We start from the raw sequence: 57671 nt of genomic DNA, 5'->3' as shown, positions 1-57671 counted from the left end.
GGTTTTCGCGGGTATCCACCGGGCCGCCCATCAGTGTCATGGTACGCGGAATCACCCCGGGCTTGCCCGCGGCTATATCTTCGGCCTGCACCGCCACAGCCGCCAGCACCGGCACTGACGGCTGACACACCGCCACGACATGACAATCGGGGCCCAGCAATTCGAAGTAGCGTGCCATCAGCTCGATATAATCGTCGAGGTGAAAGTCGCCCGCGCCCAACGGCACGTCGCGCGCATCGATCCAGTCGGTGATGTAGACATCGTGCTCGGGCAGCATCGCTTGTACGGTGCCGCGCAGCAAGGTCGCATAGTGGCCCGACAGCGGCGCCGCCAACAAAACCTTCGGCTGATCGTCGCCACCGTCTTTGTGAAAGCGCAGCAGATTGCAAAACGGCGTTTCGTCGACAATCTCTTCGCGCACGGCCACGGTCCGCGACCCTTTAGGCCCGTCCATCGTGACGTGTTGAATTCCGAATTCTGGCTTGCCATAGCGACGGATCAAGCGTTCCGCGACCTCGAGCGTGGCGGCCATCGGCCGGCCATAGGGGGTGTGCTGGAACGGCGTCAACGCCGTGCGCGATGCCTTAAGCCACGCGCGATACGGTCCGAGCGCAGCATGCTGAAATTCATGTAAGTGGTAGAGCATGACTGTTTATCTAGATTCCCGTCTCTGAACCGCTCGCGGTCCATATCTGGTTCCCCTCGAACCTCACAGGAAAAGCCTACCCTGTTTTTGGTGCACTGCACATCTTTTTTTGCACTGCACCATAGGGATGATCTCTCAATCCTTGGGCTCACGATCGATCAGATGAATGAACGAGCCGAACACGTTTTGGTTCACCAGCCCCATACGACCGAGCTTCGCGCCGTCGGCGTCCTGGGCCTCGAACAAATGGATGCCCGGACCTTCATTGGTAACGGTGGCATAGTGAAATTCGTGACCGCGAAACCGGGTGTGCACCGCGCCCAACGGGGTTTCTGCGATCTGCACCAAACGACGGTAGCCGAGACTGAGTTTGCGCCGTTCGAACGACGTGCCCAATGGCAGCAATCCGGCCATGGGGTGAGTGGTGCCGTCGGCGTCCTGCATGCCGCGCCCCAGCACCATGTAACCACCGCATTCGCCGTAAACGACCGCACCACGCGCCGCTGCGGCGCGAATACCAGCCAAAAAGCGATCCGCGCTGGACAGTCGATAGGCATGCAGTTCGGGATAGCCGCCGGGCAAAAACACCGCATCCGCATCCGCCGCCGGGACTTCATCGTCAAGCGGCGAAAAAAAGCTGATCTCCGCCCCTTGGTTGCGCCAGCCCTGCAACACCATCGGATAGGCGAAGGCAAATGCCTCGTCGCGGGCCACGGCGATGTGTTGGCCCAACGGCTGCAACGGCTTGACCGCGCCGCTCGCCGCCCAACCATTGGCCAGCGCTTGCAGCGCAGCCATGTCCACATGCCGACCGATGACGTTACCGGCATGCGCCATCAGAGCTTCCAAGCCCTCATGTTCGGCGGCTTGAATGAGCCCCAGGTGACGTGACGGCAGTTCCAACCCCGGTTCCATCGGGATCATGCCCAAAACCGGAATGTGCGGCACGGCATACGCCATGGCTTCGCGGATCACGCGTTGATGACGGGCGCTGCCGACCCGGTTGAAGATCACACCGGCGATGCCGAGCGATTCGCGAAAGGTATCGAAGCCTTTCACCAGCGCGGCGGCGGATGCGCCCTGGGCGCGGCTGTCGACCACCAAGATCACCGGCCAGCCGGTGCGCCCGGCGATGTCGGCGGTGGATCCTTCGGTCGCGCTGGCGCCGTCGAACAACCCCATCACCCCTTCGCACACCACCAAATCGGCGTTTTCGCCAGCGGTTGCCGCGGCAGCCATCAAGGTGGATGGGCGCATCGCCCAACTGTCGGCGTTGAAGCACGGCTGGCCCGTGGCGCGGGCATGAAAGGCGGGATCGATATAATCGGGGCCCGACTTCATCGACGCAACGCGCACGCCTTGAGCCTTCAGGTTTGCCAAAATGCCCAGGGTCACCACGGTCTTGCCGCTGCCGGACGACGGCGCAGCGATGATCAGGCCGTTGACGGTTTTTTCACCGGACATGGCGGGAACTCCTTAAAGGATTTCAGCTAGTCGTTTGGCCATCGCGGCAGGTGGCGTGCCATGGCTGAAATGCGCCGCGTACTTGCCGTCCGGTCCCATCAGGTAAGTGATGGAACTGTGATCCATCAGATAGTTTCCGTCCGGATCGTCCTCGTTGACCTTGGCGTAAAAGGCTCGATAAGCCCGCGCCACGGCTTTGATTTGCTCGGGCGTGCCGGTCAGGCCGACCAGCTTCTCGTGAAAATGCGGAACGAAATCGGCCAACGATTCGGGCGTATCGCGATCCGGGTCCACGGAAATGAAGATCGGCACGATTTTGTCCAACTCTTCGGGGCTCAGTTGATCCAAGGCTTCGGCAACGATGCTCAGTGAGGTCGGACATACGTCGGGACAGAACGTGTAGCCGAAATAAACCAGCATGTATTTGCCGCGGAAATCCTCATCCGTAACCGCTTTGCCATTATGGTCCACCAGTTGAAACGGCCCACCGATGCTGACCGAGCTGGAGCTCGACGTGCCCCCGCCGTGACCGACCAGATAATAGCGCCCGACCGTAGCGGCGACGACGAAGCCCAGCGCGGCTAAGGCAATAACAACGATGCGTTTCATGGGTATCCCCTGCGGTTGTCCCTTGTTTGAAGCCGACAATACGAGCCCTCCCCCCCCATCGCAAGGGCCAACAGCGCCTTTTTTCGCCTCGAAGTCTGGCGTTGCCGTCCCCGCGCGGCGTGCCTAAAGTGTCGCCATGACCGAACCTTCTTCCGAACCGAGCCGCAAACCCACTGGCGTAGCCTTGCGCAAAGGCTGGACAACGGGTGCGTGCGCGGCGGCGGCGGCGGCGGCGGCGTGGCGGGCCCTGCAAACGGGCGAATTCCAAGACACCGTGACCATACGCCTACCGCGCGGCGACACGCCGACCTTTGTGCTTGCAACGCGCCAATTGGGCGACGGATTCGCGCGCGTCGGCATCGTCAAGGACGCCGGTGACGACCCCGACGTCACTCATGGCTTGGAAATCATCGCCGAGGTATGCCCCGGGCCGCCCGGCGGGGTCAGCTTCGCTGCGGGCGAAGGCGTCGGCACCGTGACCTTGATGGGCCTGCCGCTGCCCCCCGGCGAACCCGCCATCAACCCCGGACCGCGCCAACAAATCGCCCAAGCCTTACAAGCCGTGGCCCACGAACTCGACCCTGCCGTCACGACACCGCCGGATGTCAAAGTCACCATTTCCATTCCCGGCGGGGCGGAAGTTGCGAAAAAAACCATGAACGCGCGGCTCGGCATCGTCGGCGGGCTTTCGGTGCTGGGCACCACCGGTATCGTGGTGCCGTTTTCGTGTTCGAGCTGGATTCATTCCATCCAGCGCGGCGTCGACGTGGCCCGTGCCCAGCACTTTCCCCATATTCTCGCGTCTACCGGTCGGACCTCGGAACAGGCCGCGAATAGCGAGCTGTCTTTACCCCAGGAAGCGCTCATCGACATGGGCGATTTCGCCGGCGGACTGCTCAAATACGTGCGCGCCCACCCGGTCGAGCGCCTGACCATCGCGGGCGGTTTCGCCAAGCTGGTCAAATTGGCCCAAGGGGCGATGGATTTGCATTCGGCGCGTTCCAGGGTCGATTTCAATAAACTGTCGGATCTCTTGGCTGTCGTGAGTGATGATCGAGACGCGATCGAAGCGGCGCAAACCGCCAACACCGCGATGCGGGTCTTGGAACTGGCCAACGACGACGCGGGCGCATTGGCTAATTTGGTCGCCCGCCAAGCCCGCGAGGTCGCGTTGGCGACCTTGGCCGGAGGAACGGACGTCACCGTGTGGGTCTATGACCGCAACGGCAACCGCATTGGAGAAGCCTCATGAGCGCCAGCATTTTGATCCTTGGCGGCACGATGGAGGCCGCGCAATTGGCCCATGCCCTGGCGGCCCAGCGCCCCGACTTGGACGTCACCATCGCCCTGGCCGGCGTCACCCGCGCACCGTCCGACATGCCCGGCCATGTGCGTATCGGCAGTTTCGGCGGGGCCCAGGGTTTGGCCGATTTCATCCAGCGCCGGGGCATGAAAGCCGTCATCGACGCCACCCACCCCTTTGCCGCCACCATGACGCAAAACGCCGTCGAGGCCTGCGCAATAACCTCAACGCCACGTCTGCGCCTGGACCGTCCGTCGTGGACCTTGCCCCAAGACGCCGACATCGTGTTCGTACCCGACGCTGACGAGGCCGCGCGGCTGGTGGCGCGCACGTCCGAACGCGCATTCGTGACCATCGGGCGCAAGCAACTTGCGGCCTTTGATCAGGTGCGCGACGTGAAGCTGTTTGTTCGCCTGATCGACCAGCCGGATGCGCCGCTTGGCTTGGACGACTGCACCGTCATCGTCGGACGGCCACCGTTCGACCTGGCCTCGGAAGAAGCCCTGATGCGCGCGCACCAAATCGATACCTTGGTCAGCAAGGCCAGCGGTGGCGATTCGACCCGCGCCAAGATCGACGCGGCGGCCAAAGTCGGCGCGCGTATCGTGCTGATCCGCCGCCCACCGCCGCCCGACGGCGACCGGGTGAGCAGCATCGAAGATGCGCTCGGCTGGCTCTACGTGCACGTATAATGGAAGTGCCTAAGACGCTTTGATCTCACGCAGGACGTGGCTATGCGCAGCATCGTATAGCTTGCTGTTCGTAAAGTCTTCAGAGGCTAAAACACGTCCCACCAAGATCAATGCGGTGCGGGTAAAGCCGGCCTCTTTGACCTTGGCGCGGATGTCGCTCAGCGTTCCGGTCAGCACGGCTTGATCAGGCCAACTGGCGCGGTAGACCACCGCGACCGGGCAATCGCCACCGTAATAGGGGCTCAGTTGTTTGACCACCGGACCCAGATTGTTGATCGACAGATGCACCGCCAAAGTCGCGCCGGTCTTGGCGAAATTTTCCAAGGTCTCGCCCGCCGGCATGGCGCTGGCGCGCACCGAGGTGCGGGTCAAAACGATGCTCTGGCTGATGTCGGGCAAGGTCAATTCGCGTTTGAGCAAAGCCGCGGCGGCGGCAAAGGCGGGCACGCCCGGGGTGACATCGTAATCGATGCCCAGGGCGTCCAAGCGGCGCATCTGTTCGGCGATCGCGCCATAAATCGACGGATCGCCGGAATGCACCCGCGCCACGTCTTGGCCTTTCGCATGCGCGGTTTCGATTTCGGCGATGATTTCGTCCAGATGCAGCGGCGCGGTGTCGACCACGTGGGCATCGTCGCGGGCCTCGGCGACGATTTCGGTGGGCACCAATGAGCCTGCATACAGCACCACCGGGCACGTCTTGATCAAGTTCAAGGCGCGCACGGTGATGAGATCGGGCGCACCCGGTCCCGCGCCGATAAAGTGAACGGTCATGGGCTCAGTTGCCTCCAAAAATGCTTTTGAGGATAATGTCGATGGTGCTGCTTTGCGGCGCGACATCCGGACTTTGCGGGCCCGGCGCGGCCAATGTGCCGTCGGGCGACGTGGCTGGGCTTTGTCCCGCGCCGGTGCGGGCACGCACCACATCCTTGATGACATCGAGTATCACGCCCGTGGTCTTGTCCACCAGAACGACGTCTTGATCGACCTCGATCACGTCTTGAGTATCCGCGCGGGCGGGAAGCTTAGCGGCGAGATCAGAAGGCAGATCACGCTTGGCCAAGCCCGGCGGCAGGCGGCCATTTTTGTCGAGCTGCTTTTGCAGACCCGGCGGCAGGCTGTCGCGTTTGGCAAGGCCCGGGGGCAGCCCCTTGGACTTGGCCTTATCCTTCTTGTCGCCTTTGTCCTTACCCTTATCCTTGCCCTTATCTTTTTTCTTTTTGTCTTTTTGACCTTTTTCGCGATCGCCGTCTTCATCGTCGTCGCGATCTTGGTCCTCGGCTTTGGCCTCATCGTCCTTGACCGCCCAGGTTGGCGGTGTGGTGTCTTCGGCGCGTTGCTGCACGTCGACGCCATAGTGCTCACCGATGATTCGCTTTTCGAGTTCGCTGAACACCGCATCGCGCACGATGTCGGCACTGGTTTGCGCCCGGACCATCGATGCCGTGGATACGGCGAGCACGATGGTGAGCGTTACAATGGCCAATTTTTTCATCAGTCGTTTCCTCCCGCTTGGGCGTCCATTTTGCCGCCATATCCTCGCGGCGTATAGACCCAGCAGTTTTGCCCGCGTTCGATCACCCGGGTGTCTTCGCCGCCGACCATCACCAACGTCAGCATATCGGCGTGGTCCGGGGTCAAGTCGCCCAAGCGGATCACGTCGATTTTTTCGTCCGGTCGGCCCAATTGACGCGCCAGCACCACCGGAGTGTCGGAACTGCGCTTGCTCAGCAAAATATCGCGCGCCTCCGCCAACTGGGTACGGCGGCGCTTAGACACCGGATTGTAAAACGACACCACGAAGCCGCCTTCGGCCGCCGCTTTCAAGCGCCGTTCGATCACATTCCATGGCGTCAACAGGTCGGACAGGGATATCAGGCAGAAATCGTGACCGACCGGCGCGCCGATGCGCGCCGCGGCGGCCTGAAACGCGCTGATGCCCGGCTCAACTTGAATGTAGAGGCGGTTCCAGTCGGCGCGATCTTCGCGGTCCAAAAGCTCGAACACCAGCGACGCCATGGCGTAGATGCCGATGTCGCCGGAGCTGATCAACGCCACGTCGCGGCCTTCGGCGGCCAATTCCAACGCCTGGCGCACACGCGCTTCTTCTTCGGACAGGATCGAGGTGTGGCGCACCTTGCCTTTGATCAGGTCGGGGATCAGGTCGAGATAAAAGCCGTAGCCGACCACGTCGGTGACTTGGCTGATGACGCGGGTCACTTCGGGGGTGCGCCACGCGTCGGTACCCGGCCCGATGCCGACCACGAACAGCCGCCCACGCCCCTTGCCGACCTCGGCCGGTTTGATGCCGCGTTCATCCAGCGCCACCGCACAGGTGGCGCGCTTGGATTTGTGCTTGGCGACGATCAACTCGCCACCCGATGCCGCAGCCAAGGCCGCGCCTTCGCTCACCCCATGGCAACCGACCTCGGCAAACACCACGTCGGAGGGATTTTTCAATTTCGGCGTTTGCGCTTCCAGTTCGGCAGCGGTGAAAAAGCGTGCCGGAACGCCCAATTCATCGGCCAAATGCAAAACCGCTGCTTCATCCGATTTTACGTCGATGGACGCAACACAGGCGATGGACTGTTTCGCCAGACCTGCCGCCGCGAGGGTCTCGTCGACCAACGCCGACAGCTCGACCGGATCGCAGTCGCGCTCACATCCGACGCCCAGCGCCAAGGTGGGCGGGTGCAGCACCAACGCCTCTTCCTTGTCCGCTGCCGCCATGTGGGTGACGCGCACGTTGAGTGCGCCGCATTCCCGAAAGCCTGCGGGTGCGAGCCACGAAGCATCGCCGCTCTCAACGTCGAGCCCGACCTTGTCGCCGTTGAGCAACGATGTCGCGATGGATTTGGCGCGCTGCGGGTTCGCCACCGACCAGCCGTGGGGCGGCTCATCCAGCGCAACGCCCAAATGCGCATCGCCCGCCGTGGTGATCGCCGCTTGGCCGTGGGTGATGCCGGCGATCGCCGCCGCCAAGTGGTTGGCGCCATGGTGACCACCCAGCAGCGGCACCGCGAACGCACCGTCGGGCGAGACCGCGACCACCGGCGGTTCTTTATATTTGTCGGCCAAAAGGGGCGCCAACACCCGCATCACGATGCCCGCCGACATCACGGCGACGATGGGCGTGCCGCTGCGGTAGAGATCGCGCAGCGTTTCGGCGCTGTCGGCAAACAACTGGTCCACGCTGCTGGGCTCGAGACGTTCAGTACGGCCCCACACTTTGGCCCCCGGCAACCCGGCTTTAAGGCGCTGCGCCGTTGCCAACCCGGCCTTATTCAGACACACCACCGTGGCATTTTGCGGCGCGTCCGCCGCATGGTTCATTTTGCAAGCCGGAACCAAAATCATCGAAAAATACGAAGAATCACCCTCAAAATCGGCAAATTTTGCGATTTTTTGCTCAGTTGTCGATGCCCGCTCGATCCACATGGCGTCATCCAAGCGCCCGGCACTTAAGAGTGCGCGTTTAACCTTACTTACATGACGGCCGATTTTCATCACCGCGACGGCGCAGCGCGGGTCACGCAGCCGCGCGGTCAATACACCCTCGGGCAGTGTCGCGGGCAGGGCCTGAAACGTGTCGTCACCGCGCGTCAGCGGCAATGTCGCCGCCGCGCTACACGCTTGCACAGAGGTCACGCCTGGCACCACCTCGATCTCGTAATCGTCGATCAAGCGTTCCATCACGTATTGAAACGATCCGTAGAACAACGCGTCGCCTTCGCAGATGAACGTGACGTCGCGGCCTTGTTCCAAATGGGCGCGAAATTCGGGGATGGCGTGATCGTAGTACACCTGTCGATCCGCGCCGCTGGCATCCATGGGCACCGCCACGGCGAGCACGTCGACCCCCGTCGGCACAAAAGGCTGCACGATTTCCAGGGCCAAGGGCGCTTTTCCGCTTGCGTGCATATGCGCGATAACCTGAGCCTGCGCAAGTTTGGCGCGCGCGCGCACCGTCATCAAATCTGCGGCGCCCGGTCCGATGCCAATTCCGATCAGCTTTCCAGGATGAACCTCAGATGCTTGAGCATTCACTTTGTTATTCTTAATCATTTTTAGTTTCCAATGGCTTAACCGCCATCAATTGCATAACCGTACGCATATTTTCAAATAAGGTTATTTTTGGCACCTTATTATCCTGTCGTGAAATGGCGATTTGAATCAGATCACCGTGAATTTCTTGGTTCATTTTTGCCAGTTCGGCGGCCCCTTCGACGGTGACCGCATTGGCCACCAAACGTCCGCCGGGTTTAAGCCGCGCCCACGCGGCTTGCAACAAACCCGGGACCGCAACGCCCCCGCCAACAAACACCGCATCAGGCGCACCGTCGAGGGTTTTCAGCGCCGTCAAAGCCTCGTTCTGTTCGATTTTCAAATACGGCACGCCCAACGCATGGGCATTGCGGGCAATGCGCGCGGCGCGTTCTGGGTCGCGTTCGATGGCCACCGCACGACATGACCGGGCGCTGCGCATCCACTCGATGCCGATCGACCCCGCCCCGGCGCCGACATCCCACAGCATTTCGCCGGGTAACGGAGCGAGGCGCGCCAAGGTCACGGCGCGCACTTCGCGTTTGGTGAGCTGACCGTCATGTTCGAACGCATCATCGGGCAATCCCGCCAACCGCGACAGCGGCCGCGCACCGGGGCCTGCGATGCATTCGATCGCCAAGGTCGCAAGGTCGGCGCACGTACCGTGGCTCCACCGGTCCGCCGTGGCCTCGACGCGTTTTTCCCGTGCGCCGCCCAGGTATTCCAAAACCGTGATCCGGCTCGGCCCGAAACCTTGATCCGTGAGCAGTTGTGCGACCTCCGCAGGGCTGTCGCCGTCGCGTGCCAACACCACCAAGCGAGCAGCGGGCGCAAGATGTAAATTGAGGCTTTCGAGCGGTCGCCCATGAATGGTCACCACGGTGACGTCGGGCACCGACCAGCCCATGCGCGCGCACGCCAGGCTGACCGCGCCGGGGGCGGGCACAACGGCGACGCGCGACGCGCCAAAACGGCGGATCAGCGTCGCCCCGACGCCAAAATGCAACGGATCGCCTGACGCCAACACCACGATGCGCCGATCTAAGCGGGCTTCGATCTCGTCCAACGTGGCGTCGAAACCCGCCGACCAGTCCAACCGTTCGGCGTTGACGTCGGGGGCTTTTTGCAGGTGGCGCTCGCCGCCGATCAAGACCTCGGCGCCGTCGACCAAGGCCAGCGCGGCAGGCGAAAGGCCAGCGAGACCGTCTTCGCCGATGCCCACGACCGTAATCACGGAACCCGCGTTCATGGATTGCCCCCCAGCGCAATGGCGTTGAGCGCACCCGCCGCGACCGCGCTGCCGCCCAGACGCCCCGCCATGGTGATCACGGGGATATCCATGCCGTCGCCCATGGCGAAGTCCATCAACGCCTGCTTGCTTTCCGCCGCACCGACGAAACCGACCGGAAAGCCCAGTATCGCCGCCGGTTTGGCCGCGCCGCCCTGCAGCATTTCGAGCAAGCGAAACAGCGCCGTCGGCGCATTGCCGAATACGCACACCGCGCCATCCAACTGATCCGCCCAGCGCTCCACCGCCACGGCCGAGCGGGTTTCGCTGCGCGCCAGAGCTTCTTCGGCCACGCCATCGTCGGTCAAACAGCAGCGCACCAAATTATCGGCGGGTAAAAAGCGCGCCGTGATGCCGCGCGCCACCATCTGCGCATCGACCAAGATCGGCGCACCCGCTTGCAACGCCGCCCGAACGCGTTCCGGGGCATCGGGGGTGAAGCGCAGGTGATCGGCGGCTTCCAGCAACGCGGTGGCGTGGATCACGCGTTCGGCCACGGCTTGCATGAGTCCCGGCAGATGGCCGAGCGAAGCCTCGGCGCGGATGCGCACGAAGCTTTCGCGCGATATGGCGTCAGGTTCGCGGATGTAGTCGAAGGGAATCGATGCTGAAGACATGCTCAGCCCTCCGCGTCACCGTGGGTGTGGTCGTGATGGTGCCCATGATGGTGATGATGATGGCCGTGGCCATGATGCACGCCGCGGTCTTGGGCGTTGTCTTCTGTGCCGACGCCCTGGACATGGTGGTGATGGCCGACTTGCACTGCGCCGTGATCGTGTTCGTGACCGATGATCTGCTCGCGGTATTTACACAGCTGGCAATTCATCACCCCCGCACCGTTGAGGGCGTCTTCCATGCGCCCGATGAAGGCGTCAATGACCTTGGGATGATCGTTGAGGTACGAGGCCTTAAGAATTTCCACGTCCGGATTCGCCGCTTGCGCTTCATCGGCCCAGTTGTAGATGCGGGTGACCAAGATGCCGGAAAACAGAAAGTACGGGAACACCACGATGCGCTTGAAGCCCATCTTGGTGACCCGCGCCAGGGCTTGATCGACCAAAGGATAGGCCACGCCCGAATAAGCCGTATCCGCCCAGCCGACCTGCAGGCCTTCCCACAACATGCGGGTGACTTTGGCGACGTTGGAATTGGCGTCCGAATCGTTGGTGCCGCGGCCGACCACCAGCAACAAGGTGTCTTCGCGCGCCACGTCGGTCTCGGCGGCGTCGAGCGCTTCTTCGATGCGCTGCTTCGCGGCCGCCAACAAGCGCGCGTCGATGCCGAGGTCGGCGGCAAACACCATCTCCAAATCGGCGTTCTCGGCGGCGTAGTTGTTCACTTCCGAGGGCAGGTCGTTTTTGACGTGCCCGGCGGCGAACAACATGCCCGGCAGGCAGACGATCTTTTTCGCCCCCGCATCGCGCAGCTTATCCAGGCCGGTGCGGATCACCGGGGTGGCGAATTCCAAAAAGCCGCTTTCGACGCGGTGTTCGGGCAGGCGTTCCTTGATGCGCACGGCAAGCTGATTGAACTCTTCAACCGCGCCGCGGTCGCGCGAGCCGTGGCCGCAAATCATGATCGCGGGCAGTTCACTGGAATGGATGTCGTGGGGCATGGCTGGGTCCTTACGCTGGTGCATGGCCTTCGGCGTTTGAAACGGTGCGGGTGGTCATAGCCTCCGTCCGCATGGCTCCGTTCGTGGTGTGCGCAGTATATAAACTTTGTTGCACCTGCGCACAAATTTATTTCTCCTCCCCCCGTCTCGTCGTTAGACTGCGCGCATGTTTAGCTTTGGCATCCTCAACGCGAACTCCGCGTTCGATCCGTTCTTTTTGCTGGTCTTGGCCCTGGTGCTGGACGCGGCGGTGGGCGGCATGGGCCCGGTGTTTAAGCTGATACCGCACCCGGTGGTGGTGATCGGGCGGGTGATCGGGTGGTTCGACGACAGGCTCAATCGTGCAAATCGCAGCCAGGTGGATCGTTCCGCGCGCGGCGCGCTGGTGGTGGTGATCGTCGTCGCCCTGGCCGGGGCGGTGGGATGGGGGGTGCAGTGGCTGACCTTTCATCACGATTTCGGCTGGGCGGTGGAACTGTTTTTGCTCGTCGCGCTGCTGGCCCAACGCGAACTTTACGCCGCCGTGCGCAAGGTTTGGGCGGCGCTGCACCACGGCGGCATCGAAGACGGACGACGGGCGGTGGCGGAAATCGTCGGCCGCGATCCGGCACAATTGGATGAACACGGCGTGTCACGCGCCGCCATCGAAAGCCTGGCGGAAAATTTTTCCGACGGCGTGATTGCGCCGGTGTTTTGGTACGTGCTGTTCGGTTTTCCCGGCTTGCTGGTCTACAAGGCGGTCAACACGCTCGATTCGATGATCGGCTACAAGAACGAACGTTACCACGCGTTCGGCTTCACCGCCGCCAAGCTCGACGACGTGCTGAACCTGATCCCGGCGCGGTTGGCGGGCTTGATCTTGGTGCTGGCCGCGTTCGCCGCGCCCAAGGGCAATCCGGCGCGGGCGTTCAAAACCATGTGGCGCGACGCCGCCAAACACAACTCGCCCAACGCCGGCTGGCCTGAGGCCGCCACCGCGGGCGCGCTGGGTCTGGCGCTGGCGGGTCCACGCAAATATCCCCACCATACCGTCGATGCCGCGTGGATCGGCGACGGAACCGCCAAAGCCACCGCGCGCGATATCGAACGTGCGTTGTATCTTTATGTCGTGGCGTGCCTTATCAATGTGCTGATCGTCGCGGTAATCGCGGTGTATCGCTTTGGAGTGGGCACTTAAACTCAATCATCAACTTGCCGGATAAACCGGCAGCGGCAAGGCCTCGATTTCCGGCTTGGCGAATAAATAGCCCTGAAAATACCAGATGCCCAAATCCCGAAGGGTTGCAAAATCCTCTAGCGTTTCGACGCCTTCCGCGATGACCTCGACACCAAGTGCGCGCGCTGTATTGACCGCCCCTTGGGTGATGATTTGCTTGTCGCTGTGGGTGCAAATGCCCTGGCAAAGTTCCATATCCAGCTTCAGCACTTGGGGCTTGAATTTGGTCAGCAGGTTGAGCCCCGCGTAACCAGAACCAAAATCATCAATGGCGGTGATAAAGCCGCGTTCGCGATATTCATCGAAAATGTTGAGCAAATGAACCGGATCGTTCACCGGTTCGGCTTCGGTCACCTCGAACATGATTTTGCTGACCGGCAGGTTGAACTGATCCGCCGCTTCTATGGTCGCACGGATGCATGTTTCCGGCCGGTACACGGCATTGGGCAGGAAATTGATGCTCAGATTGCAACTGATCCCCAATCGTGTGGAAATCTCAATAGCCTTAACCCGGCAGGTTTGGTCGAACGAATATCGGTTTTCTGGCGTTATCCGCGAAAGCACTTGCCCTGCGCCTGCGCCGTCGGCGCCCCGGACCAAGGCCTCATAAGCAAAGACGCTGTTGTTGCGCACATCAACGATCGGCTGGTATGCCATGGTGATATCGAAACCCAACGGATTTTGCTCGAGACAGTTCTTGCAGCCCAGGGGCTTAAAGTCTGCGTTCGCGTTCTGTGATTTCCCCATGGGTCATGCTCAACCGATTATGATGAATATGTAAAACGCCCGTGTTCGCCCGCGCGTTACATATCATGACGAGGGCTTTAAATTTCAAGGCGATAAGAAGTTGAGCGTCCAGTGTTAATGGCTTGATCACTTTGTGTTTTCAATGACTCCAACCCGAGACATCGAAGTTGTGCATTGGCGATCGGGGTTATCTTGAATATCGACCCTATCGCGCTGAACGTCGGAAAGCCCGCAGCTTGGTCGTGCCGAAGGGTATTTGCACAGGCATTTATTTTCTCGACACGAACCGTGAAAAGCTTATCTAGGTCAGAGGACAATTTTATCCCCAGGTGTTCAATGGCTGATCTCACCCTGTTGGCGGTGTTCGTGCCGACTTTCTTCTTTGTTTCGCTGACGCCGGGCCTGTGCATGACCTTGGCGCTGACCATGGGCATGACCATCGGCGTGCGCAAGACGCTGTGGATGATGACGGGTGAGTTACTCGGCGTCGGTCTGGTCGCCGCGTCGGCGGTGATGGGCGTCGCCGCGATACTGACCCAAAGCCCCGAACTGTTCTTGATCTTGAAATACGGCGGCGGCGCGTATCTGGCCTACCTGGGGGTGCAGTTGTGGCTGTCAAAAGGCCGTATGGCCCTGCGCCTGGACGACGACAACGCCGCACCGCAACCGCGCCGTGGCGAACTGGCTCTGCAAGGCTTCATCACCGCTATTTCCAATCCCAAGGCGTGGGCGTTCATGGTCGCGTTGCTGCCACCGTTTATCGACCTGGAACGCGCCGTCGCACCGCAACTTGCCATCCTGGTCGCCCTGATTTTGGTGATGGAGTTCGTGTGTCTGGTGATCTACGCCTCGGGCGGCAAAACGCTGCGCAAATTCCTGCAAAATTCGGGCAACGTGCGTTTGCTCAACCGGGTCGCGGGATCGTTGATGGTCGGCGTCGGCGGATGGCTGGCGTTTTTGTAGATCTATTGCGCCAAATTCAGCAACGCGTCGAGGTCCAGACAGCTTTCCAGGTGCGCCGCCAGATCGTCCAAGGCTTGCTCGACGCCGTGTTCATATGCCGCGCCGCCGCTACGGCCTTCACGCAGACGCGACAGAAAATCGTGGCGAAAGGCATCGGAAGCGAACACACCGTGCAGATAAGTGCCCATGACTTGCTGCGACGACGAACGCGCGCCTTCTTCACGGCCGTCGCCCAGATGGAACCACGGCGCGAGGCGGGCGGGTCCTTCGGTGAGGCCGATGTGCATTTCATAGCCTGATATGTTTATCCCGGTTGCAGCTTCGCGGCCCTCCACGTGTTCCAGCGTTTTGTCGCCGGTGAGTACGGTTTCGACATCGAGCAGGCCGAGGCCGAGCTCCTCACCCGCCTCGCCCTCGATGCCGTCGGGATCGGCGATGCGCTGGCCGAGCATCTGATAGCCGCCGCACAACCCCACCACCAGACCGCCGCGATGGACGTGGGCGGCGATGTCGACATCCCAGTCTTCGGCTTTGGCCGCGCGCAGATCCGAGATCACCGATTTGGATCCGGGCAGCACCACCACGTCCACGTCACCGGGAATCGCTTGACCGGGCTCGATCATCATCACATCGACGTCGTCTTCGGCCATCAACGGGTCGAGATCGTCGAAATTGGCGATGCGCGGCAGGCGCGGCACGGCAACGCGGATACGCCCCATCCCGTCGCCCCGGCCGGTTTCCGCCCAGCGGCCCATTGAGGCGCTGTCTTCCTTGGGCAGCTTGCCCGCATCCACGAACCACGGCACGACGCCCAGCGCGGACCAGCCGGTGCGCGCCTCGATATCACTCAGGGCGGGTTCGAACAGCGATATGTCGCCGCGAAATTTATTGATGACGAAACCTTTGATCCGCGCTTGTTCGGACGGCATCAACACCGCATGGGTGCCGACGACTTGCGCGATCACGCCGCCTTTTTCGATATCACCAGCCAAAATTACCGGGACATCGGCGGCCTGGGCGAAGCCCATGTTGGCGATGTCGCCGACCCGCAGGTTGACTTCGGACGGACTGCCCGCGCCCTCGACGATGACCAGGTCGCACTGAGATTTGAGCCGTTCGAACGCGGCGATCACTTCTGGCAGCAAGGTTTCTTTGAAGGTGCGAAAATCCTGGGCCGTGGCATGGCCGCGCATGCGTCCGCCGACCACCAATTGCGCGCCGTTTTCCCCTTCGGGCTTGAGCAGCACCGGGTTCATGTCGGTGTGCGGCGCGACCACGCACGCCCGTGCCTGCAAGGCTTGGGCGCGGCCGATTTCGCCGCCGTCCTCAGTGACGGCGGCGTTGTTGGACATGTTTTGCGGTTTGAACGGACGCACGCGCAGGCCCCGTTTGACAAACGCCCGGCACAGCCCGGCGACGATCAGCGACTTGCCCGCGTCAGAACCGGTCCCTTGCACCATGATGGCGCGGCAGTTCGCATCCTTATTGGGCATCGAGCGCCGCCCGCAGACTGTCGGCCGCAGAATTTTGCGCATTGCCTTTCAACACGATGTCGGCGGGCCCAATGGCTTGGCCGTAAAAAGCCTCGTTGAGATCGTTGCGCCGGATCAGCGCGCTGGCTTCCAGCGAGCCGCCCGCGAACATGCCGATGCCTTGCGTAAAGGCCAACACGTCCGCGCCGACATTACCGGTGGTCGAGGCTTCGACGCCCGCGCCGACGGTGCCGACGATCAGACCGAGATCCGCACCCAGTTTGCCCTGACTTTCGATGATCGCCGCGACCGCGTCTTGGCTGAACACCAACAAGATCACGTCACCCACCTGCGCGCCGACTTGCAGCCCGATGCTGCCCGACGCCATCAGATAAAACGCCGGATAACCCCACCGCCCGCTGGCGTCCTTGGCCAACAAAACGCCGCTGCCTCCTTCGGCGGCGAACACGAAACCGCCTTTGATGACACCCGGAAAGATGACGATACCCTGGGCCTGGGGCAGCAGCGCACGATATTCGTCCATCGGCTGGTCGCCGGATGCCTTGAATTTCTCCACCGTCATTTGCGCGGCTTGCACGATTTGGTTGGCGCGTTCCTCATCCGACATGGGCTTTGTGGCGCATGCAGCCAACCCCGCTACCAGTACCAATGCCATAACGGCACGTGAAATTATCGCACTTGTATGCATTGCACTTGGGCCCTCTTTAATTTGCTTAATTTGCGTCCAACGGCATGCGCACTGGTAGCATACAAAAGTTAAAATTCGATGCCTTGCTGCGCTTTGATGCCGGATCGGAACGGGTGTTTGACCAGCGTCATCTCGGTCACCAGATCGGCCGTGTCGATGACTTCGTCCAGCGCGTTGCGCCCGGTCAGCACCACATGCAGGTCTTCGCGCTTGTTTTTCAACGCATCCACCACCATCGCCGCGTCCAATTGTCCGTAACGCAGCGCAATGTTGATTTCGTCCATGATCACCAGCGAGATGGTTTCATCGGCCATCATTTTCGTCGCGGCGTCCCACGCGCGCATGGCGGCGGCCTTGTCCCGTTCCAAATCCTGACTTTCCCAGCTGAAGCCTTCGCCGTGGGCTTCGATCACGCATTGATCGCCGAATTTTTCGAACACCGTACGCTCGCCGGTGTCCCACTTACCTTTGACGAACTGCACGATGCCGACGCGCCGGCCATAGCCCAACATGCGCAACGCCATGCCCCACGCAGCGGTGGATTTACCCTTGCCCTTGCCGGTGTGCACGATCACCAACCCGCGCGTTTCAGTCTTGGCCGCCATGATTTTATCGCGGGCGGCCTTCTTTTTTTCCATTTTTGATTTGTGGCGCTCTGCGTCATCACTACCGGACATGGTGAATTCTCCAATATTTTCATACAAAAGGGTAAAATGGCTTAGGGATACGCAATAGATTGATGCATTCTTATATTAATCAAGTGATTGCTGTGCTGAGATCTAAATTAGGAAGCGGTTGACGATTATGGATTCAGCAAGAATCCTTTTGGCGGGCGGCGGTGCGGAAACCGAAAATGCGTTGCGGGCGGCCTTCGAAGGCGACGGCATCGATATCGACCTCGTCCATGCCAGCGATGCCGATGACGCGCTTACCGCCCTGGTCAGCCAGAAATTCCAAATGTGCATCGTGCGCGCCATCTCCGACAAGCCTCAATTTGCCTTGTTGGTGTGCGAAGGCGCAAAAGAAGCCGGCGTGCGCATACCGATTATCGTGTTGATGGACATTGCCAGCCGGACTTTTGAAAAAGAATTCCTCGATGCTGGCGCACTGGCCGCCATGCCGTGGGACGGCAGCCAAGACGCGATGCTGCGCAATTTCGTTCGCCTGACGGTGATTTTGCGCCAGTCGGAAGAAAATCTGCGCAAAACCAACGACCGCTTGGTCCAGGAAATGCTCACCATTCAAGACGAACGCGAACGCGCCGAAAGCATGAGCGTGCAGTACGTCGAGCTGGCGGAAAACTACGCCATAGCCAAAGAAGCGCTGGAAAAACTGAACCAAGAAAAGAACAAATTCTTTTCCATCATCGCCCACGATCTACGCAGCCCATTCACCTCGCTGTTGGGCTTCACCGCGCTGCTGGAGCAACGCGCGGAACAGTTAACGCCGGAAAAAGTCAAAGATTACGCCGTCACCATCAACGATAGCGCGACCCGTGTGTTCAAGTTACTGGAAAACCTGTTGGAATGGTCGCGTCTGCAAATGGACCGCGTCGAGGTCGAGCCACGTGACTTCCCGCTCGGCGATATCGCAGGCAAGACCATTGACGTTCTCGGCCCCGTGGCCGAGCAAAAGGGCCTGGTGCTGCAAGAAGAGGGTACTGCGTCCCATGTTTTTGCCGACCCTCACATGGTCGACGCGGTGATCCGCAACTTGGTCAACAACGCCATCAAATTCACCCCCAGCGGCGGAACCATCACCATTCGCTACTCATCCACGCCTGATAAGGCTGCCCGCGTCGATATCATCGATACAGGTGTCGGCATGGAGCCCGCGACCGCCGAGAAAATTTTCAACCTCTCGGAAAACGTCACCACCCAAGGCACCAATGGCGAAAAAGGCACCGGCCTCGGCCTGTTGTTGTGCAAGGAACTGGTGGAACGCAACGGCGGCACAATCTCTATCGCCAGCGCCCCCGGCGAAGGATCGACCTTCAGCTTCACCTTACCCCTGGGCCCCTCCCAAGACGTCGCGGCAAAGAAAGCCGTGAACATCTAATTTCGCCGATCACTTTGTTCTGGCTACCGTTTCTTCATCAAATTGGGTATGTTGCCGTACAAGGGACGCTCACTGCGGGCCGCGTTCCTGACGCGCGCCACAAACGTACGAGGCAACAGACCCACGTGACTGAAAAACCGATACGCACGCCCAAAACCACCGCCAAACCCGTCATCGGTTGGCGGGAATGGGTTTCCCTGCCTCAGCTCGGCATCGAACGCATCAAGGCCAAAGTCGACACCGGGGCGCGCACTTCGGCATTGCATGCGTGGGCCATTGAGCCTTATGAATGCGACAATGAACTTTGGGTGCGATTTCAGCTGCATCCCATTCAACGCAACAACCGCACCGTCGTGTCGTGTACTGCTCGCGTGATCGATCGCCGGGCGGTGCGCAACACCGGCGGTAAACAAGAAATGCGCTACGTCATCACCACCGGCGTCACGCTCGGCAATGTCAGCTGGCCGATCGAGGTGACGCTGACGAACCGTGATAAGATGGGGTTCCGTCTGCTTTTGGGCCGCACCGCGGTGAAAAACAGATTTCTCATCAACGCAGGCCGCTCCTACTTGTCGGGACGCAAGTCGGCTGGTTAATTCAGTTTAGGGCTACCCCTAGCGCTTCAAGGATTGTTCTATGAAAATCATCATGTTGGCCAGAAATCCGGAGCTGTATACGCACCAACGCTTGGTCGACGCGGCCCGCGAGCGCGGCCACGAAATCAACGTCTATGACACGTTGCGATGCTACATGAACATCACCTCGCACCGTCCCGAATTGCGCTATGGCGGGGAAAAAATAACGGGCTACGATGCCGTGATTCCGCGCATCGGCGCGTCGATCACGTTTTACGGCACCGCCGTATTGCGCCAATTGGAAATGATGGGCGTTTATCCGCTAAACGAATCCGTGGCCATCGGGCGTTCGCGCGACAAGCTGCGTTCCATGCAGCTGCTGGCGCGCGACGGCATCGGCCTGCCCGTCACTGCGTTCGCCCACGACACCAAAATGACCGATGAGGTCATCGATATCGCCGGCGGCACCCCGGTGGTGATCAAGTTGCTCGAAGGCACCCAGGGCATTGGCGTGGTATTGGCGGAAACACCGCGATCCGCCAAATCCGTGATCGAAGCCTTTCGCGGCGCCAAGGTGAACATCTTGGTTCAGGAATTCATCAAGGAAGCAGGGTCCACCGACATCCGCGCCTTGGTGGTGGGCGGCAAGGTGGTTGCGGCCATGCAGCGCTCGGGCGCGGGCGATGACTTCCGCTCCAATCTGCATCGCGGCGGCAGCGCCGAAAAAATCAAGATCACCGCCGAGGAGCGCTCCACCGCGCTGCGTGCGGCGAAATCCATGGGTTTGAATGTCTGCGGTGTCGACATGCTGCGCTCCAACCACGGTCCGGTGGTGATGGAGGTCAACTCTTCGCCTGGACTTGAGGGCGTCGAAACCGCCACCAACGTCGATGTCGCCGGCAAGATCATCGAGTTCTTGGAAAAGAACGCCAAACCCGGCAAGACCAAAACCAAGGGCAAAGGCTGAACGCCATGGCGGCGCCTTATGTCATCAACGGCGTTTCCATCCAACCCGGTGAACGGCGCACCGTCGACGTCCCCGTCAGCGTGTTGTCCAACCACACGCCCATGAATATGTCGGTGCATGTGGTGCACGGCAAAAAGCCCGGGCCGGTCTTGTTCGTGTCCGCCGCGGTTCATGGCGACGAAATCATCGGCGTCGAGATCGTAAGGCGGTTGTTGAACGCCGCCGCCATCCGCCGCCTCAAGGGCACCATCTTGTGCGTGCCCATCGTCAACGCCTTCGGCTTCATCAACCATAACCGCTATCTGCCCGACCGCCGCGATTTGAACCGCAGCTTTCCCGGTTCGGCCAAAGGCTCGTTGGCGGGCCAACTGGCGCACCTGTTTATGAATGAAGTGGTGCGTCACGCCGACGTCGGCATCGACCTGCATTCCGCCGCCCAGCATCGCATCAACCTGCCGCAAATCCGCGTTTCGGGCGAAGGCAACCGCACCTTGGAACTGGCCAACGCGTTCGGCGCGCCGGTAATCTTGGAATCCGATTACCGCGAAGGTTCGCTGCGCATGGCGGCGCACGACATCAACGTCGACGTGCTGGTCTACGAGGCCGGCGAGGCCCTGCGCTTCGACGAATTCGCCGTGCGCGTCGGGGTCAAAGGCATTTTGCGGGTGATGAAGACGCTCGGCATGATCGGCCCCAAAAGCGTCACCGACACCAAGACCAAGTCGCACTTCGCCACCTCCAGCCATTGGATCCGCGCACCGCGCGGCGGCATGCTCAGGGCCTTTCGCACCATCGGCGATTCGGTCCAGGTGGGCGACATCATCGGCATCGTGTCCGACCCCATCGGCGACAAAGAACGCGAATTGGTGGTCGGCACCGGCGGCGTGATCATCGGCCGCACCAACCTGCCGGTGATCAATCAAGGCGACGCGCTGTTTCACATCGCCCACGTGCGACGCGACGGCGCGGTGGAAAAATTCGTCAACCAGGCGGAAAAAGAATTCGAAGTCGATCCGCTGTTCGACGAAGACGAAATTCTTTAAGGCGCTTAAGCGCTCAACATTTCTTCCAACATCGCCCGCGTTGAATTGAGGCGCGGATTCCACAGCCCGCGGTCTTGGGCCTCGATCAGGCGTTCGATCATGTCTTTGAGGGCGTCGGGATTGTTGTCGCGCAAAAAGTCCCGCACCCGCTGATCGTCCAGATATGCCTGGAACACCGCGTCGAAGTGGTGGTCTTTGACACATCTGGCCGTGGCGGCGAACGACACCAGATAGTCGACCGTCGCGGCCATTTCGAACGCGCCCTTGTAGCCGTGCCGCATCACGCCGTCGATCCATTTGGGATTGACCACGCGCGCCCGCACCACCCGGCCGATTTCGTCGTCCAGGGTGCGGGCTTTGGGGATTTCCGGGCGCGAGTGATCGACATGCCAGGTGGCGGGCTGGCTACCCGAAAGCACCCGTACCGCCGCCGTGATGCCGCCTTCGAACTGGTAGTAGTCATCGCTGTCGAGCAGATCGTGTTCGCGGTTGTCTTGGTTTTGCACCACCGCTTCGATGGATTTGAGGCGCGTTTCGAACAGACCGTGGCGGGCTTCGCCCTCGGCCCCGGACCCATAGGCGTAACCACCCCAGGCCACGTATGCCTTGGCCAGATCGGCCTCGGTCTCCCAGCCCTTTTCGTCCATCAACGCCTGCAGGCCCGCGCCATAAGCCCCGGGCATGGAGCCGAAAACGCGAAATCCGGCGCGGCGCTCAGCCTCAAGTGCATCTACACCGCTTGCTATGAGTTCCGCGCTTTCAGACCTGACCCGCGCGGCCAGCGGATTTTGCGCGGCGTCTTCGTCGAGTTTCGAGACCGCGCGCACGGCGCTGTCGAACAGGTCGATCAGGCCGGGAAATGCATCGCGGAAAAAACCCGAAATGCGCAGCGTCACGTCGATGCGCGGGCGGCCCAGGATGTCGGCGGGCAGAACCTCGAACCCCGTGACCCGGCGGCTGGCCGCGTCCCAGGTCGGGCGCACGCCCATCAACGCCAGGGCCTGGGCGATGTCGTCGCCGCCGGTGCGCATGTTCGACGTACCCCACGCGGTCAAAGCCATGGTTTTCGGCCATTCACCGTGGGCTTGCAAGTGTGCGTCCAGCAAAATGCCCGCCGATTTCCAGCCCAGGGTCCACGCCGCAGGGGTGGGCACGGCGCGGGTGTCGACGCTGTAGAAATTGCGCCCGGTGGGCAGCACGTCCGGGCGGCCGCGGGTCGGCGCGCCGGATGGGCCGGGTTCGACGAAGCGCCCTTCCAAACCGCGCACGATGCCTTGGATTTCCGCCGCGCCGCAGGCTTCGACGGCGGGGCGGATGCGGTTTTCAAGCTCCGCCATCACCATCGCCGTGCGGCTCCAGTCCGTATGCACGCGCGTTTCGCCTTTGACCAGCGCCAGCGCCAGCGCCTCAAGCCGTTCGACCGTGTCGCCCGCACTGCGCCAGACATCTTGCACCGCTTGCAATATTTCAGGCTTGGGTCCGGCCCACGCGGCGGCCATGTCACAATCGAGCGGATCGAAACCGAGACACAAATCATCCGCCAAGGCGCGGATCAACGAGGCGTCCTTGGGCTCGGTGCCGCGCGACACCCGCACCAGCGCGACCAGCAACGCATGCAGCAAATCACCGCTGGGCGACGTACCGAAAATATGCAGGCCGTCACGGATCTGCATTTCCTTGAGCTCGCACAAATACGCGTCCAGTTGCGCCAGGCGCACGTCTTCGCCCGCGCCTTCGTCCATGCCCGCGTCCTGTGCCAGTCCGGTGACGTGGCACAGCTCCAAAATGTCGCGCTTGAGGACTTTGGTACGGCGCGGATCGGTACCGGAGGCTTCGAAATATTCATCCACCAACTGTTCCAAGTCGCGCAACGGGCCATAGCTTTCGGCGCGGGTCAACGGTGGGGTCAGATGATCGACAATCACCGCACCGGCGCGGCGCTTGGCCTGGGTGCCTTCACCGGGATCGTTGACGATAAAGGGGTAAAGGTGCGGCAACGGCCCCAAGGCGATTTCGGGGAAGCATTCGGCGCTCAGCGCCACGGCTTTGCCCGGCAACCATTCGAGATTGCCGTGCTTGCCGAAATGCACGATCGCATCGGCGTCGAATTCTTCGCGCAGCCAGGCGTAAAACGCCAGATAGCCATGCGGCGGAACCAGATCGGGATCGTGATAAGTTTTTTCGGGATCGATGTTGTAGCCGCGCGCGGGCTGCAAGCCGATGGCCACTTCGCCGCACAGAAACACCGAAATGGCGAAGTGCTGGTCGCTGCGCATAAACGGGTCAGCCTCCGGCTCACCCCATTGCTCGTTGACCCGGCGGCGCACGGATTCCGGCAAGGTGGCGAAAAAGTCCTGGTAGGCATCCAGGCTCAAGGTCACCTCGGCGGTGGCGATGGTATCGGGCTTGTGGCTGTTGGTCGGCCCGGCCTTGAGGCGTTCGATCAGCGCGTTGCCGTCTTCGGGGATGTCTTCGACCTCGAACCCGGCGACTTTCATTGCATGCAATGTATTGACGATACCCGCCGGAGTGTCGAGCCCCACGCCGTTGCCCAGACGGGCGTCGCGGTTGGGATAGTTCGCCAGCACGATGGCGACGCGCTTGGACCAGTTTTCCTGGGTGCGCAGCCACGACCAGCGTTGCGCCAAGTCGGCGACGAATTCGAGACGGTCGGCGACCGGCTGGTAACCGACCAGATCGCACTGGGTGTCGGGGTCGCGTTCCGACAGATCCTTGAACGACACCGCGCGGCTGATGATGCGGCCATCGATTTCCGGCAGCGCCACGTTCATGGCGATGTCGCGCGGCCCCAGGCCCCAGGTGTTTTCAGCCCACGCCACCTGATTTCCGCCCGACAAGATCACCTGCAAAATCGGCAGGTCAAAAGCGTCGAACGGCGTCTCGGCGCGCACCGCGCCGGGGCTGGACGCGGCGAAACCGGTGGTGTTGAGCACGCAACCGAGCGGCAAGATCTCCGCATCATGAGCGCGTTCCAACAGGTCTGTGACGGTGGCTTGGCTGACCGGGTCCTTCAGCGAGGCAACGTAAATCGGCAATGGGTTGAGCCCGGCGAATTGCAGCGCATCGACCAAATCGTCGATCACGGCGAGATTGCCGCTGAGAAAAAGGGCACGGTAAAAAATCACCGGCGTCACCGCCAAGCCTTCACGCCAGCGCGGATACTTGATGTCCGACAGCGCGACGCCGCCCAGGCCAGGCCAATAGAGGCCCGCGGGCAGCACCGGGCGGGGTTCGATATAGTCGCACGGATAGCCGATCAGCGCAGCGGCGCATTCGACGAAACCGCGCGCGTTGTCCGGCCCGCCGAGCACCAGGTATTGCCACAAGCGGTGAGCGTCTTCCTGACCGAGGGACGAAAAACCGCTGAGTTCCGCGTCGGGTTGATCGTCGCCGGGCAAAAACGCCACCGCAATACCCGCCGCGCGACACGCCGCCGCGACTTCGTCGACGCCGTAAGGCCAATAGCCGCGACCGCCCAATACCCGCACCACCACCAGCTTGGCGTGGCGCACGACCTCTTCCACATACAAATCCACCGACATGTTGTGGCCGAGGTGCAGCATGTTCGCCAAACGCAGCGACGGAAAATCGATCGCGCCATCGGCGGCGGCGCGGCGCGCCATCGCCAGGGCGGAAATTTCGGTGTCTGCAGCGGTGATGACGACGATGTCGCCGGGCGTCTGGCCGAGATCGACGGCTTCCGATCCGTCCTGGACGCTTCCCGGTTGGGCGGCGAGCAGATGCATCAGGCCGCGCTTTCTTGGGCATCAGCCGCGAGGGCGCCGGCAATCGCGGCGTGATCGATCCCCGCTTGGCCGATCACCACCAAGCGGCCCTGGCGATCTTCGCCGTCGGCCCAGGGGCGGTCGAAATAGCGCGTGAACCGCGTGCCGACGCCCTGCACCACGTGACGCATGGGCTTGCCCGCAACCTCGACGAAGCCCTTGATGCGCAGCACGTTGTGGGCTTCGACGATTTCGATCAGGCGTGCTTCCAGGGCGGCGGGGTCTCGCTGCACCGGGACGTCGACGATGAAGCTGTCGAAATCGTCGTGGTCGTGGTCGTGATGATGGTCGTGGTCGTCGTCATCGTCATGATCGTCGTGGTGATGGTCGTGATGGGACGGACGCGCGTCGAGGTCGTCTTCCGCGCCCGCATCCAGGCCCAGCAACACATCGACGCCGATGTTGCCGTGCGACGTCGCGACCACGTGCACGCCGGGGCGCAGCCTGGCGGTCAGCTCGGCGATCAAGCGTTTGCTCTCGTCTTCGCCGATCACATCGGCTTTGTTGAGCAGCACCATGTCGGCTGCGAGCAATTGGTCGGTGAAGACCTCTTCCAACGGGTTGTCGTGGTCCAGGCTTTCATCGGCTTCGCGTTGCGCCTGCACCGCCGCGATGTTGGAGGCGAACTGTCCCGCTGCCAAAGCCGGGCCGTCGACCACCGACACCACGCCGTCGACGGTGACGCGGGTCTTGATTTCGGGCCAGTTGAAGGCGCGGATCAACGGCTTGGGCAATGCCAGACCGGAGGTCTCGATAACGATGTGATCGGGCGGGGTGTCGCGATCGATCAGCGCTTCCATGACCGGCAGGAAGTCGTCGGCCACGGTGCAGCAGATGCAGCCGTTGGCCAGTTCCACCACGTCGTCCTCATGGCAACCTTCGATGCCGCAGCCGTTGACGATCTGGCGGTCGATGCCGAGATCGCCGAATTCGTTGATGATCAGCGCGATGCGTTTGCCGCCGGCGTTTTCCAGCATATGGCGGATCAAGGTCGTCTTGCCCGCGCCGAGAAAGCCGGTGATCACGGTGGCGGGAATTTTGCGGAGTTGGTTCATCGGTCGGGGACGTCCTTATTCGCTTTTGAGAATCTGCGGCAATCCAGCCACAACCAGCACCGCGCGATTGGCGTGCGCCGCTGTTATTTGGTTCACAATACCCAGCGCGTCAACAAAAGACCGCGCGACGGCGTTCATCGGAATCACGCCAAGGCCGACTTCTTCCGAAACGGCTATCACCGGCGCGGGGTGATCCAGCATCGCTTGGGCCAGGGCTTCGGCCTCCACCACCGGGGCGCGACCTTCGAACTGCATGTTCGACACCCACATGCCAAGACTGTCGATCAGCACCGGCTTGCCGCCGTAAAGTTTTTTCGCCTGGCCCAAGGCGTGGACCAAATCGACGCGCTCTTCCACCGTGACCCACCCTTCGGCCCGGCGCTCTTGATGTGCGGCGATGCGCTCGGCCATTTCGTCGTCCGTCGCGTGGCCGGTGGCGAGATACACGCCGCCCGTTCGCATCAGGCTTTCCGCATAGGCGCTTTTGCCCGAACGCTGGCCGCCCAGGACCAGCGTCAAGGGCGGCAATGTGGTGGTTTGATGTGCCAAGGTCTCGCTCCCGAATCCGGCGCCAACAGTATCAAATCATGTTGAGGCCGACCACCCGCCAACTGCCGCCGCGCTTGACCCGCACACCGTCCGCGATGTGGTCGAGACGGGTGAGAGAGGTGTTTTTCACATCCAACGCCAAGGCTTGCGCCGCGCTCAGCCCCAAGGCATGGGCGACGGCGGCGCGAATCGCACCGGCATGGGCCACACACACGATGTCGCGGCCGGAGTTTTCCGCGGTGATGGCTTGCAGCCGCGCGCTGACACGTGCGCACACGGCGGCGAAGCTCTCAGAATTGTGATTCGCGCTGGGGGGCGGGGCGACATTGGCGGGATCGGCCCAAAAAGCCTGGGTCTCGGCGTCATTGAACTGGTCGATTTCCGCCCAGGTCTTCGAGGTCCACGCACCGAACGCCTGCTCGGCGAAATCCGTCTCGACCAGCGGCTCAATGCGCTCCGCCCCAGCCTGCCATAGCGCTTCCGCCGTTTGGCGGGTGCGTTTGAGGTTCGTGGTAATCCACACCGCGCCCAAAGGCAGCCGGGCTGCTACGGCAGCGAACGACGCCGTATCGGATAGATCGGTGTCGATGTCGAACTGCCCCGACAGCTTGCCCAGTTTGGCGTCCACCACCGGGGCGTGACGGACCCACCACCAGCGGGTGACGACCATTTGGTGGGGCGTTTCAGACGGCGCACTCATACATAAAACACCGTACGAAATGCCACCGCCATGCCCGCCAGAACCAAGGCTTCCGCGACCTGCTGGGCCGCGCCCAAAACGTCGCCGGTGAAGCCGCCGATCTGGCGTTGCGCCAACCAGCCGACACTTGCAACCCCGACAACGGCCAGACCGGCCGCCAACAGGCCCGGGCCCAAGCCCAACACCAGCAAGGCGACCAGCACGCCCAAGATCGCCGCGACCACCGCATCGTCGCGATCGGGCGCGCCCGCACCGCGACCGAGACCGCCACGGCGCGCGGGTTCCATCACCACCATCATCAGCGGCAGCAGCGCGCGCGACAGCACGTGCGCGCCGACCAGCGCGCTAACGGCCAACACCGGCGCGTTGAAACCGCCCAGGCTGGCAGCCTTGAAACCGATGCCCAAAATCAACGCCAACACGCCATACGCGCCGATGTGACTGTCTTTCATGATGGCGAGTTTTTTGGCTTTGCTCGCCCCGCCGCCGAACCCGTCTGCAACGTCGGCCAGACCGTCTTCGTGCAGCGCGCCGGTCACCAATGCGCCCACGATCAAAGCCAAAAACGCCGCCGCCAAAGGATGCAGTCCCAATTGCGCCCCGGCCCACAACGCCAAACCCGCCAGCGCGCCGACCAAAAGCCCCACCACCGGCCAGGCACGGACCGTTTCGGCCAGCGGCGTCATGCCCTTGCCCTTGTCCGTTTCATCGCTTTCAACCGGTTCGTCCGGCAGCGGCGCGTTCCACCAACCGGGCAACGGCACCCGGGTGAGAAACAGCCACGCGGTGGTGAAGCGGTCCATCGCGCGGCGAAAATACGGCGTCGACGGCCCTTCGCCATGCATGGCGTCGGGATGCAGTTCTTCGTTTTGTTCGCGGGCCCTTTTCATTGGGATGCTCTCATTTATTTTATGCGCGGCGCGTGTCAGCGTGTATAAATGCCTGACACTTTTCAAATCTTATGTTTTTTCCGATCCAGCCGCGAGTCCGTTCCATGAATAAAATGCCGACCATCAACACGCTTGACGATGTGCGCCAGATTTTGACCGAACTTCCGGGTCCCGATGTCGAAGCCGCCCGCGCCGCCCAAACGCGCGAGCCGCAGTTGACCAAGCCCGCCGGTTCGCTGGGACGACTGGAACAACTCGCCGCATGGACCGCCACCTGGCAGGGTCGTTATCCGCCGCGCATGACAACCCCCAACGCCCACGTATTTGCGGGCAATCACGGCGTGGTAGCGCAAGGCGTATCGGCGTTTCCCGCCGAGGTCACCAAACAGATGGTGGCCAATTTCGAACGCGGCGGCGCGGCCATCAACCAGATTTGCAAAAGCATCGGCATCGGATTGTGTGTCGAGCAGATGGATCTCGACAATCCGACCCAGGATTTCACGCAAAACCCCGCCATGACCGACACCGAATGCGCCGATGCCATTGCGTTCGGCATGAACGTCGTCGACGAATGTTCCGACGTGGTGTGTCTAGGCGAAATGGGCATCGGCAACACCACATCAGCGGCGGCCATTTGCCTTGCGCTATACGGCGGTTCCGCTTTGACATGGGTTGGGCCCGGCACCGGCCTGGACAAGCCCGGCATCGGTAAAAAGGCCGATGTGATCGGCCTGGGCGTAAAGCTCTACAAACCGCACATGCACGATGGCCTGGACGTGATGCGCTGTTTGGGTGGGCGCGAACTGGCCGCCATTGCCGGCGCGGTGATTGGCGCACGGCTGAAAAAGGTGCCGGTGTTGCTGGACGGCTACGTGTCCACAGCCGCCGCCGCGGTTCTGCCGAGCGTCAACAAACGCGCCCTGGATCACTGCAAAGTCGGCCACATGAGCCAAGAACCCGGCCATAAGCTGTTGTTGGAAAAGCTCGGCAAGGTCGCCCTGCAAGACCACAGCATGCGCCTTGGCGAAGGCACCGGCGCGGCGTTGGCGGTGGCGTTGTTGAAAGCCGCCGTGGCGTGTCACAACGACATGGCGACGTTCGCCGAAGCCGGCGTCAGCGATAAGGACGCGGGCGAAAAAGACGCCTGAAGCGTCATTCGCCTTGCTGCATCAACAGGCCTTTGACGCGGGCCATTTTCATCATGTGCAGGAAAAACAACGTCGCCAAGCTCAACAGCACGACGTTGAGCCCTGCCGCCCAAAAGAAGTGGTTCCACGCGAACACGCCGTCGAACAGCACCCCACGCATGCCCTCGAAGACGTGCGCGGACGGCAGCGACAGCGCGATCACTTGCAACCATTCGGGCAAGGCGCTGACCGGGTAGTAGATCGCGCTGACCGGGGCGAGCAGAAATATACCCAACCAGCACAAACTTTCCGCGCCCAATCCGAACCGCAAAATCAACGCCGCCACGGTGAGGCCGATGACCGATCCGAACACCAACAAATTGATGAAAAACACCACCAGCGGCACGCCCAGGTCGAACACCCACACATCGAAGAACGGCAACGCCAAAAACGCCGCCGGGGTCACGGAAATCAGCGTGCGCACCAGGCTCATCAAGATCAGCGCTGCAATCAGTTCGGAATCGCGCAGCGGACTGACGAACATCTGCGCCAAATTGCGCGACCACATTTCTTCAATGAACGGCAAGCTCACGCCCAAATTTGCGCGAAACAACACATCCCACAGCAATACCGCGGAAATGAGAACGCCTGCGGCCTCAGCCACCCATGAGCTGTGGCCCAAGAAAAACTTGGTCACGAACCCCCACAGCACCATCTGGATCAACGGCCAATAGGCCAATTCCAACAGGCGCGGCCACGAGCGCCGCAGCACGTAAAGATGACGCAACATCACCGCCAACACGCGGCGGAAAGAAAAGTTCGTTTGAGGAACGCAAACGCCATCGGGTTCGTTCATTTTGCCGTCTCCTCCGCCTGCGCTGCCTGTGCCGGTGCGCGTGCGATGTCGAGAAAAACTTGTTCCAAGTTATCGCGCCCATGGCGTTTGATGAGTTCTTTCGGCGCACCTTGATCGACGATCTTGCCGCCGCGCATCATCAGTACCTGATCGGCCAAGCGTTCGACCTCACCCATGTTGTGCGACGCCAGCAAGATGCTCGCGCCGGTGCGCGCGCGGTAGCGTTCCAGGTACGTGCGCACCCAATCGCCGGTGTCGGGATCGAGCGACGCGGTGGGTTCGTCCATCAGCATCAAAGCGGGTGCATTGAGCAACGATTTGGCCAGCGCCACGCGGGTTTTTTGTCCCGCCGACAAGTCGCCGAACGGGCGCTTGATGAAGCCGGAGAGTTCCAAGTCCTCGCTCAGCTCGGCAATCCGGCCCTTGACGTCACGCACCCCGTAGAGATGGGCGTAGACGGTGAGGTTTTCCCACACCTTCAACCGCTTGGGCAGATCCACGTAAGGGCTGGAGAAATTCATGCAGCCGAGCACCTTGTGACGCTCTTCGGGCATGCGCGCACCGAGCACCCGGACCTCGCCGCTGGTCGGGCTGAGCAGCCCCAGCAACATCGAAATGGTGGTGGTCTTGCCCGCGCCGTTGCCGCCCAACAGCGCCACCGTACATCCGGCCTCGACACGAAACGAAATACCGTTCACCGCATCCACGCCGTCGAACGATTTGGTGAGGTCGGTGACTTCGATAACGGGCGATGCGGCCATGTTCATCGGCTCAGGTGGTGTCGCGTTCGATGCGGTGCTTGATCTTGAGCAGCTGGCGGCGGCGCTCGTCTTCGGCGATCAGATGCTCGATATAGTGGCCTTGAAACATGTTGATGCCGACCGAGCGTCCGAAATCGACCGCTTCGCGGTTGTCGCAGCGCGCCATGATGACGGTGGTGCGCCCGGCCTCTTCGACCAGATCACGCAGTTTCTTGCGCATCTGCTGGCCGCCGTCGACCAGTTCGGGATTCCACATCACCTTGACGTAATCGACGCCGAGACGCTCACGGTTGATCATCGACATGTTTTGATGGGTCAAACCGTCAAGACAGATGCGGTAGCCCTTTTCCTGGCAGAACTCGCGCACGAACAAGAACGCGCCAAGGTCGGCGAAGATGTCGATCTTTTGCAGCTCCAACACCATCGAGCCGCGCCGTGCGGCGGAAATGCCGTCGTCGAAGGCCATGAACTCAGGGCTCATCAAGGTCGAGACATTGACGTTGAAGCTGATATCGCCGGTGATCGAAAAGCGGTCTGTTTTCGACAGCAATGACAACACGCGCTTGTCCAGGCTTTCGGTGAGATATTGAAACAGCCACCGGTTCGAGGTCAGATTGATGCCCGGCATCATGGTTTCGCGCAGATCCATGATGGAGATATAGAGCTCCGAAAAAATCGGTTCCGGCACCAGTTTCTTGCTCACCCCGCACACAAACTGGCGGCGCACCAGACTGGTCAGGTCGGTGCGCTGCAACGCCTTGACCGCGCGGCCGAGAATTTCCGGCGACAACGGCTCGCCGTGATCTTGGCGCGCCTTCAACGCCGCACGCACGTTTGAGCGCGTTGCCGGGCGCTTGGTGGTTTCACCGTCCTCGCTCATGCCGCGGACCATTTTGATCAACTGGTCGTAGCCCGTTTCGACGTCGTACCAGGTCACGAAATCGGCTTCGGAGCGCGATTTTTCGTCAAACAGCGGATCGTCGGAAAACAGGAACTTGACCTTCTGCACCGTGTCTTCGACGCGGGTGTGGGCTTCGGCTTTGTAGACGAAAAACAGGTCGAGATTTTTCAGTTCGAAAAGTTGACCCATCAAGTCGCTGACCAACGCCTCGAAGCTGTTGGTGGCGGCGCGGATATGGTGTTCGCGGCGGTTGGCGGGCATCAGGCTGGAAATGTTGATGCGCACCGCCTTGCGCCCTTCGCGGCGATTTTCCAGCCGGCGCAGGTATTCCAGCAACAACTGTTCCTGGGTGCGGCGGTGCATGTGCGTGGGTGAGGATGAAGGCCGGACAGCCATGTCAGCACGCTCCTCGCTCGATGGTTAACCCTGCGCTCATTTGATCAAACCCTTGCTCGCCATCGCCTCGACAACCTTGTCGATAAAGTGCCCCTGAAAGCACCGGATGCCAAGATCGAGGCCCCAGCTTACACCCTCTTCCGAATCCACCCGCGACAGCACCACCCCGCCTTCGTGCATGTTCGACACCACCGCGCGAATGTTGCGGGTCTGCTCCTGACCGACGCCGCCGCGCACCTCGGGTCCCCACGTGATCTTGATGTAATCCGCTTCTAAAAGCGACGGGTCGAAAAAATGCAAGGTCAGCGGGTTGAGCCCGTCGATCAAGACCTTGTATCCGTGATCCTGCAACCAATCGCGCACAAATGCGTAAGCGCCCATGTCGGCGAATACGTCGATGATTTGAATTTCGACGATCACGTTTTGGGTGTTTTCGCCGATCAGGGCGTGAAAGTTCTGAAATGGCCGGGTCATGATGGTGGAAATGTTGAGGTTGACGCTTAACGGCACGTCCATGTTGACGTAATCCAGCCGCGCCAAAACCTCCAGGACCCGGGCATCGATGGTTTCGGACAAATACTGAAACAGCCAGTGACTGGAAAAAATATTGATGTCGGCGGCAATGCGCGCACGCAATTCTTCCATGGCGACGAAGTGTTCGCGAAACGCCAACTGTTGCGATTTCCCGGCCGTCACCACCACGGCGGGCTGGCGGTGAACCAGGTCGCCGACGCGCGCTTCCAACAGCTTCTGCACAATGCCTTGCAGCATCGTCGGAACCAACGGTTCGCCGGTCATGACCTTGGACGCGCGCCCGGTGGACACACTTTCGGCTTGCTGATTTTTGACTTCTTCGCGGTGCGCCAACGCGTCGGCCACGGCGTCAACGAAATCCTTGACGTCCTTGGGCTGACTGAGATCGTACCAGGTCGAAAAACGGTCCTCGGCGGAACCGTCCTCGGTCAAGGTCAAGGGGTCTTCGTTGAACAGCGCGCGAACCCGAAACACCGCGTCATCGACATCGTCGACTGGGGTGTTGCGGCACAACAGCGCCACGTCGGCGTTGGTGAAATTGAACACCTGGACGTCCTGCTTCGAGGCCAAACTGTCGAGCGAACGACCCACCATGCGCAAAAAATGCGGCTGGCGGTGACTGGGGCGCAGTTCGGACAAGTGCAAATGCACGGCGAACACACCTGCCATGTTGTTGCGCATGCGACCGAGCACATCCAACAGCCTTTTCTCCTGGCTGGGCGGGTTGTGCTCTTGTCCGGCGCTGAATGCCTCGGAATAATCCGCCATAAGCGACGCTGGGCCTCCAAAAAAATCCGATTCTGACATGGTACGGATAAGTGGTTAATAGGCAATGACCGAAAATCCGCCGATTGCCCTTATGTGCTTGCGTTTTGAGTGCAAAACTCACATGTAGACCACCATGAACGAGATTCAGAGCCGCGATTTCACCACTCAAGCCCCCTGCGTGCCCGAAGATACGCGGGTGTACGCCATTGGCGACATCCACGGGCGCCTGGACCTGCTCAATCGCTTGCTCGACATCATTTCCGAAGACGCCGCCGATGCTCCGCAGCGCAAGGTTTTGGTGACGCTGGGCGATTATGTCGACCGCGGGCCGGATAGCGCAGGCGTGATCGAGCGGCTCTCGAACCTGCACTGGAACGCCCCGTTCGACAAATTTGAGCTGCGCTTTCTCAAAGGCAACCACGAGCTGCTGATGGAGCACTTTCTCGAAGGGCGCGACGACGGCCGCATGTGGCTGGGATGCGGCGGGGAACAAACGCTCAAAAGCTACGGCGCGAACTGGACCGCCCGCGACGCCGCAGCGCGTGTGCCGGAACGTCATCGGCGTTTTATCGCGCAGTTATCGCTGATGCACCGCGAAGGCGATTACGCGTTCGCCCATGCGGGCGTACGTCCTGGGGTCGATTTGGAGCACCAGCGCGCCGAGGATATTTTGTGGATTCGCGCCCGTTTTCTCAACGCAACGCGCAATTTTGGCGCCGTGGTGGTGCACGGTCACACCCCGGTCGACGTGCCCGACGTCTTGGACAACCGCATCGCCATCGACACCCGCGCGTGGGCGTCGGGGACCCTCACCGCGTTGGTTTTGGAAGGGAAAGAACGCCGGTTTCTGTCGACATAGACACGTTGGCGCGGACCTTGCCGGTCGTTAATCAATAATCGCTCTGTATCGGCTTGCGATTCATGATTGTTTGGCTTCTATCTCTTTGAGCTTTCGCGCCGTTTGGGCGATCAAATCGTCGAAATGCTGCAAGTCTGCACCGCCCAAGGCGCCGGTGCGTTCGGCCTCGAACCGAAACAACTGCATATTGTTCAAAAAATTGTTCACCACGTCTTGAACGGACCCCATCATGACCTGCGTCGCAGCAAGGCGCTGTGCAGAGATCTCTTGTTCGTAACGCACTTGGCGACGCTGACGAAGCAAATCGCCCACATAACCGAAGCCGAGCAACACCAGCACGGGGATCACTTCGTCGCCTTCGTAAGGTTCAACCACATGCAAGAATGCGCTAAATGCCCTGCCAAACTCTTCGAAAACATCAAGATTATAGTACAAGGTTACAAGCAAATAGATGCCGCTGATCACTGCCATGCTCGTGGCCAGTCGAAACTGCCTCAGAATCTTCTCTCCGTTTAGCATGCTAACTCACCTTAACCGACGCTTTCGCGCCTTACCTCATAGAGCCATCGATTAATGATTAAAGTACCAGACATGGTGTTAACATTCGCTCAATTCCAATATGTTGCTGCGTTCGCCTTGGCGCTGGCCTGCGAACGCGTTACAAGAGTTGAAACGCGATACGCTTACAGCGACGGCCCCTGGGAGGCACCATGAGTACATTGTCCAATCTCGCGGACTGGATCGAACGATTGAACGGCGCGCGCATCCTGTGCGTGGGTGACGTCATGCTCGATCGATACGTCATGGGCGACGTGCAGCGCATTTCTCCCGAGGCACCGATCCCCGTGCTGCGCGTGGAACGTGAAACCACGATGCTGGGCGGCGCGGGCAACGTCGCCAGCAACGTCGCCGCATTGGGCGGCGGCGGAACCTTCGTCGCCGTAACCGGCGAAGACGAGGGCGGTGACGAAATCGCGCGCTTGTTGGCGCAACTGCAATCCATTCGCGCAGATCTGGTGACGGACAGCGATCGCCGCACCACTTTGAAGACCCGTTTCGTCGGCGCAAATCAGCAATTGATGCGCGCCGATGTCGAAAGCACCGATGCTCTGTCCACCGCGACGCAGGTTGCGGTGCTTGAACGCATCGCCCACATCACCGATCCGGGCATCGGCGCGGTGGTATTGTCGGATTACGGCAAAGGCGTGTTGAGCGACACCGTGGTCCAAGGGGTGATCGCCCAAGCGCACAAAGCAAATATCCCGGTCATCATCGATCCCAAGGGGTGCGATTACAGCCGCTATCGCGGTGCCGATATCATCACGCCCAACAAAAAAGAATTGATGGACGCGACCGCCATGCCCGCGCACAGCGACGACGACGTGGTCGCGGCGTGCCATCACCTCATCGAAACCTGCGGCGTCGGCGGCGTGTTGGCGACCCGCAGCGCAGACGGCATGACCTTGGTGATCAAAGACCGCGCGCCGTTGCACCTGAAAGCCGAAGCGCGCGAAGTGTTCGACGTTTCCGGTGCCGGCGACACCGTTGTGGCGACCTTGGCCTTGGCCTTGGCGGGTGGTGCGGATTTAAACGTGGCCGCATCGCTGGCCAACACCGCCGCCGGTATCGTGGTCGGCAAGGCGGGCACCGCTACGGTCAGCGCCGCCGAACTGACCCGCGCCTTGCACCACCAGGATTTGGGCAACGCCGAAGCCAAACTTTCGGATCTGGAACGCGCCGTCGCCAAAGTCGCGGCATGGCGCGAACAAGGGCTTGAGGTCGGTTTCACCAATGGCTGTTTCGACCTTTTGCACCCCGGACACATTTCGTTGCTCAGCCAAGCGCGCGCCGCTTGCGACCGTCTGGTCGTAGGGCTCAATTCCGACAGTTCCGTGCGTGGGCTCAAGGGCGACAGCCGCCCGGTGCAATCCGAAGCCGCGCGCGCCGCGGTCCTGGGCGCGCTGGCCGCGGTCGACTTAATCGTGCTGTTTTCCGACGAGACCCCGATCAACCTGATCGAAGCCTTGCGCCCCAATGTTTTGGTCAAGGGCGCCGACTACACCATCGATACGGTGGTCGGCGCGGACATCGTTCACGGTTTCGGCGGGCGGGTGGTGCTTGCCGAATTGCTCGACGGGCATAGCACCACCAACACCATCAAGCGCATGAACGCTTAATTCACGCGGCCCGCACTTGGTGCGCGGCGCGAAGGACTTCCCCGATGCGCCTTCAGCCTCAATCGTTTTCGATGGCCATATTGCTGACGGCGCTGGTGTCGGTCGCGCCGCTTTCGACCGACATGTATTTGCCTGCGTTGCCCGCCATTGGACGCGACCTTCAAGCCGATGCCGGTATGGTGCAACTGACGCTGAGCGCCTATTTGATCGGGTTCGCGGGCGGCCAGCTGATCTTGGGGCCGCTTTCGGACCGTTTCGGCCGCAGGCCGGTCCTGCTCGCGGGATTGATGATCTTTGTAATCTCCTCGATCGCATGTTTGCTGGCGAGCAACATCACGATGCTGCTCGTGGCGCGGCTGTTTCAGGCTGTCGGCGCGTGCGCCGGCACCGCCATCAGCCGCGCGGTGGTGCGCGACATTCACGGCGTCAAGGATGCCGCACGCATGCTGGCCCATATGGGCACCGCCATGGCCACCGCGCCGCTGATTGCACCACTGATCGGCGGCCACCTAACAGCAAGCTATGGATGGCAAGCCAACTTTGTCGTGCTGGCGGGCATCGGCGCGTTGATGTTGGTGTTGAGCGTCATCGCCTTACCCGAAACCCATACCCAACCCGATCCTTTGGCACTATCCGTGCGCCGCATGGCGCGCAACTATTCCACTTTGCTGAAGAACGCCACCTTTCGTGATTTCACCTTGAGCAACGCCTTCGGCTTCGCCGGGCTGTTTGGCTTTATCTCCAGTTCCAGTTTCATTTTGATCGACGGCCTGGGGATGCGGCCGGAAACCTTCGGTTTCGCGTTCGCCGTGGTTGTTTTGGGTTACATGTCGGGCACCCAGGTATCGGTTCGCTTGCTCAAAAACCGTTCCTTGGAATACGTGGTCGGATTGGGCGGGCGCATCGCGCTGGTCGCCGGCATCGCCGGATTGCTTACGGTCTGGCTGGCGCCGCCGTCGGTGTTTGCCGTGATCGTGCCGATTTTTTGCTACAACATATCTTTCGGCATCATCATGCCCAACACCATGGCGGGGGGCATCGGACCGTTTCCCCACATGGCAGGCACGGCGTCGGCGCTGATGGGCTTCGTTCAAATGGCGTTGGCGGCGTTCAGCGGCGCGTTGGTGGGCCATCTTTATGACGGCACCGCGCTACCGATGATGGCGGTGATCGCCGTCACCGGGACATTGGCGTGGTTGTTCGCGCAACGCGTCGCGCGGCGTGGAGATCCATCGGCCTAGTTGCCGAACACCGATTTGAAAAATTCTTTGATGAACGTCTCGACCGGGTTGGGCCGATTTTCCGGCGTTGGTCCGTCCTTGGGCGTCGTCAGCACCTCGACCGGCAGGTTTTTCGCCGGCGTTTGCGCCAACGCGGCGGTGGTGAAATCGCGCCACAGCCGCGCGGGGAACGAACCGCCGGTAACATTTTGCATCGGCCGGCCATTGTCGTTGCCCATCCACACCCCGGCGATCAAGTCCGGTGTGTAGCCGATGAACCAGGCGTCGCGATAATCTTGCGAGGTGCCGGTCTTGCCCGCCGCCGGACGCTTCAGGCGGGCACCCTTGCCCGTGCCGTCAGGGCTGGCGATGACGTTGGCCAGCATGCCGTTCATGGCCCCGGCGTAAGCCGCCGGAATCACCCGGCCCGGCCCGCCGCCGGAACGCACATACAGGGGCCGCCCGGCGCTGTCTTGAATTTCACTGATGGCATAGGGCCACAACCCCAGTCCACCGGTTGCGAACGGACCGTATGCGGCGGTCATTTCCAGCAACGAGACCTCGCTGACGCCCAGCGCCAACGACGGCTCGTCGGTCAGGTCGGCGGTGATGCCAAGCTTGCGCGCCATGTCCTGGACCCGTGCGCGCCCGGCCGCTTCCGACACTTTGACCGCCACCGTGTTGATCGAACGCGTCATCGCATCCGTCAGGGTGATATCGCCGAGATATTCGTTTTTGAAATTGCTCGGCGACCACGCGTCGATGGTGACGGGTTCGTCGCGCATCACCGTTTCAGGCGCCAATCCGGCCTCGAACCCGGCCAGGAACACCACCGGCTTGAATGCCGAGCCCGGCTGGCGCTTGGCCTGCACCGCGCGGTTGAATTTGCTTTGCGCATAATTGGCGCCGCCGACCATCGCCAGCACCGCGCCGTCGGGCGCCAGTGCCACCAAGGCAACTTCGGACACAGCACGCTTGTCCGCCGCGCCACCCTTTTTCATCGTGGTCTTGATCAATTTTTCCGCCGCGCGCTGCATGCGCGCATTGAGGCTTACGATCACCGTGACGTCTTGATCCAAGGTCACATAATCGCCGACTTGATCGAGCACCCAGTCGGTGTAGTGGTGCGCCAGCGGCTTGGTGGTGCTTTTTTCGTAGCGCCACCAATTGTGCGGCTGGGTGATGGTCTTGCGGTCGGCCTCGCTGAGATAGCCCGCCGCGACCATGTTGGCGAGCACCACATCGGTGCGTTCGCGGGCCAAGTCGGGATTGATCATGGGATTGTATTTGTTGGGGCCTTTGAGCATGCCCGCCAACATCGCCGCTTCATACGCCGACATGTTGCGCGCCGGCACACCGAAATAGTACTGCGCCGCGGCTTCCGCGCCATAGACCCCTTGGCCGAAATAAACCCGGTTGAGATAGATGGTGAGGATTTGATCCTTGCTGAATTTCGCTTCCAGCCACAACGCCAAAACCACTTCCTGGAGTTTGCGTTTGAGCGTGCGCTTGGGCGACAAGAATAGATTTTTCGCCGCCTGTTGGGTCAGGGTCGAACCGCCCTGGCGAATTCCGCCGGCGCGCACGTTGACCCACATGGCGCGCGCGATGCCGATGGGATCAACCCCCCAGTGGTCGTAAAAGCGCCGATCTTCGGTGGCGAGAATGGCTTGAGGCAATTCCGGCGGCAATTCATCAAGACGTACCGGCGCCCCGTAGCGGTCGCCGCGGCGCGCCAATTCGATGCCGTCACGCGTCACCACCCGGATGGTGGGCTTACGCGTCGCGGCGATGGCTTCGTCGATGTTGGGCAGGTCCCAAGCGATGTAAGCCACCCCGATGCCGAGCAAGATCGTCGCCCACACCCCGGCGACCACCGTCCAATAGGCGATGCGTTTCCAGCGCCTGCGCGGTTTGCCATCCTGTTCGTCGAGAAACGAGGCGTCTTTATCGCTCTTTTTGCTCATAAACGGGGTTATGCCATATCAGCTCTGAAGGATGTATGAACGTCTATAAACCCAACGCGTCCAAGCACGCACCCGCCAGGGCATCGGCGCGCGGCGACAAGGGGCCAGGCAACCGGCCATAGATTTGAAACGTCGCGGTTTGCAGCACGATGCCGAACACCCACGCCGTGGCCTCGGTCGCATCCGCATGGCCGACTTCACCTGCGTCGATGCCCGTTTGGATCACGTTTTGCACCACATCGATGGGGTTGGCCATGTCGTCAGTGATTTTAGATAGCTGGCCATGTTGAACCAGCAAGAGAAAACGAAACAAGGTTTCGTCGCGATCGAACAGCTGACAGAAACCCTGCACCATGGCCTCGATTTTCGCCGCAGTGCTGACTTCGCCCGCTTGCAGTACGCTCAGCGTGGCGGCGAAATTGGTGAAGTTGTCGCGAAACAACGTCCACACCAGTTCGTCCTTGCTGCTGAAATGACGATAGATCGCGCCTTCGGTGATTGCCGAGGCCTTGGCGATGTCGCGCATGCCGCCGCCGTCGACGCCTTTGTCGACGAACAGTTCCAGTGCCGCACGCTTGATTTTTTCCCGTGTCGCTTCGCCTGAACGCATGGTCATCCCTCTATTAGTAAACGATCACTTACATAACACGGCGAACGCGCCCTTGCAATATCGTCCTGGCACGCGTCAAATGCGCCCTCGGCACGGGAGACTTCATGTACGGCACCTTACTGAGTATTTCGGCATTGTTGGCGGGCGTTTTCGCCATGAGCCTGGGTTTCGGCCTGCAAGCGACCCTGCTTGGCGTGCGTGCGGGTATCGAGGGTTTTCCCGTCACCGTGACCGGTTTCATCATGGCGATCTATTACGCCGGCTACATCGTCGGCTCGTTGTTGTCGCCGCGCCTGGTGCAAACGGTCGGCCACATTCGTGTGTTCGCGGCCCTGGCATCCTTGGCCAGCGCGGCGGCGCTGCTGCACGCCGTCATGGTCACCCCGCCGACGTGGGTACTGTTTCGCGTCATGACCGGGTTTTGCGTCGCCGGGTTGTTGGTGGTGGCGGAAAGTTGGCTCAATCACGCCAGCACCAACACCAACCGCGGCAGCATTCTATCGGTTTACATGGTCACCAGTCTGGGCGCGACGGCCTTGGGCCAATTGCTGCTCAACGTCGCGCCGGTGGACGGCACGATGCTGTTCATCTTGGTGTCGGTCCTGGTGTCGGTGTCGTTGGTACCGATGGCGCTGTCGTCGCGCACCGTGCCGACCTTGCAACCCACCGCGCGGATGAAAATCCGCAAACTGTTCGAACGCTCCCCCATGGGCGCGGTCGGGTGCTTTTCCACCGGCCTGATCAACGGCAGCTTTTGGGGTATGGGCGCGGTCTACGCCCACACCGCAGGCCTGGATACCCGCGGCATTTCACTGTTCATGGCGATGGTGGTATTGGGCGGCATCATATCGCAATGGCCCATGGGCCGACTGTCGGATCACGTCGACCGGCGCTGGGTTCTGGCCGGCCTCGCCGCCGCCACCGCTGCGGCAAGCCTGGGCATCGCGACCTGGGGCGGCGTGTCCCACGAGATCATGTTCACTTTGGGCTGGGTGTTCGGTGCGATGGCGTTTCCGCTTTACGCCATTTCCATCGCCCACGTGAACGACGTGCTGGACATCGACGACTTCGTGCCCGCCAGCAGCGCGTTGCTGTTGCTCTACGCCATGGGCGCGGTGGTGGGGCCGTTCGTCGGCGGCGCGGCGATGGACGCCATCGGCGCGCCGGGGCTGTTTTATTTCAACGCCGCGGTTGCGATCGCGCTGCTCGCCTTCACCCTCAAGCGCCTGTATTTCGGGCACGCGGTGAAAAACGCCGACAAGGAAGACTTCATCGGCCTGCCGCGGACCACCGCCCAGGCCCTCGAGATGGCGGCCCAAGTGGTCGAGACCGCAAATCGGGAAGACGATCCAGCTCAGCCTTAAACGTCACCAACCTTAAACGTCCAGGTTGGCGACCTTCAGCGCATTGTCTTGGATAAAGTCGCGGCGCGGTTCGACGTTGTCGCCCATCAAGGTGGAGAACACCTCGCCCGCATCTTCGGAATGGGCGACCTTCACCTGCAGCAAAATCCGTGCGTTGGGGTCGAGCGTGGTTTCCCACAGTTGGCCGGGGTTCATTTCGCCCAGACCTTTATAACGCTGCACCGCCAAACCCTTGCGGCCCATTTCGGTGATGCGCTCGATCAAGTCCACCGGCCCTGTGATGACGCTGTCTTTGTCCTTGGCGGTCAAAGTACCGTGGCGCATGAAGGTTTTCTGCAGCTGCCCGGCCATGGCGTCGAGGCGCCGTGCCTCGGCGCTCTTGATCAGGGCGCCGTCGATGACATGAGTTTCGGTCACGCCGCGCAAGGTCCGCGACAATTGCAAACCGCCGTCGTCCAAAACCGCGCCTTCCCAACCTCGTTCCAACTCGGTTTCCAGCGCGTTCATGCGCTTGGCCATATATTCGCCGACCTCGCCCGCGTGCTCAGGATCGGTCAACACTTGCGGATTGAGCGCACCCAAGATGGCGGCTTGTTCGACCATACGCAGCGGCACGTGCTTGGAAATGTCTATCAGCAAGCCACGCGCGATACGCGCCTCTTCGACCAGGTTACGCAGATCGGTACCGACCACCTGCGCACCGTCAAAGCCCGTGAACATCGTGCCTTCGTCGACGGCGGCGTTGAACAGATAGTCCTCCAACGCCCGGTCGTCTTTGAGATAGACTTCCGAATTGCCGCGCTTGGCGCGGTACAATGGCGGCTGCGCGATGTACAAATAGCCCCGTTCGATCAGTTCCGGCATCTGGCGATAGAAGAACGTCAGCAACAAGGTGCGGATGTGGCTGCCGTCCACGTCGGCGTCGGTCATGATGATGATTTTGTGGTAACGGCATTTGTCGGCGTCGAAATCCTCGCGCCCGATGCCGGTGCCCAGCGCCGCGATCAGGGTGCCGATTTCCGCAGACGACAGCATCTTGTCGAAGCGCGCGCGTTCGACATTGAGGATTTTGCCGCGCAACGGCAAGATCGCCTGATTGGAACGGTCGCGGCCTTGCTTTGCGGAACCGCCGGCCGAATCACCCTCGACCAGGAACACTTCGGAATTGGCCGGGTCACGTTCCTGGCAGTCGGCCAGTTTGCCCGGCAGCGAGGTGATGTCGAGCGCCCCTTTGCGCCGCGTCAGTTCGCGCGCCTTGCGCGCCGCTTCGCGGGCGGCGGCGGCCTCGATGATCTTACCGATGACTTTTTTGGCCTCGGCGGGATGCTCCTCGAACCAACGGTCCAAGCCTTCGCCGACGATGCTTTCGACCACCGGGCGGACCTCGGAACTGACCAGCTTGTCCTTGGTTTGCGACGAGAATTTCGGATCGGGCACCTTGACCGACAACACGCAGGTCAGGCCTTCGCGGGAATCGTCGCCGGTGATCGCGACCTTTTCCTTTTTCGACATGCCCGATTTGGTGAAATAGGCGTTGATGGTGCGCGTCAACGCACCGCGCAGGCCTGCCAAGTGGGTGCCGCCGTCGCGTTGGGGAATGTTGTTGGTGAAGCACAGCATCTGTTCGTGATAGCTGTCGTTCCACTGCATCGCCACCTCGACGGTGATGTCGTCTTTTTCGCCCGAAACCATGATGGTGTTTTCAAGCTGAGCCGTCTTGGCGCGATCGAGATATTCGACGAACGCCGCCAAGCCGCCTTCGTAGTGCAGGTCGATCTCGACCTTGTCCACGTGGCGTTCGTCGGTCAGCAGCAAATGCACACCGGAATTCAAAAACGCCAATTCGCGCAGGCGGTGTTCCAAGGTGGCGAAATCGAACTCGACCATGGTGAAGGTCGCTGCGGACGGATGGAACGTCACCGAGGTGCCGGTGTAATTGCTGCCGTCTTCGGTCTTGGGTGAAACGCCGACCACTTCCAAGGATTTCACGGTGTCGCCGTTCTCGAACCGGCAATAGTGCTCTTTGCCGTCGCGGTGAATGGTCAGGTCCAGCCAATCGGACAGCGCGTTGACCACCGACACACCCACGCCGTGCAGACCGCCCGAGACCTTGTAGGAGTTGGAATCGAATTTACCGCCGGCGTGCAACTGGGTCATGATGACCTCGGCCGCGGACACGCCTTCTTCGGCGTGCATGTCGACGGGAATGCCGCGGCCGTTGTCGGTCACGGTGACCGAGCCATCGGCGTTGAGCGTCACTGTGACCAGGTCGCACCAACCGCCCAAGGCTTCGTCGATGCCGTTGTCCACCACCTCATAGACCATGTGATGCAGGCCGGTGCCATCGTCAGTGTCGCCGATGTACATGCCCGGGCGCTTGCGCACAGCTTCCAGTCCTTTGAGAACTTTAATGGAATCCGCGCCGTATTCCGCGGGGATGCCTTCGTTCAGTTGGCTTTGGTCTTCTGTTTGATCGCTCATATCGGTCTCTGCCTATTGGCTATGGTGTCTTCAGTTTCGTGTGCATCCAAAACGCCGTTAGTGCCCTTCGGCAAGTTTAGCGTCGTCGATGCTGTAAAATTTCGCTTTGCCGGACAGCGGTGCGAACAGCTCCGCATCCGTGCCGGTGAACCAGGCCTGACAGCCCAGCGTCAGGACTTCGTCGAACAACGCGTCGCGATGGCGAACGTCCAGATGCGCCGCGACTTCGTCCAGCAGCAACACCGGCGTACGGCCTTCGTCGCTGGCGCTGAGGCGCGCCGCCGCCAGCACCAAACCGACCAGCAGCATTTTCTGCTCGCCGGTGGAACATTGCCCCGCAGGCATGGCCTTGGCGGCATGTGTGACCAGCAAATCGCTTTGGTGCGGCAAGCGGCCGTCGAGGCCATTGCCCGCACCGCCGTGCGCCGCGTCGGCCGCGCGGGATCGTTTCAGCGCCGCACGCAGACGGTCTTCGACCGCCAACGCCGGATGGTCCATCAGCCAGCCTTCGGCCAAGCCGTCGATGGCCAGCGTGCTGGCGGGAAACGGCCCGTTCATATGCGCGCACGCCCCGGCCAGGCGTTCCGCAACGCCCAAACGCGCCGCTGCCACCGCCATACCGCGTGTCGCCATGGTGTCTTCCAACGCGCTCAACCACGCATCGTCGTTCTTGCCGTCGGCCAACAGACGCGAGCGTTCACGCAGGGCATGGTTATAGGCATTGATGCGTCCGGCGTGGGCCGGATCGAAACCGAACACCAACCGATCCAAAAAGCGGCGGCGCTCCTGGCTGCCGTCCAAAAACAATCGGTCCATCTGCGGCGTCAGCCACTGCGCCGCGAAATGTTCGCTGAGCACCGACAGCGCGCGTTGCGGCGCGCCGTCCACATGAACCACCCGCTTCGCCGCGGCCGCGGTTTTGGCGGCGGTTTCGATGCCGGTGCCGACCGACACCGGGAACGCGCCGCCTTTGATATCCGCGGCGACCGCCCAGGCTCGGCCCTGATCCGCGCCAAGATCGCGCCGCCCCACGTCGCTTAAGCGGGCGCGGCGCAAGCCGCTGCCGGGAACGAGAAACGACAGCGCTTCCAAAATATTGGTTTTGCCCGCGCCGTTGGCCCCGGTCAGCACCACCGGATTGAGGCCCGGTTCGAGGCGCAAATGCTCATAACAGCGAAAATTGCTCAACGTCAGGCGCGCACACGCCAACCGCCCGACATCGTTCACGGCCGCGTCAGGCACGGCCGCGCCATCGTCGCAAGATGAGGTGTTCCGAGACAGGTCGTTTCCTCTCAGATCCGGGCCGTTGAAAGCAACTGAAGCCTGGCTTTGCGTCACGTCTGCTCTTTCGTCCTGTTGAGGCTGGCGGTTCAGACCGTATGTGGCGATCAAACGCGCCCCTTAAACCCGCATCGGCATCAGCACATACAGCGCGCTGTCGTCGCCGTCTTCGCGGATGATGGTCGGCGAGGCAGCGTCGGACAGCGACATGGTGATGGTGTCGCCTTCGATCTGGCGCATGATTTCCAGCAAGTAGGCCGAGTTGAAGCCGATTTCCAAGCGTTCGCCCGCGTAATCGGTTTCCAGCTCGTCCGTCGCGCTGCCGCTTTCGGGGCTGGACGCCGACAGAACCAACGAGCCCTTGTCCAAGGTCAGCTTCACGGCGCGCGATTTTTCCGTCGAGATGGCGGACACACGATCCACCGCGTCACCGAAGGTTTTGCGCGTGACCTTCATTTCCTTGTCATTGCCCTGGGGAATGACGCGTTCGTAATCGGGGAAGGTGCCGTCGATCAACTTGGACGTCAGCACCACGCCGTCGAACGAGAACTGAATTTTCGCATCCGACATGGTGATGCGGATTTCGGCTTCGGTTTCTTCGATCAGTTTGTGCAGTTCCTGCACCGTTTTGCGCGGCACGATCACGCCGGGCATCGATTCAGCGCCTTCGGGCAAGGCGGTTTCGGCGCTGGCCAGACGGTGACCGTCGGTGGCGACCGCGCGCAGAACCGGCGCGCCGTCCTGTTCGGCGGCGTGCAGATAGATACCGTTCAGATAGTAGCGGGTTTCCTCGGTGGAAATGGCGAAACGGGTGCGGTCGATCAACGCCTTGAGCTCGATCGCAGCAAGATCGAAGCTGACCGGCAGTTCGCCGCCCGACATCACCGGAAATTCACCGGCGGGCAGGCATGATAGCGAAAAACGCGACCGGCCCGAGCGCAAAACCATCTGCCCGTCGCCAGAGGTGGCGTCGAGTTCGATATCCGCACCATCGGGCAGCTTGCGTACAATTTCGTAAAGCGTGTGTGCCGGGGCCGTGGTCTCGCCCGGTTCCGACACCTGCGCCGCGGTGGCGTCGACAATATCGAGGTCCATGTCGGTGGCGTTCAGACGCAACTTGCCGTCACCGGCGCTCATCTTCACGTTGGACAAAATGGGAATGGTGTTCCGGCGTTCAACGACGTTCTGCACGTGGCCCAGGGATTTCAAAAGGGCCGCTCTTTCGATGATCAGCTTCATATCTCGTCCAACACTACCGTTCGTTTGCGATTACGCGTAAATCTTTGCCTGCTTCATTCTTTTACCGGAGGATATGCTGGGGATTGTGCAAACCACGATCCGGGCGATACCGATCGTCCGTGCTCGTCGTCCGCTTTGGCGCACAAAAATCACCGCAATCTCGGCGCTCAAATCAGGCACGAAAAATGCCCCCAGGAACCCCCCCTTGAAAAAGGGAAATCATTATAACAAAGCAAGGCCAAATCCGAAGCCTTTTCTTGGCCCGGAATTAACCTTAATAACCATTAAATAACAATTGGTTACAGACTATATGATGGCTTGCGAAGGCAGCCGGAAGGAGCGCACGCACAAATTGAGCGAAGCGCCGATTCGCAAAGTTCACCGGCCGTCTTGAAAACGCCCCCTGAAATGACACGACCCCCGGGTCGAAAGACCACGGGGATCGTGCAAATTTCAACGTCTGAAAAGCGCCTCAGCCTTCCAGCATGCGCCGCAGCAGTTCGACGTCTTCGGCGAAGGTGGCGTCGCGTTCGCGCAGCTCCTCGACCTTTTTCACCGCATGCATCACGGTGGTGTGGTCGCGACCGCCGAACTTGCGGCCGATTTCCGGCAACGAGCGCGAGGTCAGCTGCTTCGCCAGATACATCGCCACCTGACGGGGACGCGCGACCGAGCGCGCGCGGCGCGCCGAATGCATGTCGGAGGTGCGGATGTTGAAGTGCGCGGCGACCTTCTTTTGGATTTCTTCGATGGTCACGCGGCGGTCGTGGGCGCGAATCAGGTCGTGCAGGACGTCCTGGGCGGTTTCCACGGTGATGTCGCGGCCCACCAACGAGGCATGCGCGGCGACACGGTTGAGCGCGCCTTCGAGCTCGCGCACGTTCGAGGTGATCTTGTGGGCCAAGAATTCCATCACCTTGAGCGGCACATCGACGCCCATGCGCTCCGCCTTGGTCTGCAAGATACCGAGGCGCAGTTCATACGTGGTCGCGTGAATGTCGGCGACCAGGCCGCAGTTGAGGCGCGACTTCAAGCGCTCTTCCATGCCTTCCAGATCCGACGGCGACTTGTCCGCGGAAATCACGATCTGCCGACCTTGGTCGACCAGCGCATTGAAGGTGTGGAAGAATTCTTCCTGGGTCGAATCTTTGCCGGAAATGAACTGCACGTCGTCGATCATCAACACATCGACGTTGCGGAACTGTTCCTTAAAATCCACCGTGTTCTGTTCGCGCAAGGCGCGGATGAACCGATACATGAATTTTTCCGCCGACATGTAGATGACGGTGCGGTTGGGGTCGACTTCGCGGATGTTCCACGCAATCGCGTGCATCAGGTGAGTCTTGCCAAGCCCCACGCCGCCATAAAGAAACAGCGGATTGAACTGGGCCGTCGGGCTTTCGGCGATACGCTTGGCGGCGGCATAAGCGAACTCGTTGGGTTTACCGACGACAAAATTGTTGAACGTGTAACGCGGGTCCAACGGTGCGCTGATTTCCAACGCGGTGTCGTTGGCCGGGCGCACGTTGGCCAGTTGCGCGGGCTCCATATGGGACGGGGCCATCGGCATGCCGGCGCTGACGCTGGGGTTTTGCCGGGCACCCTGGCGAGCGCTCGACAACCCGGTCGGCACGGAACCGGTCCGCGACGCAGAAACGGATTTATCCAACGCCAACTTCGCGGCTTTGGCTTTTTCGTCTGACTTGGCGAGATCGGATTGGCCGTAATCAGCTTGAACGAATACGTCCACATCACGGACTTCGGTGTTGATCGAGCTCCACAGCTCGCCCAACCGGTCGACGTAATGGGCAACGACCCAATCTTTCATGAAACGCGTCGGCACGGAAATGCGCACCAAGCCGTCGCTCACTTCGCGCACGGTCATCGGTTTCAGCCAACTCTGAAACGCGGCTTCGCCGATTTCATCACGCAGGCTGCTCAGCACATCATCCCACTGCGCCGTCACCTGAGCGTCAAGGTTCCCCCCGGTCATCGATAAATTCCCCCGCCTTGGGTCAAAAACAACTGATCATTTTGAGGCTCGGAGGTTTTCGTCCAGACCCGGTGCAAACTTAGGAACGGGCGTTCTTGCGCCCCGGCCCCTGTGCCGACAGCATTCGCGCCCCCAGGACACGCCGATGTTACGGACAACGATTCACTTTTCATCATTTTTACTAGGCGCCTCAAAATAGTACGTTTCTTCCCCGCCGGCACCCGATGAACATCGGAACTGAAACGCCGAACTGGCCCTTAAACAGGCTCAAGAGCATATATTTTTTTATTTTGTATCAGGGGGTCAATTACTTCAGTGCTTAAGTAATTCTGGATTTTCCCTTGTCAGTTACAGACCGCAAGAGTTTTACAGTCAAAGAAACCTCATTCCTCTTTTCAATCAACTACTTCCAGATTTACTGAACCAGGGTCTGCCCGCCCTGTTGACGAGGTGTGATACTAGAGACCTCTCGAGCACGTTTCAACAAGACCGAAAGGGGAACAGGCAAAAAAATTAACTTGACTCAAAGACCGCCCGGGAATCCATCCACGCTATCCACAGGGAGTGGAAAACTGCGGTAAATTGAGGAAAAATCGCCTTGTGGCGGAATCACCTCTGAACCCACAACATATGGACCAAACCACCCAGATGCACCCCATATGCTGGCGCTGACCAATTGACTTAGGACGTTCGGACTACACAGCCGCGAAGACTTTTACTATACTTGGACTATTCACAAAATCACCGCGTATGACTCGATGCGGCGTTCGTCTTTTCACACGTTAGCGGCACGCCGAACGAAAGATCCGGACGGCTCATGTCGAGCACAAAAAAGCCGCACATCCGACAGGCAGACGTGCGGCTTAAATTGCGTGCGCGGACCGAAGTCCGGCAAAAGATATAGCGCGAGGCGAACGCCTCAGGTCGCGGACTTAGGCGAGGGCTTTGATGCCTGCGCTGAGACGCGAAACCTTGCGTGCGACGGTGTTCTTGTGGAACACGCCCAATTGGGCGCCGCGCATCATGGTCGGTTCGGCGGCCTTCAAAGCGGCTTCGGCGGCAGGCTTGTCGCCGGCTGCGATGGCGCTTTCCACAGCCTTGATGGCGGTGCGGACGCTGGAACGACGCGCGCCGTTAACGTCGGCACGACGGATGGTTTGACGGATACGCTTTTTAGCGGACTTGTGATTTGCCATTTTTTTAAAACCTTTGCGTTGAACGCATGTTCGAACGGAAGCGCGGTTTATAGAGGGCTCCGCCGCACCCGTCAAGCCCCATTGAAGCTGTTTTTGAGGCCTTTTTCATTCCTGTAAACCCCGGGCATCCAACGCCCGGTTCAGCGGTTTTCGAATTTCGGCTTTCGCTTTTCGATAAATGCCGCCATGCCTTCCTTTTGGTCATAGGTGGCGAAGCACGCGTGGAACAAGCGTCGCTCGAACCGCACGCCTTCGCTCAGGGTGGTCTCGAACGAGCGTTTGACGGATTCCTTGGCCATCATCACGGTCGAACGCGAGAAGCTTGCGATGGTTTTGGCCATGGCCATGGCTTCGTCCATCAGCTTGTCTTTTTCCACCACCCGCGCCACCAGGCCCGAAGACTCGGCCTCGCGGGCATCCATCATGCGCCCGGTCAGCACCATGTCCATGGCCTTGGCCTTGCCCACCGCACGGGTCAGCCGCTGGGTACCGCCGATACCCGGAACGATGCCGAGGGTGATTTCCGGCTGGCCGAATTTGGCCGTTTCCGACGCCACGATCAGATCGCACATCATCGCCATCTCGCACCCGCCGCCGAGCGCAAAGCCCGACACCGCTGCGATCACCGGCTTGTGACAGCTGTCGATGCGTTCCCACGGGCCGGAGATGAAATCACCAAGATAAGCGTCGTTAAAGGTCTTGTTCGCCATCTCTTTGATGTCCGCGCCCGCCGCGAAAGCCTTTTCCGATCCGGTCAGAACGATGACATGGACATTGTCGTCGGCTTCGAACTGATCCAGGGCCCGGCCCATTTCACCGACCATTTTGGCGTTCAGCGCGTTCAGGGCTTCGGGACGGTTGAAGGTGATGACGGCAATGTTGTCCTTAACCTCCGTGAGGATGTTTTCGAAGGTCATGCATGAAACTCCGGTTTGAGGGGGCATTAATTTTTGGAGGGCAAAATGGCGAAGCGCACGGTCATCGCCGATCCGGTTTGTTCAAACGTCACGTTGAGCATTTCGCCTTCGCGCACGAACGTCGCGGCGGCGGTTTTGGTCCAACCCAACTGCGGCAAGGTCGCGGCGTAAAAGTCCAGCACCTCTTTACGACTGAGCGTCGTGGTCGCCTCGACGTTGGCGATGCGCCCGGCGGGCGTGGTGAAGGTCATGCCGTCGTCGGCTTCGACCATCTGGTCCATCAGCGGCAAGTCGTCGATAACGCTGGAAAAGCGTGATTGTTCGGCGGCGTGGCTGGACACCGCCAGCACAACCGCAACCACCGCAGCCAAAGAAAAAATCGTCGATCGCATTTATAGCCTACCTTACGCGCCTTGAGACAGGATCCGGATCCTAGCGTTGTTTGCGCGGACAATAATAGGTGGAGCGCCCGCCTTGTTCCAAGCGCTGAATGCCCCCTGTCTTTGAAACATCACAATCGCATCCCGGACACGCCTGGCCCGCACGGTCGTATACCGCGAAATTGTGTTGAAAATATCCCAGACCGCCGTCGGTGGTGCGATGATCTTTCAAGGTCGAGCCACCGGCCTGGATGGCTTCGTTCAAAATGGCCTTGATCGCGGTCGCGAGCTTTTCCGCCCGCCCGCCCTGGACCGTGCCCGCGGCGCGCTTGGGCGAAATGCCGGCGCGATACAAACTTTCCGACGCATAGATGTTGCCGACCCCGCACACCACCCGGGCATCCATGATGGCTTGCTTGATCGCCACGCGCTTTCCTTTCAGCGCCTGCGCCAAGACCGGGCCGGAAAAGGCGTTGCCCAGCGGTTCCGGCCCGATGGATCGGATCAGCCGATGATCGGCGAGCGCATCGGTGGCGCACAGATCCATCAAACCAAAGCGGCGCGGGTCGGTGAAAACGATATGCGCGCCGGTGTTCAGGTCGAACTGCACATGGTCGTGCTTGCCCACCGGTGCGACCGTATCGCCGGGGGCGTAGATGCGCACCTGGCCCGACATGCCGAGGTGCCAAATCAACGTATCTTTTTGCGTCTGTATAAGAAGGTATTTGGATCGCCGCCCCACCGTGACGATCGACGCGCCTTCCAGGCGTTGGATGAAGTCCTTGGGAAACGGGATGCGCAAGTCCGCCCGGCGTAGCTGAACGCGCGCGAAAACGGCCCCTTCCATCACGGGGGCCAGTCCACGGCGAACGGTTTCGACTTCGGGCAGCTCAGGCATGCTTCTCACTATCACCTTGAGGCTTTTTTACAAAGCCATATAGGTATATGGTTCCGCGCATGAGCACCAATACACAAAAAACACCCGAACCCGAAATCATCCAGCCCGAAGCCATTCAGCCGGGCGAGTCCACCACGCACTTCGGTTACAAGACCGTGCGTGAAGAGGACAAGGTCGAAATGGTCCGCGGCGTTTTCAACAACGTCGCGTCCAAGTACGACTTGATGAACGATTTGATGAGCATGGGCGTGCACCGCCTGTGGAAGAACCGCTTGATCGAAAAGCTGCGTCCCCACGCTGGGCAAAAGCTGCTCGACGTCGGCGGCGGAACCGGCGACATCGCGTTCAAGTATCTCGATGCCGGCGGCGACGATGTCACGGTGTTCGACATCAACGACGAAATGCTGCAAGTCGGGCGCGACCGCGCCATCGACCGCGGATCGCTGACCGGCATTCAGTGGATGCAAGGCAACGCCGAAGAACTGCCGTTCGAAGACGCCACGTTTGACGCCTATACCATCGCGTTCTGTATCCGCAACGTCACCCACATCGACCGCGCCCTGCGCGAAGCGCGCCGCGTGCTCAAGCCCGGCGGACATTTTTTGTGTTTGGAATTTTCCAAGGTTGTGGCTCCCGGTCTCGGCGCGATTTACGACACCTATTCGTTTTCGCTGTTGCCGAAAATCGGCGAAGTGGTGGCGGATGATCGCGATTCTTACCAGTATCTGGCCGAATCCATTCGCCGCTTCCCCGATCAGGAAACCTTCAAGGCGATGATCGAGGATGCCGGGCTGGACGTGGTCAATTACGAAAACCTGACCGGCGGTATCGCCTGCATTCACAGCGCATGGCGCACCTAAGCGAGTAGACCGTTGCAAGCCCTCCGTCACATTCTTCGTCTGTTGTCGATCGCGCGCACCTTGGCGCGGCACGATGCGCTGTTCATTCTCGAACGCCTGCAACTCGCCCCCGGGGTGGTGCTGTTCGCCAAGTTGATCTCCAGCCGTCGCGCGCCCGGCCGTCCCGGCGAGCGCTTGGCGCGTGCGTTCCAAGACATGGGCCCGAGCTTCATCAAGGTCGGTCAGATGTTGTCGACCCGCTCGGACCTGTTGGGTGAAGAAATGGCCGCCGACTTGTCCAAGCTGCAAGACAAGCTGCCGCCATTTTCCGGCGCCGAGGCTCGCGCCGCCATCGAGGCCGAATTCGGTCGGCCTGTCGATGATCTGTTTTCCCATTTCGACGACGAGGCCATCGCCGCTGCGTCCATCGCCCAGGTGCATTTCGCTGTCACCACCGATGGTGAAGAAGTCGCGGTGAAAATCCTGCGTCCCGGCATCGAAGACGCGTTCAAGAACGATTTGGAGCTGTTTTTTTGGGGTGCGCGGTTGTTGCAACGCGCCCGTCCCGAATTGCGCCGCCTAAAACCGGTCGAAACCGTGTCGACGCTGGCGCGTTCCGTGGAAATGGAAATGGATCTACGCTTCGAGGCCGCCGCCGCCGATGAGATGCGCGAAAACTTTGCCGGCGACGGGAACGTCTTTGTGCCGTCCATCGACTGGCTGCGCACCGGCCAGCGCATCATGTGCACCCAGCGCGTTTACGGTATCCCGTTCGGCGACATCGACGCCATCAAAGCCGCAGGGCACAACCCCCACGAGGTTTTGCGCAAAACCGCAGAGACGTTCTTTTACCAAGCGTTTCGCGACGGCTTTTTCCACGGCGACATGCATCCCGGCAACCTTTTCGTGCTGCCGGACGGCGCTATAGCCATCGTCGATTTCGGCATCATGGGGCGGCTTGACCGCACTTCGCGCCGTCATCTGGCGGAATTGTTGATGTCGTTTCTGACCCGCGATTACCGCCGCGCCGCCGAAGTGCATTTTGAAGCGGGCTGGATCCCCAAACACCAACCTATCGAAGAGTTCACCCACGCGTGCCGGTCCATCGCCGAACCGATCTTGGACCGCCCGCAAAATGAAATCTCCATCGCTCGTTTGTTGGGTCAATTGTTCCAGATCACCGAGGTTTTCGAAATGGAAACCCAGCCGCAATTGCTGTTGCTGCAAAAAACCATGCTGGTGGCCGAAGGGACGGGTCGACGCTTGGCGCCTGATGCCAACATGTGGCTGATCGCCCGGCCGCTGATCGAAGCCTGGATGCGCGCCAATCTCGGCCCCGAAGCGCGCCTGCAGGAAGCCGCGCAACAAACGCTCGACGTGCTGAAACGCTTACCTGCCGTCGTTAAAGGACTTGAAAACGCGTTAAGCCAGTTCGACGAACACGGCCTCAAGCTGCATCCAGACACCGTCGCGCAATTGCGCGGCAATCGCCAGCGCAACGGTTGGTTTGCCCCGGCTGTGGTCCTGGTCGCCATTGGTGCCGCGATATTGGGCCTTACCGCCTTTTAATGCGCGCTACAGTGTAGCTATTCTAATTTCACACAATATACGCAATTTCCTTTAAATAACACTTGCGCTGTGGGTTATGGGCCTTTAACTTATCCACACCAATTTTTCGTAATTCGTAGAGCTTTAGTTTGGATTCCCCAGGCCGTGCTGAACGCCAAACGTATCCTTTTGATCGTCACGGGCGGTATCGCCGCTTATAAGACTCCGGACCTTGTGCGCCAACTGACCAAGGCTGGCGCCAGCGTACGTTGCGTGCTGACCAAAGGTGCCGAGCAATTCGTCACGCCGCTGACGTTGGCGAGCCTTTCGGGTGATAAAGTCTACACCGACTTGTTTTCCCTGACCGATGAACACGAAATGGGCCACATCAACCTCTCTCGCGAAGCCGATGTGGTGCTGGTCGCTCCTGCAACGGCCAACACCTTGGCGAAGATGGCCCACGGTCTTGCCGACAATCTCGCCACCACGCTGTTGCTCGCCACCGACAAGCCGGTACTGGCCGCCCCCGCCATGAACGTGCGGATGTGGGAACACGCCGCGACACGGTCCAATGTCGAATTGCTGAAGATGCGCGGCGTCAAGATGATCGGCCCCGACGAAGGCGAGATGGCGTGCGGTGAGTGGGGCGAAGGCCGCATGGCCGAGCCCGAGGATATCGTGATGGCGCTGAATGCCCATTTCGACGCCGCCGCGCCCCTGAACGGCTTTTCCGCCATCGTCACCAGCGGCCCGACACTCGAAGCTATCGATCCGGTGCGCTACATCGCCAATCGCTCCAGCGGTAAGCAAGGCCACGCCATCGCAGCGGCGCTGCAACGTCTTGGCGCGCGCGTCACGCTGATTTCGGGACCGGTCAACTTGCCCGATCCGGTTGGCGTGAAGACCGTTCATGTTGAAAGCGCGCGCGACATGCAGCGTGCCGTCGATGAGCATTTACCCGCCGACATCGCGGTCTGCGCCGCCGCCGTCGCCGACTGGCGGGTCGCCGGCGAAGCGACGCAAAAGCTGAAAAAAGACCCCATCGCCGCTGCGGGTGGCACCGCGCCCAGCTTCGACATGGTTGAAAACCCCGATATTTTGGCCGGGGTGTCGCGTCCAGGCCCCCATCGGCCGCGCCTGGTGGTCGGATTCGCTGCGGAAACGGAAAATGTCATCGAATACGCCCGCGCCAAATTGGCCAAAAAGGGCTGCGATTGGATTTGCGCCAACGACGTTTCGCCCGAAACCGGAACCTTTGGCGGTGATGACAACACCGTGCATCTGGTGACGCGCACCGGGGTCGAAGACTGGCCCAACCAATCCAAAACCGCCGTGGCCGCACAACTGGCAGGACGCATCGCCGAACACATCGCGTCGCACGCGGATGCCAGCAAACCCGGCGAGCGCGCCTGATGGATGACGCCGTACACAGACAGGAAACGTTTGCGATGAGCGACCAAAGCATCGAAATCGGCGTCAAACGATTGGATCACGGCGCGGATTTGGCATTGCCCCAACACGCCACGCCGTTGAGCGCCGGTGTCGACCTGCTCGCCGCCGTGGCTCAAGACCTGCGTATCGAACCGGGCCAGCGGGCGCTGGTGCCGACCGGCCTTTCCATCGAATTGCCCGCCGGTTTCGAGGCCCAGGTGCGACCGCGTTCGGGCCTCGCCAACAAACACGGCGTCACCGTTTTGAACGCACCCGGCACCATCGACGCCGATTATCGCGGAGAAGTTTGCGTGCTGTTGATCAATCACGGAAACGAGGTCTTCACCATCGAACGCGGCATGCGCATCGCCCAAATGGTGGTGGCGCCGGTTTCGTTCGTCACTTGGCGCGAAAGCCAAGATTTAAGTTCATCCGCGCGTGGTGCGGGCGGATTTGGGTCGACGGGGACACATCACCCGGTCAATCCGGACTCAACAAACATAAAATAAAGCCTATTTAAGGAATCACTGGTCATGCTGCGACTATCTAAAAAAATGCTGTTTGCGATCGAAGCGGTGCTCGACATCGCTTATCACGCCGGCAGCGAACCTGTGCAAAGTCGTGAAATTACACGGCGTCAAGACATCCCCAGGCGCTATTTGGAACAAGCCCTGCAACAGCTCGTGCGCGAAGACATTTTGATCGGTGTACGCGGCCCGCGTGGCGGTTATCGTTTGGCGCGAGAACGCCGCCGGATTTCGATCGGCGACATCGTGCGCGCCGTGCGGCGCATGGAAACCGCCGACGACCCATTGCAAGATACCGCCGGTTCCGAACTCGGCATCAAGGTCGTGCGTCCGTTATGGCTGGAAATGCAAGGCGAGGTTATGAAGCAACTCGACCAAGTCAGCATCGATGATATGTGCAACCGCGCGCACAAATCCGGGATCGAAAGCGAAGGCCGAAAGAGCCTCGATTTCATCATCTAAACGGACTGTGACGTTTGCGACGTAACGCCAAGCTTGTTGATCGGCGAAAAGCACGATAAACCATATACCAATGAACAGCATATAAAGTGCGCAATTCAAATATTGTACAGCGCCGCTGTCCGGGAGGGTGAACGACATCATGAGCAGCCAAGAAACCAAACCCCATTTTCGGGGCCGAATTTATGACAGCATTTTGGACACCATCGGTGCGACGCCCTTGGTCAATCTGTCACGTTTGGCTAAAGCCGAAAACTGCAAGGCCACCATTCTTGGTAAGTGCGAGTTCTTCAACCCCCTCGCTTCGGTCAAGGATCGTATCGGCCGGGCCATGATCGAAGACGCCGAGAAACAAGGGCGCATTAAGCCCGGCGATATTCTTGTCGAACCGACGTCGGGCAATACCGGCATTGCCTTGGCGTTTGTGTGTGCGGCAAAAGGTTACAAGTTGATCCTCACCATGCCCGAAAGCATGTCTTCGGAACGGCGAAAGATGCTGGCCTTTTTGGGTGCTGAAATCGATCTGACCCC

The 57671-nt window shown here is 60.7% G+C and carries 52 protein-coding genes (2 of these 52 only partly in view); 19 read left to right on the top strand and 33 right to left on the bottom strand.

From position 1 onward, the window contains the following. From VIN96_RS01805 to VIN96_RS01795, 3 genes are all read right to left on the bottom strand, one after another. Window positions 1-646 carry the 5' portion of a polyhydroxyalkanoate depolymerase gene (locus VIN96_RS01805; protein ID WP_331893706.1) on the bottom strand. 638 nt of this gene lie to the left of the window's left edge, so 646 of the gene's 1284 nt are visible here — the first part of the coding sequence; its start codon is at window positions 644-646; its stop codon lies off the left edge, out of view. Window positions 647-781: 135 nt separating this feature from the next. Beyond that, on the bottom strand, window positions 782-2110 hold the full coding sequence (locus tag VIN96_RS01800) for a cobyrinate a,c-diamide synthase (RefSeq protein WP_331893705.1): 1329 nt from the start codon (window positions 2108-2110) through the stop codon (window positions 782-784). Window positions 2111-2122: 12 nt separating this feature from the next. Next, a complete protein-coding gene (locus VIN96_RS01795) occupies window positions 2123-2719 on the bottom strand; it encodes an SCO family protein (protein WP_331893704.1) in 597 nt (198 codons plus the stop codon). A gap of 136 nt (window positions 2720-2855) precedes the next feature. Between VIN96_RS01795 and VIN96_RS01790 the strand changes: the two genes are divergently transcribed. Continuing rightward, a complete protein-coding gene (locus VIN96_RS01790) occupies window positions 2856-3971 on the top strand; it encodes a cobalt-precorrin-5B (C(1))-methyltransferase (protein WP_331893703.1) in 1116 nt (371 codons plus the stop codon). Then, the gene (locus VIN96_RS01785; RefSeq protein WP_331893702.1) at window positions 3968-4714 is read left to right on the top strand and encodes a cobalt-precorrin-6A reductase; all 747 of its coding nucleotides are present in this window, start codon (window positions 3968-3970) and stop codon (window positions 4712-4714) included. The genes VIN96_RS01790 and VIN96_RS01785 overlap by 4 nt, the downstream gene beginning before the upstream one ends. A 9-nt stretch (window positions 4715-4723) precedes the next feature. On the opposite strand, the gene cobM is transcribed toward VIN96_RS01785, so the two are convergent. Genes cobM through VIN96_RS01755 form a run of 6 tightly spaced genes read right to left on the bottom strand, consistent with a single transcriptional unit; the run spans window position 4724 to window position 11661 of the window. Beyond that, complete coding sequence (gene cobM / locus VIN96_RS01780; protein ID WP_331893701.1) at window positions 4724-5488, bottom strand: precorrin-4 C(11)-methyltransferase; 765 nt, start codon at window positions 5486-5488, stop codon at window positions 4724-4726. Window positions 5489-5492: 4 nt separating this feature from the next. Next, window positions 5493-6209, bottom strand: a complete 717-nt coding sequence (locus tag VIN96_RS01775) for a hypothetical protein (protein WP_331893700.1) — start codon at window positions 6207-6209, stop codon at window positions 5493-5495. Further along, on the bottom strand, window positions 6209-8779 hold the full coding sequence (cobJ, locus tag VIN96_RS01770) for a precorrin-3B C(17)-methyltransferase (RefSeq protein WP_331893699.1): 2571 nt from the start codon (window positions 8777-8779) through the stop codon (window positions 6209-6211). Before cobJ ends, VIN96_RS01775 begins: the two co-directional genes overlap by 1 nt. Then, a complete protein-coding gene (cbiE, locus tag VIN96_RS01765) occupies window positions 8772-10007 on the bottom strand; it encodes a precorrin-6y C5,15-methyltransferase (decarboxylating) subunit CbiE (RefSeq protein WP_331893698.1) in 1236 nt (411 codons plus the stop codon). Before cbiE ends, cobJ begins: the two co-directional genes overlap by 8 nt. Continuing rightward, window positions 10004-10663 (bottom strand): precorrin-8X methylmutase, encoded by a 660-nt coding sequence (locus VIN96_RS01760; protein ID WP_331893697.1) that lies wholly within the window; start codon window positions 10661-10663, stop codon window positions 10004-10006. The genes cbiE and VIN96_RS01760 overlap by 4 nt, the downstream gene beginning before the upstream one ends. A 2-nt stretch (window positions 10664-10665) precedes the next feature. Then, on the bottom strand, window positions 10666-11661 hold the full coding sequence (locus tag VIN96_RS01755) for a sirohydrochlorin chelatase (protein ID WP_331893696.1): 996 nt from the start codon (window positions 11659-11661) through the stop codon (window positions 10666-10668). Window positions 11662-11827: 166 nt separating this feature from the next. Between VIN96_RS01755 and cbiB the strand changes: the two genes are divergently transcribed. Then, window positions 11828-12838 (top strand): adenosylcobinamide-phosphate synthase CbiB, encoded by a 1011-nt coding sequence (cbiB, locus tag VIN96_RS01750; RefSeq protein ID WP_331893695.1) that lies wholly within the window; start codon window positions 11828-11830, stop codon window positions 12836-12838. Window positions 12839-12847: 9 nt separating this feature from the next. On the opposite strand, the gene VIN96_RS01745 is transcribed toward cbiB, so the two are convergent. Continuing rightward, entirely contained in the window at window positions 12848-13624 is a 777-nt protein-coding gene (locus VIN96_RS01745; protein ID WP_331893694.1) for an EAL domain-containing protein, read from the bottom strand. A 336-nt stretch (window positions 13625-13960) separates the two neighbouring features. Between VIN96_RS01745 and VIN96_RS01740 the strand changes: the two genes are divergently transcribed. After that, window positions 13961-14587 (top strand): LysE family translocator, encoded by a 627-nt coding sequence (locus VIN96_RS01740; protein ID WP_331893693.1) that lies wholly within the window; start codon window positions 13961-13963, stop codon window positions 14585-14587. A 2-nt stretch (window positions 14588-14589) separates the two neighbouring features. Here VIN96_RS01740 and VIN96_RS01735 read toward each other — a convergent pair whose 3' ends face one another. The 3 genes from VIN96_RS01735 to cobO form a co-directional block, all read right to left on the bottom strand. Continuing rightward, window positions 14590-16080: a cobyric acid synthase gene (locus VIN96_RS01735; RefSeq protein ID WP_331893692.1), complete on the bottom strand. Its 1491-nt coding sequence runs from the start codon at window positions 16078-16080 to the stop codon at window positions 14590-14592. After that, the gene (locus VIN96_RS01730; protein WP_331893691.1) at window positions 16070-16735 is read right to left on the bottom strand and encodes a lipid-binding SYLF domain-containing protein; all 666 of its coding nucleotides are present in this window, start codon (window positions 16733-16735) and stop codon (window positions 16070-16072) included. Before VIN96_RS01730 ends, VIN96_RS01735 begins: the two co-directional genes overlap by 11 nt. Before the next feature lie 101 nt (window positions 16736-16836). Then, on the bottom strand, window positions 16837-17445 hold the full coding sequence (gene cobO / locus VIN96_RS01725; RefSeq protein ID WP_331893690.1) for a cob(I)yrinic acid a,c-diamide adenosyltransferase: 609 nt from the start codon (window positions 17443-17445) through the stop codon (window positions 16837-16839). Between the two features lie 127 nt (window positions 17446-17572). Here cobO and VIN96_RS01720 point away from each other — a divergent pair, with 127 nt between their 5' ends. The 4 genes from VIN96_RS01720 to VIN96_RS01705 all read left to right on the top strand — a co-directional run bounded on the left by VIN96_RS01720 (window position 17573) and on the right by VIN96_RS01705 (window position 21411). Next, complete coding sequence (locus tag VIN96_RS01720) at window positions 17573-18826, top strand: HAMP domain-containing sensor histidine kinase (RefSeq protein WP_331893689.1); 1254 nt, start codon at window positions 17573-17575, stop codon at window positions 18824-18826. Between the two features lie 125 nt (window positions 18827-18951). Beyond that, the gene (locus tag VIN96_RS01715; RefSeq protein WP_331893688.1) at window positions 18952-19422 is read left to right on the top strand and encodes an ATP-dependent zinc protease; all 471 of its coding nucleotides are present in this window, start codon (window positions 18952-18954) and stop codon (window positions 19420-19422) included. Window positions 19423-19462: 40 nt separating this feature from the next. After that, window positions 19463-20368, top strand: a complete 906-nt coding sequence (gene rimK / locus VIN96_RS01710) for a 30S ribosomal protein S6--L-glutamate ligase (RefSeq protein WP_331893687.1) — start codon at window positions 19463-19465, stop codon at window positions 20366-20368. A gap of 5 nt (window positions 20369-20373) precedes the next feature. Then, the gene (locus VIN96_RS01705) at window positions 20374-21411 is read left to right on the top strand and encodes a succinylglutamate desuccinylase/aspartoacylase family protein (RefSeq protein WP_331893686.1); all 1038 of its coding nucleotides are present in this window, start codon (window positions 20374-20376) and stop codon (window positions 21409-21411) included. Between the two features lie 5 nt (window positions 21412-21416). Here the strand turns inward: VIN96_RS01705 and cobN are convergent, their stop codons facing one another. The 5 genes from cobN to VIN96_RS01680 are packed head-to-tail and all read right to left on the bottom strand — an operon-like array spanning window position 21417 to window position 28411. After that, window positions 21417-25178, bottom strand: coding sequence for a cobaltochelatase subunit CobN (cobN, locus tag VIN96_RS01700; RefSeq protein WP_331893685.1), 3762 nt, complete (start codon window positions 25176-25178; stop codon window positions 21417-21419). Then, window positions 25178-26272, bottom strand: coding sequence for a cobalamin biosynthesis protein CobW (gene cobW / locus VIN96_RS01695; protein WP_331893684.1), 1095 nt, complete (start codon window positions 26270-26272; stop codon window positions 25178-25180). Before cobW ends, cobN begins: the two co-directional genes overlap by 1 nt. A gap of 15 nt (window positions 26273-26287) precedes the next feature. Continuing rightward, window positions 26288-26821 (bottom strand): bifunctional adenosylcobinamide kinase/adenosylcobinamide-phosphate guanylyltransferase, encoded by a 534-nt coding sequence (gene cobU, locus VIN96_RS01690; protein WP_331893683.1) that lies wholly within the window; start codon window positions 26819-26821, stop codon window positions 26288-26290. A 31-nt stretch (window positions 26822-26852) separates the two neighbouring features. Continuing rightward, window positions 26853-27521 carry a histidine phosphatase family protein gene (locus VIN96_RS01685; protein ID WP_331893682.1) on the bottom strand — a complete coding sequence of 223 codons (669 nt, stop codon included), beginning with the start codon at window positions 27519-27521 and terminating at the stop codon, window positions 26853-26855. Then, window positions 27518-28411, bottom strand: a complete 894-nt coding sequence (locus VIN96_RS01680; protein WP_331893681.1) for an adenosylcobinamide-GDP ribazoletransferase — start codon at window positions 28409-28411, stop codon at window positions 27518-27520. The genes VIN96_RS01685 and VIN96_RS01680 overlap by 4 nt, the downstream gene beginning before the upstream one ends. Before the next feature lie 104 nt (window positions 28412-28515). Between VIN96_RS01680 and cobT the strand changes: the two genes are divergently transcribed. Beyond that, complete coding sequence (gene cobT, locus VIN96_RS01675) at window positions 28516-29559, top strand: nicotinate-nucleotide--dimethylbenzimidazole phosphoribosyltransferase (protein ID WP_331893680.1); 1044 nt, start codon at window positions 28516-28518, stop codon at window positions 29557-29559. A 4-nt stretch (window positions 29560-29563) separates the two neighbouring features. On the opposite strand, the gene VIN96_RS01670 is transcribed toward cobT, so the two are convergent. From VIN96_RS01670 to VIN96_RS01655, 4 genes are read right to left on the bottom strand one after another with little or no spacing between them, the layout of a single operon-like run. Further along, window positions 29564-30394 carry an ABC transporter permease gene (locus VIN96_RS01670; RefSeq protein ID WP_331893679.1) on the bottom strand — a complete coding sequence of 277 codons (831 nt, stop codon included), beginning with the start codon at window positions 30392-30394 and terminating at the stop codon, window positions 29564-29566. After that, the gene (locus tag VIN96_RS01665; protein ID WP_331893678.1) at window positions 30391-31155 is read right to left on the bottom strand and encodes an ABC transporter ATP-binding protein; all 765 of its coding nucleotides are present in this window, start codon (window positions 31153-31155) and stop codon (window positions 30391-30393) included. Before VIN96_RS01665 ends, VIN96_RS01670 begins: the two co-directional genes overlap by 4 nt. 10 nt (window positions 31156-31165) lie before the next feature. Then, a complete protein-coding gene (locus tag VIN96_RS01660; protein WP_331893677.1) occupies window positions 31166-32452 on the bottom strand; it encodes an EAL domain-containing protein in 1287 nt (428 codons plus the stop codon). 36 nt (window positions 32453-32488) lie between these two features. After that, a complete protein-coding gene (locus tag VIN96_RS01655; protein WP_331893676.1) occupies window positions 32489-33754 on the bottom strand; it encodes an EAL domain-containing protein in 1266 nt (421 codons plus the stop codon). Between the two features lie 133 nt (window positions 33755-33887). Here VIN96_RS01655 and VIN96_RS01650 point away from each other — a divergent pair, with 133 nt between their 5' ends. After that, a complete protein-coding gene (locus VIN96_RS01650; protein WP_331893675.1) occupies window positions 33888-34613 on the top strand; it encodes a metallophosphoesterase in 726 nt (241 codons plus the stop codon). Window positions 34614-34673: 60 nt separating this feature from the next. Here the strand turns inward: VIN96_RS01650 and VIN96_RS01645 are convergent, their stop codons facing one another. After that, the gene (locus VIN96_RS01645) at window positions 34674-35084 is read right to left on the bottom strand and encodes a hypothetical protein (protein WP_331893674.1); all 411 of its coding nucleotides are present in this window, start codon (window positions 35082-35084) and stop codon (window positions 34674-34676) included. A 239-nt stretch (window positions 35085-35323) separates the two neighbouring features. On the opposite strand from VIN96_RS01645, the gene rfaE1 reads away from it, so the two are divergent. Together rfaE1 and VIN96_RS01635 are read left to right on the top strand one after the other, a co-directional pair. Then, window positions 35324-36790, top strand: a complete 1467-nt coding sequence (gene rfaE1 / locus VIN96_RS01640; RefSeq protein WP_331893673.1) for a D-glycero-beta-D-manno-heptose-7-phosphate kinase — start codon at window positions 35324-35326, stop codon at window positions 36788-36790. Between the two features lie 44 nt (window positions 36791-36834). Further along, entirely contained in the window at window positions 36835-38031 is a 1197-nt protein-coding gene (locus VIN96_RS01635; protein ID WP_331893672.1) for a multidrug effflux MFS transporter, read from the top strand. Here VIN96_RS01635 and VIN96_RS01630 read toward each other — a convergent pair. Then, complete coding sequence (locus VIN96_RS01630) at window positions 38028-39977, bottom strand: PBP1A family penicillin-binding protein (protein WP_331893671.1); 1950 nt, start codon at window positions 39975-39977, stop codon at window positions 38028-38030. The genes VIN96_RS01635 and VIN96_RS01630 overlap by 4 nt on opposite strands. Window positions 39978-40020: 43 nt before the next feature. Beyond that, complete coding sequence (locus tag VIN96_RS01625) at window positions 40021-40587, bottom strand: TetR/AcrR family transcriptional regulator (protein ID WP_331893670.1); 567 nt, start codon at window positions 40585-40587, stop codon at window positions 40021-40023. 104 nt (window positions 40588-40691) lie between these two features. Between VIN96_RS01625 and VIN96_RS01620 the strand changes: the two genes are divergently transcribed. After that, window positions 40692-41951, top strand: a complete 1260-nt coding sequence (locus VIN96_RS01620; protein ID WP_331893669.1) for an MFS transporter — start codon at window positions 40692-40694, stop codon at window positions 41949-41951. Window positions 41952-41963: 12 nt separating this feature from the next. Here the strand turns inward: VIN96_RS01620 and gyrB are convergent, their stop codons facing one another. The 8 genes from gyrB to mutM all read right to left on the bottom strand — a co-directional run bounded on the left by gyrB (window position 41964) and on the right by mutM (window position 52336). Next, the gene (gene gyrB / locus VIN96_RS01615) at window positions 41964-44432 is read right to left on the bottom strand and encodes a DNA topoisomerase (ATP-hydrolyzing) subunit B (RefSeq protein ID WP_331893668.1); all 2469 of its coding nucleotides are present in this window, start codon (window positions 44430-44432) and stop codon (window positions 41964-41966) included. A 57-nt stretch (window positions 44433-44489) separates the two neighbouring features. Then, complete coding sequence (gene recF / locus VIN96_RS01610) at window positions 44490-45824, bottom strand: DNA replication/repair protein RecF (RefSeq protein ID WP_331893667.1); 1335 nt, start codon at window positions 45822-45824, stop codon at window positions 44490-44492. A gap of 9 nt (window positions 45825-45833) precedes the next feature. Continuing rightward, window positions 45834-46952 carry a DNA polymerase III subunit beta gene (gene dnaN / locus VIN96_RS01605; protein WP_331893666.1) on the bottom strand — a complete coding sequence of 373 codons (1119 nt, stop codon included), beginning with the start codon at window positions 46950-46952 and terminating at the stop codon, window positions 45834-45836. Between the two features lie 472 nt (window positions 46953-47424). After that, window positions 47425-48945 (bottom strand): chromosomal replication initiator protein DnaA, encoded by a 1521-nt coding sequence (gene dnaA, locus VIN96_RS01600; protein ID WP_331893665.1) that lies wholly within the window; start codon window positions 48943-48945, stop codon window positions 47425-47427. A 932-nt stretch (window positions 48946-49877) separates the two neighbouring features. Then, the gene (rpsT, locus tag VIN96_RS01595; RefSeq protein WP_331893664.1) at window positions 49878-50141 is read right to left on the bottom strand and encodes a 30S ribosomal protein S20; all 264 of its coding nucleotides are present in this window, start codon (window positions 50139-50141) and stop codon (window positions 49878-49880) included. Between the two features lie 140 nt (window positions 50142-50281). Beyond that, entirely contained in the window at window positions 50282-51058 is a 777-nt protein-coding gene (locus VIN96_RS01590) for an enoyl-CoA hydratase (RefSeq protein ID WP_331893663.1), read from the bottom strand. 26 nt (window positions 51059-51084) lie between these two features. Then, window positions 51085-51450, bottom strand: coding sequence for a hypothetical protein (locus tag VIN96_RS01585; RefSeq protein ID WP_331893662.1), 366 nt, complete (start codon window positions 51448-51450; stop codon window positions 51085-51087). 40 nt (window positions 51451-51490) lie between these two features. Then, the gene (gene mutM, locus VIN96_RS01580; protein WP_331893661.1) at window positions 51491-52336 is read right to left on the bottom strand and encodes a bifunctional DNA-formamidopyrimidine glycosylase/DNA-(apurinic or apyrimidinic site) lyase; all 846 of its coding nucleotides are present in this window, start codon (window positions 52334-52336) and stop codon (window positions 51491-51493) included. A 59-nt stretch (window positions 52337-52395) separates the two neighbouring features. On the opposite strand from mutM, the gene ubiE reads away from it, so the two are divergent. The 6 genes from ubiE to cysK all read left to right on the top strand — a co-directional run. After that, entirely contained in the window at window positions 52396-53196 is an 801-nt protein-coding gene (ubiE, locus tag VIN96_RS01575; protein WP_331893660.1) for a bifunctional demethylmenaquinone methyltransferase/2-methoxy-6-polyprenyl-1,4-benzoquinol methylase UbiE, read from the top strand. Between the two features lie 12 nt (window positions 53197-53208). After that, complete coding sequence (ubiB, locus tag VIN96_RS01570) at window positions 53209-54744, top strand: 2-polyprenylphenol 6-hydroxylase (RefSeq protein ID WP_331893659.1); 1536 nt, start codon at window positions 53209-53211, stop codon at window positions 54742-54744. 144 nt (window positions 54745-54888) lie between these two features. Then, entirely contained in the window at window positions 54889-56136 is a 1248-nt protein-coding gene (gene coaBC, locus VIN96_RS01565; protein WP_331893658.1) for a bifunctional phosphopantothenoylcysteine decarboxylase/phosphopantothenate--cysteine ligase CoaBC, read from the top strand. Between the two features lie 35 nt (window positions 56137-56171). Continuing rightward, window positions 56172-56663 carry a dUTP diphosphatase gene (gene dut / locus VIN96_RS01560; protein ID WP_331893657.1) on the top strand — a complete coding sequence of 164 codons (492 nt, stop codon included), beginning with the start codon at window positions 56172-56174 and terminating at the stop codon, window positions 56661-56663. A gap of 24 nt (window positions 56664-56687) precedes the next feature. Then, complete coding sequence (locus VIN96_RS01555) at window positions 56688-57143, top strand: Rrf2 family transcriptional regulator (RefSeq protein WP_331893656.1); 456 nt, start codon at window positions 56688-56690, stop codon at window positions 57141-57143. Window positions 57144-57282: 139 nt separating this feature from the next. Beyond that, window positions 57283-57671 carry the 5' end (the start) of a cysteine synthase A gene (cysK, locus tag VIN96_RS01550; RefSeq protein ID WP_331893655.1) on the top strand. 583 nt of this gene lie beyond the right edge of the window, so the window shows 389 of its 972 coding nt (coding positions 1-389); the start codon lies at window positions 57283-57285; the stop codon falls past the right edge of the window.

This window comes from Magnetovibrio sp. (genome assembly GCF_036568125.1).
In the GTDB taxonomy this organism is placed as follows: domain Bacteria; phylum Pseudomonadota; class Alphaproteobacteria; order Rhodospirillales; family Magnetovibrionaceae; genus Magnetovibrio.
The sequence above is the reverse complement of the archived record's forward strand: the minus strand, read 5'-3'. Positions and strand labels throughout refer to the sequence as shown.

What these genes read in the sequence shown, in the direction of transcription:
- VIN96_RS01660 (WP_331893677.1), bottom strand. Translation starts at nt 32,452, where the DNA reads ATGGCTGTCCGGCCTTCATCCTCACCCACGCACATGCACCGCCGCACC.
- VIN96_RS01630 (WP_331893671.1), bottom strand. Translation starts at nt 39,977, where the DNA reads ATGAGCAAAAAGAGCGATAAAGACGCCTCGTTTCTCGACGAACAGGAT.
- VIN96_RS01680 (WP_331893681.1), bottom strand. Translation starts at nt 28,411, where the DNA reads ATGAAAAGGGCCCGCGAACAAAACGAAGAACTGCATCCCGACGCCATG.
- dnaA (WP_331893665.1), bottom strand. Translation starts at nt 48,945, where the DNA reads ATGACCGGGGGGAACCTTGACGCTCAGGTGACGGCGCAGTGGGATGAT.
- VIN96_RS01730 (WP_331893691.1), bottom strand. Translation starts at nt 16,735, where the DNA reads ATGGCATTGGTACTGGTAGCGGGGTTGGCTGCATGCGCCACAAAGCCC.
- VIN96_RS01625 (WP_331893670.1), bottom strand. Translation starts at nt 40,587, where the DNA reads ATGCGTTCAGGCGAAGCGACACGGGAAAAAATCAAGCGTGCGGCACTG.
- mutM (WP_331893661.1), bottom strand. Translation starts at nt 52,336, where the DNA reads ATGCCTGAGCTGCCCGAAGTCGAAACCGTTCGCCGTGGACTGGCCCCC.
- VIN96_RS01655 (WP_331893676.1), bottom strand. Translation starts at nt 33,754, where the DNA reads ATGGCGGATTATTCCGAGGCATTCAGCGCCGGACAAGAGCACAACCCG.
- VIN96_RS01650 (WP_331893675.1), top strand. Translation starts at nt 33,888, where the DNA reads ATGAACGAGATTCAGAGCCGCGATTTCACCACTCAAGCCCCCTGCGTG.
- ubiE (WP_331893660.1), top strand. Translation starts at nt 52,396, where the DNA reads ATGAGCACCAATACACAAAAAACACCCGAACCCGAAATCATCCAGCCC.
- cobT (WP_331893680.1), top strand. Translation starts at nt 28,516, where the DNA reads ATGAATAAAATGCCGACCATCAACACGCTTGACGATGTGCGCCAGATT.
- VIN96_RS01720 (WP_331893689.1), top strand. Translation starts at nt 17,573, where the DNA reads ATGGATTCAGCAAGAATCCTTTTGGCGGGCGGCGGTGCGGAAACCGAA.
- VIN96_RS01585 (WP_331893662.1), bottom strand. Translation starts at nt 51,450, where the DNA reads ATGCGATCGACGATTTTTTCTTTGGCTGCGGTGGTTGCGGTTGTGCTG.
- cobW (WP_331893684.1), bottom strand. Translation starts at nt 26,272, where the DNA reads ATGAACCAACTCCGCAAAATTCCCGCCACCGTGATCACCGGCTTTCTC.
- VIN96_RS01790 (WP_331893703.1), top strand. Translation starts at nt 2,856, where the DNA reads ATGACCGAACCTTCTTCCGAACCGAGCCGCAAACCCACTGGCGTAGCC.
- rimK (WP_331893687.1), top strand. Translation starts at nt 19,463, where the DNA reads ATGAAAATCATCATGTTGGCCAGAAATCCGGAGCTGTATACGCACCAA.
- rfaE1 (WP_331893673.1), top strand. Translation starts at nt 35,324, where the DNA reads ATGAGTACATTGTCCAATCTCGCGGACTGGATCGAACGATTGAACGGC.
- VIN96_RS01735 (WP_331893692.1), bottom strand. Translation starts at nt 16,080, where the DNA reads ATGCCCAATAAGGATGCGAACTGCCGCGCCATCATGGTGCAAGGGACC.
- gyrB (WP_331893668.1), bottom strand. Translation starts at nt 44,432, where the DNA reads ATGAGCGATCAAACAGAAGACCAAAGCCAACTGAACGAAGGCATCCCC.
- cobN (WP_331893685.1), bottom strand. Translation starts at nt 25,178, where the DNA reads ATGCATCTGCTCGCCGCCCAACCGGGAAGCGTCCAGGACGGATCGGAA.
- cobJ (WP_331893699.1), bottom strand. Translation starts at nt 8,779, where the DNA reads ATGATTAAGAATAACAAAGTGAATGCTCAAGCATCTGAGGTTCATCCT.
- cbiB (WP_331893695.1), top strand. Translation starts at nt 11,828, where the DNA reads ATGTTTAGCTTTGGCATCCTCAACGCGAACTCCGCGTTCGATCCGTTC.
- VIN96_RS01745 (WP_331893694.1), bottom strand. Translation starts at nt 13,624, where the DNA reads ATGGGGAAATCACAGAACGCGAACGCAGACTTTAAGCCCCTGGGCTGC.
- VIN96_RS01775 (WP_331893700.1), bottom strand. Translation starts at nt 6,209, where the DNA reads ATGAAAAAATTGGCCATTGTAACGCTCACCATCGTGCTCGCCGTATCC.
- VIN96_RS01755 (WP_331893696.1), bottom strand. Translation starts at nt 11,661, where the DNA reads ATGCCCCACGACATCCATTCCAGTGAACTGCCCGCGATCATGATTTGC.
- cbiE (WP_331893698.1), bottom strand. Translation starts at nt 10,007, where the DNA reads ATGAACGCGGGTTCCGTGATTACGGTCGTGGGCATCGGCGAAGACGGT.
- VIN96_RS01645 (WP_331893674.1), bottom strand. Translation starts at nt 35,084, where the DNA reads ATGGCAGTGATCAGCGGCATCTATTTGCTTGTAACCTTGTACTATAAT.
- VIN96_RS01800 (WP_331893705.1), bottom strand. Translation starts at nt 2,110, where the DNA reads ATGTCCGGTGAAAAAACCGTCAACGGCCTGATCATCGCTGCGCCGTCG.
- VIN96_RS01555 (WP_331893656.1), top strand. Translation starts at nt 56,688, where the DNA reads ATGCTGCGACTATCTAAAAAAATGCTGTTTGCGATCGAAGCGGTGCTC.
- VIN96_RS01670 (WP_331893679.1), bottom strand. Translation starts at nt 30,394, where the DNA reads ATGAACGAACCCGATGGCGTTTGCGTTCCTCAAACGAACTTTTCTTTC.
- VIN96_RS01685 (WP_331893682.1), bottom strand. Translation starts at nt 27,521, where the DNA reads ATGAGTGCGCCGTCTGAAACGCCCCACCAAATGGTCGTCACCCGCTGG.
- cobM (WP_331893701.1), bottom strand. Translation starts at nt 5,488, where the DNA reads ATGACCGTTCACTTTATCGGCGCGGGACCGGGTGCGCCCGATCTCATC.
- VIN96_RS01635 (WP_331893672.1), top strand. Translation starts at nt 36,835, where the DNA reads ATGCGCCTTCAGCCTCAATCGTTTTCGATGGCCATATTGCTGACGGCG.
- VIN96_RS01785 (WP_331893702.1), top strand. Translation starts at nt 3,968, where the DNA reads ATGAGCGCCAGCATTTTGATCCTTGGCGGCACGATGGAGGCCGCGCAA.
- VIN96_RS01760 (WP_331893697.1), bottom strand. Translation starts at nt 10,663, where the DNA reads ATGTCTTCAGCATCGATTCCCTTCGACTACATCCGCGAACCTGACGCC.
- dut (WP_331893657.1), top strand. Translation starts at nt 56,172, where the DNA reads ATGAGCGACCAAAGCATCGAAATCGGCGTCAAACGATTGGATCACGGC.
- VIN96_RS01795 (WP_331893704.1), bottom strand. Translation starts at nt 2,719, where the DNA reads ATGAAACGCATCGTTGTTATTGCCTTAGCCGCGCTGGGCTTCGTCGTC.
- VIN96_RS01590 (WP_331893663.1), bottom strand. Translation starts at nt 51,058, where the DNA reads ATGACCTTCGAAAACATCCTCACGGAGGTTAAGGACAACATTGCCGTC.
- VIN96_RS01705 (WP_331893686.1), top strand. Translation starts at nt 20,374, where the DNA reads ATGGCGGCGCCTTATGTCATCAACGGCGTTTCCATCCAACCCGGTGAA.
- VIN96_RS01620 (WP_331893669.1), top strand. Translation starts at nt 40,692, where the DNA reads ATGTACGGCACCTTACTGAGTATTTCGGCATTGTTGGCGGGCGTTTTC.
- VIN96_RS01740 (WP_331893693.1), top strand. Translation starts at nt 13,961, where the DNA reads ATGGCTGATCTCACCCTGTTGGCGGTGTTCGTGCCGACTTTCTTCTTT.
- cobO (WP_331893690.1), bottom strand. Translation starts at nt 17,445, where the DNA reads ATGTCCGGTAGTGATGACGCAGAGCGCCACAAATCAAAAATGGAAAAA.
- VIN96_RS01665 (WP_331893678.1), bottom strand. Translation starts at nt 31,155, where the DNA reads ATGGCCGCATCGCCCGTTATCGAAGTCACCGACCTCACCAAATCGTTC.
- dnaN (WP_331893666.1), bottom strand. Translation starts at nt 46,952, where the DNA reads ATGAAGCTGATCATCGAAAGAGCGGCCCTTTTGAAATCCCTGGGCCAC.
- rpsT (WP_331893664.1), bottom strand. Translation starts at nt 50,141, where the DNA reads ATGGCAAATCACAAGTCCGCTAAAAAGCGTATCCGTCAAACCATCCGT.